The sequence below is a fragment of the Pseudoalteromonas 'SMAR' genome (assembly GCF_048515945.1).
GTDB lineage: Bacteria > Pseudomonadota > Gammaproteobacteria > Enterobacterales > Alteromonadaceae > Pseudoalteromonas.
The window spans coordinates 117,438-173,117 of sequence record NZ_JBLWMW010000002.1 but is presented as its reverse complement, the minus strand read 5'-3'; the positions used below and the strand labels follow the sequence as shown (position 1 = coordinate 173,117).

At 45.7% G+C, this 55,680-nt stretch carries 55 protein-coding genes and 2 tRNA genes; 14 read left to right on the top strand and 43 right to left on the bottom strand.

Annotation, left to right across the window (positions count from 1 at the left end):
• Window positions 1-162 precede the first annotated feature (162 nt).
• A complete protein-coding gene (locus ACNKW2_RS02105; RefSeq protein ID WP_419147064.1) occupies window positions 163-1,092 on the bottom strand; it encodes a porin in 930 nt (309 codons plus the stop codon).
• A gap of 159 nt (window positions 1,093-1,251) precedes the next feature.
• Window positions 1,252-2,097, bottom strand: coding sequence for a LysR family transcriptional regulator (locus ACNKW2_RS02100; protein ID WP_419147063.1), 846 nt, complete (start codon window positions 2,095-2,097; stop codon window positions 1,252-1,254).
• A gap of 87 nt (window positions 2,098-2,184) precedes the next feature.
• Between ACNKW2_RS02100 and maoP the strand changes: the two genes are divergently transcribed.
• Together maoP and ACNKW2_RS02090 are read left to right on the top strand one after the other, a co-directional pair.
• Complete coding sequence (maoP, locus tag ACNKW2_RS02095) at window positions 2,185-2,556, top strand: DUF413 domain-containing protein (RefSeq protein WP_419147062.1); 372 nt, start codon at window positions 2,185-2,187, stop codon at window positions 2,554-2,556.
• 179 nt (window positions 2,557-2,735) lie between these two features.
• Window positions 2,736-3,971 carry a GGDEF domain-containing response regulator gene (locus tag ACNKW2_RS02090; RefSeq protein WP_419147061.1) on the top strand — a complete coding sequence of 412 codons (1,236 nt, stop codon included), beginning with the start codon at window positions 2,736-2,738 and terminating at the stop codon, window positions 3,969-3,971.
• Here the strand turns inward: ACNKW2_RS02090 and rarD are convergent.
• Window positions 3,945-4,856, bottom strand: coding sequence for an EamA family transporter RarD (rarD, locus tag ACNKW2_RS02085; protein ID WP_336568804.1), 912 nt, complete (start codon window positions 4,854-4,856; stop codon window positions 3,945-3,947). The two genes, ACNKW2_RS02090 and rarD, sit on opposite strands and share 27 nt — an antisense overlap.
• 176 nt (window positions 4,857-5,032) lie before the next feature.
• Between rarD and recQ the strand changes: the two genes are divergently transcribed.
• The 4 genes from recQ (at window position 5,033) to ACNKW2_RS02065 (ending at window position 9,579) form a co-directional block, all read left to right on the top strand.
• Window positions 5,033-6,856, top strand: a complete 1,824-nt coding sequence (gene recQ, locus ACNKW2_RS02080; protein ID WP_419147060.1) for a DNA helicase RecQ — start codon at window positions 5,033-5,035, stop codon at window positions 6,854-6,856.
• Complete coding sequence (locus ACNKW2_RS02075) at window positions 6,856-7,143, top strand: DUF3630 family protein (RefSeq protein WP_336568802.1); 288 nt, start codon at window positions 6,856-6,858, stop codon at window positions 7,141-7,143. The genes recQ and ACNKW2_RS02075 overlap by 1 nt, the downstream gene beginning before the upstream one ends.
• 113 nt (window positions 7,144-7,256) lie before the next feature.
• The gene (locus ACNKW2_RS02070) at window positions 7,257-8,963 is read left to right on the top strand and encodes a BamA/TamA family outer membrane protein (RefSeq protein ID WP_419147071.1); all 1,707 of its coding nucleotides are present in this window, start codon (window positions 7,257-7,259) and stop codon (window positions 8,961-8,963) included.
• A gap of 52 nt (window positions 8,964-9,015) precedes the next feature.
• Window positions 9,016-9,579 carry a mechanosensitive ion channel domain-containing protein gene (locus tag ACNKW2_RS02065; protein ID WP_419147059.1) on the top strand — a complete coding sequence of 188 codons (564 nt, stop codon included), beginning with the start codon at window positions 9,016-9,018 and terminating at the stop codon, window positions 9,577-9,579.
• Here the strand turns inward: ACNKW2_RS02065 and ACNKW2_RS02060 are convergent.
• Genes ACNKW2_RS02060 through ACNKW2_RS02050 form a run of 3 tightly spaced genes read right to left on the bottom strand, consistent with a single transcriptional unit; the run spans window position 9,569 to window position 11,921 of the window.
• A complete protein-coding gene (locus tag ACNKW2_RS02060; RefSeq protein WP_419147058.1) occupies window positions 9,569-10,597 on the bottom strand; it encodes a succinylglutamate desuccinylase/aspartoacylase family protein in 1,029 nt (342 codons plus the stop codon). The two genes, ACNKW2_RS02065 and ACNKW2_RS02060, sit on opposite strands and share 11 nt — an antisense overlap.
• A complete protein-coding gene (gene rimK / locus ACNKW2_RS02055) occupies window positions 10,584-11,489 on the bottom strand; it encodes a 30S ribosomal protein S6--L-glutamate ligase (protein WP_419147057.1) in 906 nt (301 codons plus the stop codon). Before rimK ends, ACNKW2_RS02060 begins: the two co-directional genes overlap by 14 nt.
• Before the next feature lie 3 nt (window positions 11,490-11,492).
• Window positions 11,493-11,921: an ATP-dependent zinc protease family protein gene (locus tag ACNKW2_RS02050; RefSeq protein ID WP_419147056.1), complete on the bottom strand. Its 429-nt coding sequence runs from the start codon at window positions 11,919-11,921 to the stop codon at window positions 11,493-11,495.
• Between the two features lie 254 nt (window positions 11,922-12,175).
• Between ACNKW2_RS02050 and ACNKW2_RS02045 the strand changes: the two genes are divergently transcribed.
• Window positions 12,176-13,141: a zinc transporter ZntB gene (locus tag ACNKW2_RS02045; RefSeq protein ID WP_419147055.1), complete on the top strand. Its 966-nt coding sequence runs from the start codon at window positions 12,176-12,178 to the stop codon at window positions 13,139-13,141.
• A 28-nt stretch (window positions 13,142-13,169) separates the two neighbouring features.
• On the opposite strand, the gene ACNKW2_RS02040 is transcribed toward ACNKW2_RS02045, so the two are convergent.
• Window positions 13,170-13,244, bottom strand: a tRNA-Arg gene (locus tag ACNKW2_RS02040).
• A gap of 210 nt (window positions 13,245-13,454) precedes the next feature.
• Here ACNKW2_RS02040 and ACNKW2_RS02035 point away from each other — a divergent pair.
• Window positions 13,455-13,637, top strand: a complete 183-nt coding sequence (locus ACNKW2_RS02035; protein WP_336568792.1) for a helix-turn-helix domain-containing protein — start codon at window positions 13,455-13,457, stop codon at window positions 13,635-13,637.
• A 28-nt stretch (window positions 13,638-13,665) separates the two neighbouring features.
• On the opposite strand, the gene ACNKW2_RS02030 is transcribed toward ACNKW2_RS02035, so the two are convergent.
• The 16 genes from ACNKW2_RS02030 to trmJ all read right to left on the bottom strand — a co-directional run bounded on the left by ACNKW2_RS02030 (window position 13,666) and on the right by trmJ (window position 27,401).
• Window positions 13,666-14,484: a phosphotransferase gene (locus tag ACNKW2_RS02030; RefSeq protein WP_419147054.1), complete on the bottom strand. Its 819-nt coding sequence runs from the start codon at window positions 14,482-14,484 to the stop codon at window positions 13,666-13,668.
• Window positions 14,447-15,067: a nicotinamide riboside transporter PnuC gene (gene pnuC / locus ACNKW2_RS02025; RefSeq protein WP_419147053.1), complete on the bottom strand. Its 621-nt coding sequence runs from the start codon at window positions 15,065-15,067 to the stop codon at window positions 14,447-14,449. The genes ACNKW2_RS02030 and pnuC overlap by 38 nt, the downstream gene beginning before the upstream one ends.
• Window positions 15,067-15,333, bottom strand: a complete 267-nt coding sequence (locus tag ACNKW2_RS02020) for a YkoF family thiamine/hydroxymethylpyrimidine-binding protein (protein ID WP_419147051.1) — start codon at window positions 15,331-15,333, stop codon at window positions 15,067-15,069. Before ACNKW2_RS02020 ends, pnuC begins: the two co-directional genes overlap by 1 nt.
• A gap of 31 nt (window positions 15,334-15,364) precedes the next feature.
• A complete protein-coding gene (locus ACNKW2_RS02015; RefSeq protein ID WP_419147050.1) occupies window positions 15,365-15,715 on the bottom strand; it encodes a Cif family virulence factor in 351 nt (116 codons plus the stop codon).
• A 215-nt stretch (window positions 15,716-15,930) separates the two neighbouring features.
• On the bottom strand, window positions 15,931-17,307 hold the full coding sequence (locus ACNKW2_RS02010; RefSeq protein WP_419147049.1) for a Gfo/Idh/MocA family protein: 1,377 nt from the start codon (window positions 17,305-17,307) through the stop codon (window positions 15,931-15,933).
• Window positions 17,308-17,441: 134 nt separating this feature from the next.
• Complete coding sequence (locus tag ACNKW2_RS02005) at window positions 17,442-18,584, bottom strand: phosphotransferase enzyme family protein (protein WP_419147048.1); 1,143 nt, start codon at window positions 18,582-18,584, stop codon at window positions 17,442-17,444.
• Window positions 18,562-19,443, bottom strand: a complete 882-nt coding sequence (locus ACNKW2_RS02000; protein ID WP_419147047.1) for an NTP transferase domain-containing protein — start codon at window positions 19,441-19,443, stop codon at window positions 18,562-18,564. The genes ACNKW2_RS02005 and ACNKW2_RS02000 overlap by 23 nt, the downstream gene beginning before the upstream one ends.
• A 93-nt stretch (window positions 19,444-19,536) precedes the next feature.
• Window positions 19,537-20,970 (bottom strand): NAD-dependent succinate-semialdehyde dehydrogenase, encoded by a 1,434-nt coding sequence (locus ACNKW2_RS01995; RefSeq protein ID WP_419147046.1) that lies wholly within the window; start codon window positions 20,968-20,970, stop codon window positions 19,537-19,539.
• Between the two features lie 96 nt (window positions 20,971-21,066).
• A complete protein-coding gene (gene fdx, locus ACNKW2_RS01990; RefSeq protein ID WP_419147045.1) occupies window positions 21,067-21,405 on the bottom strand; it encodes an ISC system 2Fe-2S type ferredoxin in 339 nt (112 codons plus the stop codon).
• A gap of 1 nt (window position 21,406) precedes the next feature.
• Window positions 21,407-23,269 (bottom strand): Fe-S protein assembly chaperone HscA, encoded by a 1,863-nt coding sequence (gene hscA, locus ACNKW2_RS01985; RefSeq protein ID WP_419147044.1) that lies wholly within the window; start codon window positions 23,267-23,269, stop codon window positions 21,407-21,409.
• A 41-nt stretch (window positions 23,270-23,310) separates the two neighbouring features.
• Window positions 23,311-23,835: a co-chaperone HscB gene (gene hscB / locus ACNKW2_RS01980; RefSeq protein WP_419147043.1), complete on the bottom strand. Its 525-nt coding sequence runs from the start codon at window positions 23,833-23,835 to the stop codon at window positions 23,311-23,313.
• Between the two features lie 60 nt (window positions 23,836-23,895).
• A complete protein-coding gene (gene iscA / locus ACNKW2_RS01975) occupies window positions 23,896-24,219 on the bottom strand; it encodes an iron-sulfur cluster assembly protein IscA (protein WP_336568776.1) in 324 nt (107 codons plus the stop codon).
• 9 nt (window positions 24,220-24,228) lie between these two features.
• Window positions 24,229-24,612, bottom strand: a complete 384-nt coding sequence (iscU, locus tag ACNKW2_RS01970; protein WP_419147042.1) for a Fe-S cluster assembly scaffold IscU — start codon at window positions 24,610-24,612, stop codon at window positions 24,229-24,231.
• Between the two features lie 60 nt (window positions 24,613-24,672).
• Complete coding sequence (locus ACNKW2_RS01965) at window positions 24,673-25,887, bottom strand: IscS subfamily cysteine desulfurase (protein WP_419147041.1); 1,215 nt, start codon at window positions 25,885-25,887, stop codon at window positions 24,673-24,675.
• A gap of 23 nt (window positions 25,888-25,910) precedes the next feature.
• Window positions 25,911-26,402 (bottom strand): Fe-S cluster assembly transcriptional regulator IscR, encoded by a 492-nt coding sequence (iscR, locus tag ACNKW2_RS01960; protein ID WP_336568771.1) that lies wholly within the window; start codon window positions 26,400-26,402, stop codon window positions 25,911-25,913.
• 267 nt (window positions 26,403-26,669) lie between these two features.
• Entirely contained in the window at window positions 26,670-27,401 is a 732-nt protein-coding gene (gene trmJ, locus ACNKW2_RS01955; protein ID WP_419147040.1) for a tRNA (cytosine(32)/uridine(32)-2'-O)-methyltransferase TrmJ, read from the bottom strand.
• A gap of 211 nt (window positions 27,402-27,612) precedes the next feature.
• Between trmJ and suhB the strand changes: the two genes are divergently transcribed.
• Entirely contained in the window at window positions 27,613-28,416 is an 804-nt protein-coding gene (gene suhB / locus ACNKW2_RS01950) for an inositol-1-monophosphatase (protein WP_419147039.1), read from the top strand.
• A 71-nt stretch (window positions 28,417-28,487) separates the two neighbouring features.
• On the opposite strand, the gene ACNKW2_RS01945 is transcribed toward suhB, so the two are convergent.
• The 4 genes from ACNKW2_RS01945 to ACNKW2_RS01930 all read right to left on the bottom strand — a co-directional run bounded on the left by ACNKW2_RS01945 (window position 28,488) and on the right by ACNKW2_RS01930 (window position 31,523).
• Window positions 28,488-29,663 carry a mandelate racemase/muconate lactonizing enzyme family protein gene (locus ACNKW2_RS01945; protein ID WP_419147038.1) on the bottom strand — a complete coding sequence of 392 codons (1,176 nt, stop codon included), beginning with the start codon at window positions 29,661-29,663 and terminating at the stop codon, window positions 28,488-28,490.
• Between the two features lie 8 nt (window positions 29,664-29,671).
• Complete coding sequence (locus ACNKW2_RS01940; RefSeq protein ID WP_336568763.1) at window positions 29,672-30,439, bottom strand: class II aldolase/adducin family protein; 768 nt, start codon at window positions 30,437-30,439, stop codon at window positions 29,672-29,674.
• Between the two features lie 151 nt (window positions 30,440-30,590).
• Window positions 30,591-30,914, bottom strand: a complete 324-nt coding sequence (locus ACNKW2_RS01935; RefSeq protein WP_336568762.1) for a c-type cytochrome — start codon at window positions 30,912-30,914, stop codon at window positions 30,591-30,593.
• Between the two features lie 72 nt (window positions 30,915-30,986).
• A complete protein-coding gene (locus tag ACNKW2_RS01930; protein WP_419147037.1) occupies window positions 30,987-31,523 on the bottom strand; it encodes a DUF2058 domain-containing protein in 537 nt (178 codons plus the stop codon).
• 188 nt (window positions 31,524-31,711) lie between these two features.
• On the opposite strand from ACNKW2_RS01930, the gene ACNKW2_RS01925 reads away from it, so the two are divergent.
• Window positions 31,712-32,845: an MFS transporter gene (locus tag ACNKW2_RS01925; protein ID WP_419147036.1), complete on the top strand. Its 1,134-nt coding sequence runs from the start codon at window positions 31,712-31,714 to the stop codon at window positions 32,843-32,845.
• Here ACNKW2_RS01925 and ACNKW2_RS01920 read toward each other — a convergent pair.
• Window positions 32,810-33,316, bottom strand: a complete 507-nt coding sequence (locus tag ACNKW2_RS01920) for a prolyl-tRNA synthetase associated domain-containing protein (RefSeq protein ID WP_419147035.1) — start codon at window positions 33,314-33,316, stop codon at window positions 32,810-32,812. The two genes, ACNKW2_RS01925 and ACNKW2_RS01920, sit on opposite strands and share 36 nt — an antisense overlap.
• Complete coding sequence (locus tag ACNKW2_RS01915; protein ID WP_419147034.1) at window positions 33,313-33,711, bottom strand: hypothetical protein; 399 nt, start codon at window positions 33,709-33,711, stop codon at window positions 33,313-33,315. The genes ACNKW2_RS01920 and ACNKW2_RS01915 overlap by 4 nt, the downstream gene beginning before the upstream one ends.
• A gap of 128 nt (window positions 33,712-33,839) precedes the next feature.
• On the opposite strand from ACNKW2_RS01915, the gene ACNKW2_RS01910 reads away from it, so the two are divergent.
• Window positions 33,840-33,915, top strand: a tRNA-Ala gene (locus ACNKW2_RS01910).
• A gap of 141 nt (window positions 33,916-34,056) precedes the next feature.
• Here the strand turns inward: ACNKW2_RS01910 and ACNKW2_RS01905 are convergent.
• Window positions 34,057-35,304, bottom strand: a complete 1,248-nt coding sequence (locus ACNKW2_RS01905) for a glutamate-5-semialdehyde dehydrogenase (RefSeq protein ID WP_419147033.1) — start codon at window positions 35,302-35,304, stop codon at window positions 34,057-34,059.
• A gap of 3 nt (window positions 35,305-35,307) precedes the next feature.
• Window positions 35,308-36,414, bottom strand: coding sequence for a glutamate 5-kinase (proB, locus tag ACNKW2_RS01900; RefSeq protein WP_419147032.1), 1,107 nt, complete (start codon window positions 36,412-36,414; stop codon window positions 35,308-35,310).
• 746 nt (window positions 36,415-37,160) lie between these two features.
• Here proB and ACNKW2_RS01895 point away from each other — a divergent pair.
• A complete protein-coding gene (locus ACNKW2_RS01895; protein ID WP_419147031.1) occupies window positions 37,161-39,020 on the top strand; it encodes a cation:proton antiporter in 1,860 nt (619 codons plus the stop codon).
• 43 nt (window positions 39,021-39,063) lie between these two features.
• Here ACNKW2_RS01895 and ACNKW2_RS01890 read toward each other — a convergent pair whose 3' ends face one another.
• The 4 genes from ACNKW2_RS01890 to ACNKW2_RS01875 form a co-directional block, all read right to left on the bottom strand.
• Complete coding sequence (locus ACNKW2_RS01890; RefSeq protein ID WP_419147070.1) at window positions 39,064-39,648, bottom strand: tetratricopeptide repeat protein; 585 nt, start codon at window positions 39,646-39,648, stop codon at window positions 39,064-39,066.
• 251 nt (window positions 39,649-39,899) lie between these two features.
• A complete protein-coding gene (locus ACNKW2_RS01885; protein ID WP_419147030.1) occupies window positions 39,900-41,216 on the bottom strand; it encodes an adenylosuccinate synthase in 1,317 nt (438 codons plus the stop codon).
• Window positions 41,217-41,519: 303 nt separating this feature from the next.
• On the bottom strand, window positions 41,520-42,578 hold the full coding sequence (recA, locus tag ACNKW2_RS01880; RefSeq protein ID WP_419147029.1) for a recombinase RecA: 1,059 nt from the start codon (window positions 42,576-42,578) through the stop codon (window positions 41,520-41,522).
• 65 nt (window positions 42,579-42,643) lie between these two features.
• Window positions 42,644-43,135, bottom strand: coding sequence for a CinA family protein (locus tag ACNKW2_RS01875; RefSeq protein WP_419147028.1), 492 nt, complete (start codon window positions 43,133-43,135; stop codon window positions 42,644-42,646).
• A gap of 24 nt (window positions 43,136-43,159) precedes the next feature.
• Between ACNKW2_RS01875 and mutS the strand changes: the two genes are divergently transcribed.
• Window positions 43,160-45,757 (top strand): DNA mismatch repair protein MutS, encoded by a 2,598-nt coding sequence (mutS, locus tag ACNKW2_RS01870; RefSeq protein ID WP_419147027.1) that lies wholly within the window; start codon window positions 43,160-43,162, stop codon window positions 45,755-45,757.
• Window positions 45,758-45,831: 74 nt separating this feature from the next.
• Here the strand turns inward: mutS and ACNKW2_RS01865 are convergent, their stop codons facing one another.
• Entirely contained in the window at window positions 45,832-47,091 is a 1,260-nt protein-coding gene (locus ACNKW2_RS01865) for an OmpP1/FadL family transporter (RefSeq protein WP_419147026.1), read from the bottom strand.
• A gap of 444 nt (window positions 47,092-47,535) precedes the next feature.
• Here ACNKW2_RS01865 and ACNKW2_RS01860 point away from each other — a divergent pair, with 444 nt between their 5' ends.
• A complete protein-coding gene (locus ACNKW2_RS01860) occupies window positions 47,536-47,850 on the top strand; it encodes a hypothetical protein (protein ID WP_419147025.1) in 315 nt (104 codons plus the stop codon).
• Between the two features lie 1,065 nt (window positions 47,851-48,915).
• Here ACNKW2_RS01860 and ACNKW2_RS01855 read toward each other — a convergent pair.
• From ACNKW2_RS01855 to ftsY, 7 genes are all read right to left on the bottom strand, one after another.
• Window positions 48,916-50,190 carry an HD-GYP domain-containing protein gene (locus ACNKW2_RS01855; protein ID WP_419147024.1) on the bottom strand — a complete coding sequence of 425 codons (1,275 nt, stop codon included), beginning with the start codon at window positions 50,188-50,190 and terminating at the stop codon, window positions 48,916-48,918.
• Window positions 50,191-50,398: 208 nt separating this feature from the next.
• Window positions 50,399-50,734 carry a ribonuclease E inhibitor RraB gene (gene rraB, locus ACNKW2_RS01850; RefSeq protein WP_336568735.1) on the bottom strand — a complete coding sequence of 112 codons (336 nt, stop codon included), beginning with the start codon at window positions 50,732-50,734 and terminating at the stop codon, window positions 50,399-50,401.
• On the bottom strand, window positions 50,734-51,447 hold the full coding sequence (locus tag ACNKW2_RS01845; protein WP_419147023.1) for a 1-acylglycerol-3-phosphate O-acyltransferase: 714 nt from the start codon (window positions 51,445-51,447) through the stop codon (window positions 50,734-50,736). Before ACNKW2_RS01845 ends, rraB begins: the two co-directional genes overlap by 1 nt.
• Before the next feature lie 175 nt (window positions 51,448-51,622).
• Window positions 51,623-52,480 carry an RNA polymerase sigma factor RpoH gene (gene rpoH, locus ACNKW2_RS01840; RefSeq protein ID WP_336568733.1) on the bottom strand — a complete coding sequence of 286 codons (858 nt, stop codon included), beginning with the start codon at window positions 52,478-52,480 and terminating at the stop codon, window positions 51,623-51,625.
• A 266-nt stretch (window positions 52,481-52,746) separates the two neighbouring features.
• Complete coding sequence (gene ftsX, locus ACNKW2_RS01835; RefSeq protein WP_419147022.1) at window positions 52,747-53,733, bottom strand: permease-like cell division protein FtsX; 987 nt, start codon at window positions 53,731-53,733, stop codon at window positions 52,747-52,749.
• Window positions 53,730-54,407: a cell division ATP-binding protein FtsE gene (gene ftsE, locus ACNKW2_RS01830; protein WP_336568730.1), complete on the bottom strand. Its 678-nt coding sequence runs from the start codon at window positions 54,405-54,407 to the stop codon at window positions 53,730-53,732. Before ftsE ends, ftsX begins: the two co-directional genes overlap by 4 nt.
• A 130-nt stretch (window positions 54,408-54,537) precedes the next feature.
• Window positions 54,538-55,680 (bottom strand): signal recognition particle-docking protein FtsY (gene ftsY / locus ACNKW2_RS01825; RefSeq protein WP_419147021.1); only part of this gene is annotated, 1,143 nt, incomplete at its 5' end.

Here is a 55,680-nt window from a genome sequence, read left to right as displayed (position 1 = left end):
TGCGCATTATAGGGAGAATCGAAAACGATGCAACCCCTTTTTTAAAGAAAACTTAAAAAAACAGGTTGTTCGAACACAATTAGTACAGAACGCCTAGTTTAGATACAAAAACACCTGCTAATGGCAGGTGTTTTATCTTAATTCAACCAATGTTGGTTAATTTTAGAACTTGTATTCGACACCTACGCCCAAGTAATCTTTCTCAACTTGGTTATCGGCATCAAAGGTAGAATAGAAACCATACACTTTTGCGTTTTTCGCTAGTTTATAGTCCACACCTAGTGAAATACCATCCACTTTATCACCACTATCAAAGTCAATAACTTGGTATTGCGCCTTCAAGGTAGTGCTACCTAGTTTATAAGCTGCATTTAACATGTAGCCGTCCGCTTCAGCAGTGCCGTCTACTTTCTCTTGTGTTTGGTACATTGCACCTAGTTTAAAGTCAGCCAGCTTACCCTGAACAGACATACGCACCGCATCATAACCTTTTACTTCGCTATCAACCGCAATTGCAGCATAAATAGAAGAGTTCTTTAATTTAGCATCGCCATAGGTAAGTGCTGTCGATAAGCCGTTTTCACCTTCTTCTTTGTCTTCTGCAATGTAGCTACCTAAAATGCGGAAGCCATTTAAGCTGTTAGACTGATAAGAAATTGAGTTGCCTAAGCGGTTTTCGCCTTTGAATAAAACTTTGATATCGCCTTCAAGGTCACCAAACTGGTCAATTTTACCTTGAGATTGTTTCAACGCGGTATCATTACGCCCTACAACAACCTGACCGAAGTTACCCTTAATACCAACATACTGATTACGAGCTGTAATATTATCTTTATCGCCTTTAGAATCGGCGTCAGAAACATCCACTTGGAATTCAAGCTTGTAAATAACCTCTAAACCAGAATCTAACTTTTCAGACCCTTTAAAACCTAGGCGAGAAGCATTGCTCTTGATCTCAGTGAAAGAGCCTGCACCATCATCAGATGATTGAACAGAAACGTTTGCTTTACCATAAACGTCAACTTCAGCATTGGCTTGGAAAGCCAGCGCGCCTAGAAGAGATAAAGCTAAAGCAGTCTTAGTTAGTTTCATGTGTATTTCCTCAATATCGCAACACGTAATTTTAAAACACGCGAATTTTGGCATTGATAAATGACAGAATTATTACATCGACAATATTTCTGAAAATAAAATGACATGCAAAGTTAAACTAAGCGTCATAAAAGATTCATCTTAATTTTGGGAACAAGGTTACTTTACCTCAGCCAGAAGACTAACAATGGTTTCAATATGCTCTATTTGTTCGTTGTCTTTGTGGTAAGCAACAAATACTTCTCTTGCGTTTTGCTCTACTTCCTCCACTAAAAACAGATGACCCTTAGCAATGGCATCTTGCGCTAAGGCTTCTGGTACAAAGGCTGAGCCACCACATTGTAATATGAGGTCTAAAGCAATCCTTCCTGTGCTGGTTCTGAAGTAAGGAGGGTTGCTGCCAGAGTATTGCTTCGCATGCCACAGTGAATACGCCGTGCCCCAATCAACATAAACATACTGGTTGTCGAAAAACTCGGCTTTGGATACTTTTTCAAAAGTACTGACCGGTATTATCGCCAAATGACGAATGGGCTTTACCACCAATTCATCAACCTTGGGAGGATCAAAAAGCACCGCCACATCCAAGGTGCGCTCCAGCAGTAATCGTGTACTTTCTTGTTGCGCTTTAATTTCTGCAACTAAAGAGACCCCAGGCATCGCCGAAACAATATGGTTAATGCCAAACTGTAAAAATGCATCCCATATGTTTGCTGTACCACTGAGCGACACTTGTTTGTGCATATTATTTGCCAAAGCCACGTCCACTTTAGCGCGCTGCATGCCCGTTAAAATCATTTTTGCATGAGGCAGTAGCCTTTCCCCAGGCGCAGTTAATTGGATATTGTTACGCTGGCGGATAAACAAATTCACTCCCAAGCTTTGTTCTAACTGCCTGATCCTAAAGCTCACTGCCGACTGAGTAATGTATAAATTCTCGGCGGCACGACCAAAATGGCGAGTGCGTACCACTTCGACAAAAGTTTTTAATAGATCTATGTCCATTTTTCTTCCTGACGATAAAAAAAACTCATTTTTTAAAATCCAATTCTTGATCCATACTCCTGCCAAGTAACCCTTGAGGACTTTGTTATGGATCATAATCTAGCCACTTTGAAACACGCTTTCACAAGCCCTAAAGCATTTTATGATGACGCCAACTTCCCCCGTGGATTTGGTCGCAGCGGTCATTTCACTTTACAAGAAGCTGAAATTCTTGAGCAATGTGGTGTAACGCTAAGAAGCTTATACAGCAAAGCACAAGAACCGCAAAACAGTTTTCAGCTACAATTTGTTCAAGTAATGGATGGTGCCTCTGCTCCTACCAATGCTGTGGAAAAAGCTTGGGCTAAATATTTAAAGCTGACAACCTGTAAAACTAAATTTCATACTTTATTTGGTCGTTCAAAGGTGCAAAACGACACCAGTGTGGCCGTCAGTGTTGATATTGATGATGAGCTGTAATGGCAGTTATGACTCAATAGCTTAATAACCGGGCTCTTTAAAAGAGCCCATTTCTTTAGCATTTTTTGCGCAATATCGTCATAGATTGTTATGACTTTTTAATAAGTTTTCCAAACTAGCATTGCTTTTACTTTTATATGCGTTAAGAATTAGTAAAACATCAGCTATCGGCGAACACTGTGACTCGAAAAATCTTAATCATTGAAGACACGCCAACAATTGCCAGAGTACAAAAGCACATAGCCACCAATGCCGGCTATCATGCCGATATAGCCGAGTCTCGAGCCCAAGCTGAGGCGCTAATTAAACAAAACCAGTATTTTTGCGCGGTAGTTGACTTTATATTGCCCGACGCCCCTCGTGGAGAAGCAATTCCCTGCACTATCAAAGCCAATATCCCTACTATAGTCATGACGGGAAACCTCGAGAGCCAAACACGTAAAACGGTTGAACAGTACCCTATCATTGATTACATCACTAAAGAGAATAAACAGGCTTACCAATATTTGCGCCGCCAATTAGAGCGATTGCCTAGAAATGAAAACGTCAAGATACTTATTGTTGATGACTCAGCGACGGCAAGACAATACATCTCAACTTTAGTGAAACGTCATAAATACCAAGTCTTCGAGGCCACTGACGGCGTTGAAGCACTTGAAGTGCTTAAGGCACATACTGATATTTCGGTTATTATTACCGACAGTGAAATGCCCAATATGCGCGGAGAAGAACTGTGCTCAGAGATCAGGCGCTTATATACCGACGATGACAAAGCAATTATTGGTGTTTCAGGGGTCGATACAGAGCACCTGTCAACGCGCTTTCTTAAAAATGGCGCTAACGATTACTTACGAAAACCATTTAATGCCGAAGAGTTTTATTGTCGCTTAAGTCAAAACGTCGACATGCTCGAGCATATTCAGACCATCCGCAAACAAGCCAATACAGATTACCTTACAGAGTTACCTAATCGTCGTTATTTCTTTGCTATAGTGAGAAAAGCACTGCATCAAAGGGCTAAGCAACAGCAGTCAAGTGCCATCGCCATGCTTGATATTGATCATTTTAAATTGGTTAATGATAACTATGGTCACGATTATGGCGATGCCGTGTTAGAAGCCTTTAGCCGTGCTTTTAAGCAGCACTTTGAGCAAGACTTAGTGGCTCGCTTAGGAGGTGAAGAGTTTGCGGTGTTCTTTGCGACTGAAGATAAAGACGCTTGTCTCGAAAGATTGGAAGCCTTTAGAGCCTATATTGCCGACAATAGCGCGAGTTTTACCGATAAAGATATAACCTTTACCATTTCAATTGGTTTTAGTGATGAGGTCAGCAGTGATATCGACCGCTTGGTTAAGCAAGCCGATATCAACCTTTATCAAGCTAAAGAGTTAGGACGAAACCGTCTTATTGGCTAAGCGTTTACGTCTATCGCGGTATGAGTCAAGGCTAAACATGGCCAGTGCACTCCAAATAAAGGCAAAGGTAACCGCCCGCTCGGTATCAAACGCTTCGCCGTATAACACCACCGCCAAAATAAACATTAGACTGGGTCCAATGTATTGGAAAAAACCTAATGTGGTATAGGGGATCCGCTTTGCAGCTGCAGTGAAGCAAAGTAACGGCAAGGTAGTGACAATTCCGGCGCTTATTAGTAATGCATTCGTATACCAGTTGTTGGCATACAAATTACTTGTGGCACTGGGCTCCACCCACCACCAATACATTAGTGCGATGGGACTCAAGATCAATGCCTCAATCAGTAACCCAGGTAAAGACTCAACCGCGAGAGTTTTTCGCAATAGACCATAAATGGCAAAAGAGCCCGCCAATGAAAACGCAATAACAGGGAAAGAGCCAAAGCTGATTAATTGCAACACCACACCCACTATGGCCAACACCACAGCAAACTTTTGTGCGCGGCGCAGACGCTCAGAAAGAAATAACATGCCTAGCAATACATTTAATAGCGGGTTGATGTAATACCCTAAACTGGCATCGAGCATAAAACCATTATTCACCGACCAGATAAAGAGTCCCCAGTTGAACCCCAGCAAACAGGCAGTGAGCGTTAGCATTGCCAATAGTTTTGGCTGTCGAACAATTGCGACAATCTTAGGCCACTGTTTTTTTGCCAATACTATTAACATAATAAATAATACAGACCAAATCACTCTGTGCACTAAGATCTCAATCGCATCCACATGAATAAGTTGTTTAAAATAAATGGGTGCTAAGCCCCACATTAAAAAGGCAAGAATGGCGAGCAGGTGCCCCTTGTTTTGTTCATCAATTACCGACATGTCGACCTTGGCAGAAGTTGCAAAGAGAACTGCAATTATACCATCAATAAAACACCAAGCCATTAAACTTAGATAAAGCGTGGCTCATTACATCACTCAGTCATGCGGTTAAATAAACAGCAGTCCGAACACCCTCACGACAAAAAGCAAAGACAATAAATAAAAAAAACTCTAGAATGGCGGCAATGGAAACACTCTTAGACGCCCCAACTAAAGACCCTAAAACGGTACTCAAAGATGTATTTGGTTACAGTACCTTTCGTGATGGTCAGCTAGAAATTATTCAGTCCAGTCTTGCTGGTCAGGATACCCTTGTGCTGTTACCAACTGGGGGTGGAAAATCACTTTGTTATCAAGTTCCAGCCCTGCTGTTTGAAGGGGTTACAGTGGTTATTTCCCCCTTAATCTCATTAATGCAAGATCAGGTAGCACAGCTAAAAGCGCAAGGTGTGGCGGCAGAGTATATTAATAATAGCGTTGCTTGGGAGCAGCAAAGAGCCACCTATGAAGGGCTCCAGCAGGGTACGGTAAAGTTACTCTATGTGGCACCTGAAAAAGCACTGCAAAGAGACTTTATAGAGCGCCTAAGCAGCTGCAATGTGGCTTTATTTGCCATTGATGAAGCCCACTGTGTGTCGCACTGGGGACATGACTTTCGCCCTCATTACTTTCGTTTAAAAGAGCTCAGACAATATTTCCCTACGGTGCCACTTATGGCCCTCACCGCCACGGCAGATTTAGCTACTCGGCGAGATATCGTCCAGCAGCTTGATATGCGAGCGCCATTTATTCATACCGGCAGCTTTGATAGGCCCAATATTCGTTACACCATTGAAGAAAAGTTTAAGCCCTTATCACAGCTATTCCGCTACTTAAAAGAACAAAAAGGACAAAGTGGCATCATATACTGCGGCAGTCGCAAGCGTGTAGACGATATCGCAGAGCGCTTGATTGAATCTGGCTATAACGCCGCGGGTTATCATGCTGGCCTTGATAACGAACAGCGCCAGTTTGTGCAAAACCGCTTTGCCCGCGATGACATCCAAATAGTTGTTGCGACCGTTGCTTTTGGCATGGGCATTAATAAACCAAATGTGCGCTTTGTGGTGCATTACGATATTCCCAAAAGCATAGAAGCCTATTACCAAGAAACCGGTCGCGCCGGTCGTGATGGCTTAGCCGCAGAAGCCGTGATGTACTTCGACCCCGCTGATATCGGCCGAGTTAAACGTTTTTTTGAAGACATCCCTGATGAGCAGCGCCGCCGGGTTGAAGAGCAGCGTTTCCAAGCTATGTCGAGTTTTGCCGAAGCGCAAACTTGCCGTCGCCAAATTCTCTTGAACTATTTTAGCGAATACCAACGTGAAGCCTGCGGAAACTGTGATATTTGCTTAAATCCGCCGAAACAATTTGATGGTACCGTGGTAGCTCAACAAGCATTATCTTGTATATATCGGGCAGAGCAACGCTTTGGTTTAGGTTATATCGTTGATCTACTGCGTGGTGCAAATACTGCTCGGATCCGCGAACACAATCACCATGATCTCTCTACCTATGGCATAGGTAAAGAACACAGTAATGAATTTTGGCTTAGTATTCTGCGTCAGCTCATCCACCATGGCTTAGTGAATCAAGACATCACCCAAGGCGCGACGCTGCGACTTACAGAAGCGGCAAGAGCCGTTTTACGTGGCGAATACACCCTGCACCTAGCAGAGCCGAGGCTGGCGGCAAAACACGTCTATCAAGACAAGCTTGCGCAGTTTAACTATGACAAAAAGCTATTTGCCAAACTGCGCGCCCTGCGCAAACAGTTGGCTGATGATGACGATGTCCCGCCTTATGTGGTGTTCAACGATAGAACCTTGGCTGAAATGGCGCAAAAGACCCCCACCTCTGACAGTGAGTTTTTGCAAGTCTCTGGGGTTGGCTTTACCAAGTTGAGCAAATATGGTGCCCCATTTATGCAGTTAATACGAAATTATTTGGAGCGTGATTAATGACCTCTGTCACTTTAGACTCGCAATATGAAGTAATCATCGTCAGCAGTGAACAGCTGCCAAACGATGAAGACTTTGAGCTTTGGGCACAAATATTTTTACACCACCAGCACATTAACATGATTGAATTCTCAGCCGGTGCCGATAGACATCAGTGGCGATTTCAGTTTCAAAATAGTTTTTTTAATCTTAATTTTGAGCATTACAGTAACAGCGTTTGGATTGCTCCAGATGGCTTAGACGCCCTTGAATTACTGCCTTCACTGCACCAAGTACTCTCTGATTAACGCCTCATAAAGTCATTTAAGTCTATAAATAGTCTTAGTTTTTGTTATTGTTTCTAAGCAAGCTAAAGCAAAATCGACCATACTAAAGGCATTACAGACTAGAAGGGCACGTGATGACAATAAGATGGCTATTACTCGTCACCCTATTATTTTTTAGCAGCATTGCCATGGCGCAAGGAGCTGAACAAGTTCCTGCGCTAGATCTGTCGAATAGTTGCAGTAATAACCGTACTGATAGTGAGCACGACCAAAGCTTAACGCGCCAACTTGATAGCCAAGAAAATTACCCCAAAGCGGCAACGGGAAAGAAAATAATCGACATTGAGCTGCGTCAGCTCAATGTCTTTGATACCGACAAGCCGGAAGAAAATAATGCCCTGTTTCGGTTTGCCAACCGCTACCACATACAAACCAAACCTGAAGTATTAAAAAGCGTGTTATTGTTTCAAGAAGGCGATGATTACGTACCGCGTAAACTGGCTGAATCAGAGCGTTTATTGAGGCAACAATCCTATCTTTACGATGCCCGCATTTATGCCGTCGAAAATTGCGATGGCGATATTTTAGTGACCGTGATCACCCGTGACTTATGGACCTTACTGCCGGATTTAAGCTTTAGCCGCAGTGGTGGTGAAAACACCTCCAGGATCGGCTTTCGAGAGAGCAACCTACTTGGCTATGGTAAGCGTCTGTCTTTTACTCATATTAAAGAAGTGGACCGTGCTGGTTATTTGTTTGTCTATGACGACCCCAATATTTTAGGTTCAAGGTACACAGGTCGCATTGAGTACTCCGATAATGACGATGGCGAGCGTCACTATGTTAGTGTCAATTATCCATTTTTTGCCACCGATACGCCTTATAGTTACGGCTTTACCAATTTCTCTGACGAGCGCGAAGAACCTATTTATTCTGGCGGTGAAACCGTCTCTGAATTCAACCAAAAAAGAGACGTCAGTCAATTTTACTTCGGTCACTCACAAGCACTCGGTGGTAACTGGACACGACGCTTAATTGCCGGTTATCGCCACGAAGAATACCGCTTTAGCGCTATCCCAGAAACCACGCTCGCCATCGCCCGCGATAGATCGCTAAGTTACCCCTATGTGCAGGCACAATGGTTTGAAGACTCGTTCGTCAAAGTGCGAAACTTTGACTCTATTTATCGCACCGAAGACTTAAATTTAGGTTGGAATATTCGCGCCTTACTAGGATACTCTCCAACGGCTTGGAGCGACGATGACGAACGCCTAATCTACTCACTTAACGCTGACACCGCTCACTATACCTCAGATAATAGCCTTTGGCGTTTTGCTATGGATCTCAATGGTAATTGGAATCAACACACTGACCGCGCTGAAAACCTCATAGCCAGTTTTAATATTCAATACTACTTAAACACTAGCCTTTACCAGTCTTGGTTTCTTAACGCCAGCTATAGCTATGGTAAAAACCTCACCTTAGACAAACAAATTACTCTAGGTGGCGAAACCGGGTTAAGAGGCTACCCAATTAAGTATCAACAAGGCAGTAAACGCGTACTGCTTAACATCGAAAAGCGCTTCTATTGGGAGTACGATTTATGGCGTTTATTCAAAGTTGGCGGGGCCGCATTCTTTGATGTCGGCAAAGCCTATGATTCTCACCTTGCCATCAATGCTAACGAGTCAACACTGAAAAACATTGGCCTTGGGCTTCGGCTCGCGCCCAGTAGAGCAAACTCGGATATCATGCTGCATATCGATGTCGCAGCGCCGCTTGGAGGCCCAGATGACGTTGATGATGTGCAATGGTTATTTACCGTAAAAAACCGCTTTTAGGATAGAAAATTGCGTGGTATAAGGCTAAAAAAATATTCGGATACCAATTAAATTGCACGTGTTAGATTTCGTTCTCAGTCAGTACAAACTTTTTTCTTCATTAATCGCCCTGCTGCTCTTTCCGCTGCTGGTTTCAGGGTGTTGCAAGCTGCTGGAAAAAGTAACACGCGGCAAAATTGACTCCCATCGCAAGCAGCGCGCCGAGCTGTTAGTAAAAACTATCGTGGCGTTTGTCTTTGTATGTGTCATGTTGGTGTTTTGGGGCATAGAACTAAAAGGGCTTTTAGTGCTCGGCTCTTCGCTTTTTGCCATGCTCGGAGTCGCTATGTTTGCAGGCTGGTCACTGCTTTCTAATCTGACCTCATTTTTGCTTATGTTCATTCAAAATGATTATCGCGTTGGCAATTGGGTACGCGTTGTCGATGGCGCAAACTTCATTGAAGGATGTATTGTCGAAATGGGATTAATGAGTGTGGTGCTGCGCCATATTGAGGGTCATAAAGTGGTTTACCCAAACAATTTGTTTGTCACTCGCCCCGTACTTGTGCTCAGTCAAGAGCCACAAAAACCCAAGCTCGCTACTACCAACAAAAGAGTATTAGGCCCTAAGAAATAGGGCCTATGTCATCAATAAAAGTTTCTAGCTGTTGCTCAACAATGCTATTGGCGTGGGCAAAATAGGCTAAGTGAAACACCGCATCGCCTTCATTCACCAGAGGCAGCATTTGCTGACCAATCACAATACCACTGCGCGGCGCCACTATTTCTTCTTCACTTTGGCCTAGGGGGCTGTCTATGTAGGCTAGCACTTGACCTTTGGCGACTCGCTCTCCGAGGTTAACCTGAGCACGTACAATGCCATCAACATCCGCCCGCACCCAGCTGGTTGCTGCGGCAACAACGGCTTCATGCAATTGCTTACGACGCTTACCTCTGAGCATACGCAACTGGCGCATGACGTTTTCTACTCCTTTTAAGCCTGCGTGAATGGCTAAGGCATCAAAACGCAAAGCTTCTCCCGCTTCGTAGGTGATCACAGGGATCCCAAGACCCGCGGCCTCACTGCGTAACGAGCCATTGCGTAATCGCGCATCCAGTGCCACCGGCGTGCCAAATGCCATGGCCATTTCTTTGGTCATTTCACACGACAGATCACCGCGAATTTGTGGCAGATTGGAACGATGAATGGCCCCGGTATGTAAATCGATGATGTGGGTACTTTGTTTTACCACCTGATCAAAAAACATATACGCCATACGGCCACCTAAAGAGCCACGTTCGGAGCCTGGAAAGCAGCGATTAAGGTCGCGTCTATCGGGTAAGTAGCGAGATTTATGAATAAAGCCAAATATATTGACAATGGGTACGGCAATTAACGTTCCCCGTAAATTGCTGGCGTCGATTTTACTTAATAATTGCCTAACGACTTCAACGCCATTTAATTCATCGCCATGAATAGCAGCACAGACCAGTAATACTGGCCCGGCTTCCGTACCATTGACCACCTCGATTGGAATGGTCATGGGTGTATGGGTATACAACTTAGCAACCTCAAGCTGCACCGTTGAGCGCTCACCCACTCCAACTCGAGTATCAAGCAAAGTAAATGGGCGGTTTATTTTAACCTTTGCCACGTGTCGCCGTCCTCTTAGCGGAAGCGTTTTTCTCAATAAATGAAATGATCATGCCGGCAATGTCTTTGCCCGTGGCTTTTTCAATGCCTTCCAACCCCGGAGATGAGTTCACTTCCATCACCAATGGACCGCGTTCAGAGCGCAACAAGTCGACCCCTGCAACGTTTAATCCCATCGCTTTGGCAGCTGCCACTGCTGTGCGTCTTTCTTCGGGAGTAATTTTTACCAAGGTTGCTGAGCCACCACGGTGTAGATTAGAGCGAAACTCCCCCGCTTGCGCCTGACGCTTCATTGCGGCGATCACCTTGTCACCAATAACAAAACAGCGAATATCGGCACCACCGGCCTCTTTAATGTACTCTTGCACCATGATGTGTGCTTTTAATCCCATAAAGGCTTCGATAACACTTTCAGCGGCTTTGCGGGTTTCTGCTAACACCACACCAATGCCTTGAGTGCCTTCCAAAAGCTTAATCACCACCGGTGCGCCGCCCACCATTTCCAATAAGTCTTTGACGTCATCGGGCTTGCTGGCAAACCCGGTAATGGGCATCCCCACCCCTTTTCTCGAAAGCAGTTGCAGTGAGCGCAGCTTATCTCTGGAGCGCGTAATGGCAACCGACTCATTAAGCGGGTAAACCCCCATCATCTCAAACTGTCTTAACACTGCACAGCCATAAAACGTCACCGAAGCGCCAATACGTGGAACAATGGCGTCAAAACCACTGAGCTTTTGACCTTTAAAATGGACTTCAGGCTCACTGCTGTTGATATTCATGTAACAACGTAAAGCGTCAAGCACAGCCACTTCGTGGCCTTGTTGCTCCGCCGCTTCAATTAGGCGTCGAGTTGAATACAGTGATTTATTCCTTGAAAGTATGCCTATTTTCATAAGTTATCCGGTTTTTTTGGTTAAATAAGATTGCTCAGGGTCAACAACTATCTTGCCACGCATGGCCGTACGACCTAGCAACATTCTAAATTTCATCGTTTCTCTATTACTTAAAGTGACCTCGATAGGCCAGCTCTGATCCGCGATGTGCAGCTGAGTTTCGATGACATAACGATTTTCTTTGTGGCCGCCAGAGTCCGTGACAACTCGTTGATCTAGTACCTTGGCTTCACTACAGACAACAAACTCTGCATCATCTTGTATCGGGTGGATCCAAAACCGCACCCATAGCTCGCCATTTTGTTGTTCAAATGGCTCTACTCGAAAAGCATGCAAGCAAGACGTTCTTGCACCGGTGTCAACTTTGGCCTTGATTTTCTTAATACCAAGCTCAGGCAATGACAGCCATTCTCTCCAACCCACAGTGATCATAAAAGCTTCTCTAAAAATTTGCGTTCGGACTTATACTGGTATTTAAGCCTGTTGAAAAACAAAATAATTTTATCTTCAAGATAAATAAATTCGTTGCCTTTACCTATCACTTAAAGGTAACACTCGTTGGCTTTTTTTCAACCAGTTCTTGGCAACCTTAATGAATCTGTTTTATCGTCAAGAGATTGAATTGAATTTGAAAAATTAATTCACTGTGCAATTCTTGCAACATCACATTTGATGGGATTTTTATCATGACAGGGTTATTACATGCCGTTGTGCTCGACGGCCAAGGTGGCGGAAGGATTATTGAAGACCTTAGCGAGGTTAAAGCCGTTATACACCAACAACCAATGTGGCTTCACTTTGACTACAGTTTCGAGCAAACCACCGAGTGGCTAAAGCAGCAAGACTTTTTAGAAGAATGGGAGTGGCAGGCACTGATTGCCGATGAAACTCGCCCCCGAACCGTGGTGGGTAGCGAGGGGTTATTAGTGTTTTTACGAGGCGTGAACCTAAACCCCAAACAAAGTCCAGAAGACATGGTTTCAATCCGTTGCTATGCCAACAAACGTTTACTTATCACTTGCCGCAAGCGCCACATAATGTCAGCGCAAGATATGTTAGCCGCATTAAAACAAGGTAAGGGTGCAAAAGACATTGGCGAGCTATTATCCACCCTAGTGGCAAGGCTATCAGGGCGCATGCAAGATATTATTTGGCAAATAGAAGAGCACCTAGATGGCTTTGAAGATGCCCTAGACAGCAGTGAGCAACTTCCCAATTACCAACAGTTAGCGACATTAAGACGCCAAACTATTGGCTTAAAACGCTATTTAAAGCCACAGAAGGTGGCCATTAGCGAGTTATTAGATTGCCAACAAGAATGGCTCGCAGATGAAGACTTACGCGTGTTAGAAGAAGCCAACAATGCCCTGAGTCGCTATGTTGAAGAGCTGGAAGCTGCTATTGAGCGTGCGCAAGTAATACAACATGGCATTACCAACCAACAAAACGAACAGCTCAACCAGCGCATGTACGTGATGTCAGTGGTGGCCGCGTTATTTTTACCGCTGGGGTTTTTAACCGGTTTATTGGGAGTCAATATTGGTGGCATACCTGGAACTGAATATACTGGTGCCTTTAGTATATTTGTGTTGCTGTTGCTATTGTTAACCCTAGGAATTGGCCTTTATTTTAAACGCAAAGGTTGGGTGTAATAATCGAAATGAAGCAAGAGGTAAAAAGTGGCGCTCTCGCTAGGGATCGAACCTAGAACTTAGCCTCCGGAGGGCCACGTGATATCCATTTCACCACGAGAGCGAGGCCATCATAATAATGCTATCTCACCACAATTGCTAGTCAATGTTGGCTAGATGCCTAATTAGTAACCTATTTTTAAAAAAAGCTGTACTTTAGGAAAAAAAACAGTTATTCAACTATGCTTTAAAAATAATAAATTATACTGAGACTAGGTCTAGTACTACTGTTAATAAGTAATGTAGCGATACATCATTATTGAGGATCCCGAATATGACACCCATGACAACCCAGCAAGTTGCAGAGTTTCTTGACGTAAAAATAGAGCGAGTTAGACGCCTTGCTCGAGAAAACTTGCTCGTTGCAAAAGACACTGACGGCAATGGCGAACCGATTTTCGATAAATCAGACGTGGAAAAATACAAAGAGCTCGCGAAACGGCTCGGTGGCCTGTAATAGCTAATGGTGGGTAGCTTGCAGCGTGCTAACCTACCCACTTTAATAGTACTGCTCTGAGCGTTGCAGCTTCATCTACCTCTCCCCTTTGCTCATACCACTCAATGCTCAATAAAAGGTAAATTTGGCAATAGAGTTTGAGCTTGGTCTGGCTGTAAACTGGGGGCTCTTGCTGCCTTAACATAAAGTAGTGTTGTAACACCCTGTGAGCTTGTGCCACGGTGCAACCAAAACTACATACCAAGGCTGCTAAATCAAAGAAGAGGTCATTGTGGCAAGCATACTCAAAATCGATAAGCTGCGTGCTGGACTCACCCACAATGATGTTACTTAGCACCAAGTCGTTATGGCAAAACGCCATGTCGCTAGGCAGACTCGCGAGCTGAGAGCGGATCCAAGCCATATCGACGCTCTTTTGCAGTGGCTCGGTTAGCTGATTAAGGTAACCGGGCAGATCTAACTGTTCATAGACATCGAGCTCAAGCTGGTGCACCTTGATGAGTTGCTCGAGTAAATCCACCCCAAGTATAGGGAAGCACTCTACCTCAGGTAAGTAGGTGAAAATCGCCATCCGCGATGTTAGGTCATAAGCCACCACTTGAGAGGTTACCTGTTGTTGTGCCAGCTTATTTTGCGCGCCAAGCGCGGCAACAGGTACCTCATGGCTGTAACACTTCAGCAATCGTTTTTCTTGGCCACTGTAAAGCAGGTAGTTTTTATTGCTCAGTCCTTTATTTAGTTTCACTAAAGCAGTCACGGGCTGTGTAAAGACGCGCTCTACTTGCTGCTGTAAGCGCTTTAGTTCAACGTCAGAGGCTGGCAATGTTTCTGCCTTGCTTTGACTCATATTCTTCATACCAACGCTTGTAGCCCCAACACGCCATTAAGGTGTAGAAAATGAACAGTACTAAGGTTGGGTAAAAGCCTTTTAGGTAGTATAGATAAATCGAAGCGGCATCAATCACCACCCAATACAACCAGTTCTCCAACACTTTCTTAGCCACCAAATAGGTGGTAACAACCGCAAAGCAGGTAGTGAAACTATCCAAATAAGCCAGATCGGCATTCATATAGTGTTTGGTAAAGTAGCCCAAGGCCACCGCAGCCACGGTGGTAAGCGCAATAATGCAAAGGTGACGAGAGGTTGACCAAGAAATAATGTCGCTGGGCTTGTCCTTTTCTCCTTGCCGCCACATCCACCAGCCGACAACCGCCATTACCATATAGTAAAAATGTAACAGTGACTCCATAACCAGCGCCCCATTCCAATAAAGAATGGTGTAAATTAGGGTATTAACGAACGCCACTGGCCAACACCAGATGTTTTGTCTTATTGCTAACAGCAGGTAAGCCACTGCTAGGGCGACAGCGATATATTCCCAACTCGACATAGCAGTAAAGCCTGCCAGTGTTTCCCGTAACCAGTCCATTAATCTATGTCACCTTGTCGCTGAGACAAGTCACCAGCAATATATTTGCAGACAAAAATGCATTTGCCGTACGCTGCAAAGGAACGTTTCATCTCTTGATTAATGATGTCTGTCACCACGTCATAGTCGCCAAAAATCTGGGTAGACATCACATTGGTGTTCACTTTTATCTGCTCATGTTGATTTAACCGATCAATAAAGCCTTGAATATATGGGATATAATCTTGGTGTAGTGGGTACTTACTTATTTCTACAGAAACCTTCATTGGCGTTCCTTTGTCGTGTGCAGAGCAATGTTTATTGCACGTTTAGGTTATGACCAGTCGTGTATTCAGACTTAGGAGTATAATTAATCCAGTCTTGTTGATAGCTGATTTTACCCTGTTCATCGAACTTTAGCACCATCAGAAAGCGCCATGGTCCGAGCTGCTGGCCATGGTACAAAAAGGCATTAAAACGTCCACGCACTAGGGCAGTCGTGGCAGTGTTATCAAAGTGCACAGCCGTTAGGTTAAAAAGTGACTGCTCATTCATCACCTTAACGGGGTTACTTGGCCAAGCAAAAAAACCGCTGATCGCAGACTTTCCCTCAGCGCGATGACCATACACCATGTCCTCAAGCACGGCGTCTTGAGCATAAAATGCCATAAACTGGTGAAGTCATCTCGTTGTTGATAGGTATTTAAATAGGCATGTACCTGCTCTTGCCATGCCTGCATTGGACTACTTTTACTGCTTTGGCAGCCGAGTATAGGTAACAGCAAAAGAAGTATCGCAATAGCACGCATAACCGCTCCTCATTGAACCAGCAATAACAGCAGTATAGTAAGCACTAAATGGCTCACTATACTGCGTTGAAAACCCTATACAGCGACTACGCCCAAAGGCTCACCGGTTAACCAGCCACCGCGAGTAAAGTCAGGGATAGAAATAGACTCACTGCGATTAGCCACAGACTGTGCTGATAATGGTGATATCACTGACCAAGCGGCGCCATCATAGACATCCTGATCCAAAGGCTCACCATTGCGCAGACAGTAAATCATGCGCCAGAACATTAAAAAGTCCATGCCACCGTGACCGCCATTTCGTTGTGCTTCTTCTCCCATGCTAAGCCACAATGGGTGATCATACTGCTGATACCAGTGAGTCATATCATAATCCCACTCATGAAAGCTTTTACTTCCCCCTTGCTCCAACGCGATGCGGTTAGGGAAACCGGCAAAAACGCCGTTGGTGCCTTGAATTAGGTTATGGCGAGAATAAGGCCTAGGCGTAGTGGTATCGTGTTGTACCACGATGCTGCGACCTTTCACCGTTTTAATCAAGGTGGTATTCATATCACCGGCAATATAGTCGAGTTGATTGCGCTCATGGGAGGGAGCAAACTCACGCTCTGCATAGGCGGCACGACCAAGCGCGGGTGAGCTCATGGAGGTTAGGTAATCAAAACGATCGCCACGGTTGATGTTCATATATTGTGACACCGGCCCTAAACCATGGGTGGGGTATAAGTTACCATCGCGTTTGGTGTGCCAATGCGTACGCCATGAGCCAGTTTTGTGCTCAATTTCTTTCATTTGCCAACGCAACTCATGAATATAAGCCGCTTCGCCATGCAGTAGCTCACCAAATACGCCCTGTCTGACCATATTGAGTACCATTAACTCATCGCGGCCATAATTGACGTTTTCCATCATCATACAGTGCTTTTGCGTGCGCTCAGCCGTATCGACAATTTGCCACATTTCATCCACGGTCAATGCCAGTGGCACTTCCACAAACGCATGTTTGCCACTGTTCATGGTATCGATGGCCATGGCAGCATGCCACTTCCAAGGCGTTGAAATAATAACGATGTCGATATCATCACGGCTTAGCATGTCTTGATAGGCGTGTGGCGAGCCACGGTATAACGCCGGCTTGTCGACGCCGCGCTCATTCACCAAGTAATCCGCCGATTTATTTAATACTTCATCGTGGGTATCGCACAGAGCAACAATTTTTGCTCCCTCGATGTGACTCATGCGTTTAACATGACCATAGCCGCGCTGACCAACGCCAATAAAGCCCACTCTGACAACATCCAGCTTCGGCGCAACCAGACCCATGACAGACTGGCCCTGTCGCTTTGGCGTTACGCTGCTAGTGTTATTCGAGCTCGCGCAGCCACTCACCACACCCGCAGCCGCGGCAACGCCAGCCGCTTTTAGAAAATCGCGACGATTTACAGATTTCATTTTTTCTCCTCGAAGACACTTCGCCATCACGCTACCCTATCCCAATATTAGGTTCAAAACATTGCGATAAAACAAAACCGCCTCGTAGCTGACGTTACGAGGCGGTAGTAAAGCATAAGAGGGCAATGGCTAAATTAAATAGCGTTTATAATCGCCGCTAAACGTGGCTCTTTTTCCACCACACTGCGATAAAGCGCAAACTGGTTTTTCGCTCTGTCTAAGTTGTGCTGACTGTGGTGGGTAGCAAAGTAGTTGTCGCCATCCAAATAATCGGTAAGAAAGCGCAGGCCAATCATAAACGGCATGACCTTCGCGCCCAATAAAAAGCTTTCTCGCTCAGCCGCGGTGATGCTGTCGCGCAATGGCGCAATATACCCTTCTGCCAAAGCGGCAAAAATATTTTCTCGCACGGCAACCTTGTCCAGCGCCGTTGAATCTTCTTCTTCCGGCGAGCAAAAGGTTCTTACCATGTCACCAAAATCAAACAGCCAATTCCCCGGCATACAAGTGTCTAGGTCGATCACCGCTCGGGCTGACCCATCTTTGGTGGAGAACAACATATTATTGATCTTGGTATCGTTATGACAAGCGCGTAACGGCACCTGTGATTGCACTTGTTGTAACTGTTCAGCCAAACCAAAGTGCTGTTGAAATTGCTCAATAAGCGCTGTGCAGTGCTGGGCTCGGTGATGTTTATCAGCAGCCAGTGCCTCATTAAAGGCACCTATTCGCATGGCTAGGTTGTGAAAGTCAGGGATAACATGGTGTAACTGTCGAGCGTCAAAGTCATTCAGTGCGTGCGAAAACCGCCCAAAAGCACTGGCTGCGGTTTTGGCTTGCTGCTCACTAGCCACCACATCTTCACTGTAGCTGCTACCAATAAAGACCAATGCTCGCCAATAGTCCTCACCGAGCTGCACTAAGTATTGCCCTGAGTGAGTGGCAACATGCTTGATAATCGCAAGACTATAACTGCCGTTAAGTGCTTTTTGCGTCAAATGCTTTTCAATCGCTCGGGCATTTTCCACTAACTGTTGCGGTTCAGGAAATACCTTGGTGTTAAGCTTTTGTACCACCAAAGATTGATGACCATCCTGTAGCAACATAGTGGTATTAATATGACCATTACCAATGTGTTTCACCCAGGCACGCTCACTGTTTAGCCCAAACTCATTGGCCAGTGTCTGTGCCACAGACTGGCATGCTTTACCTGCTTCTGTAAGGGTGGTATCAAATGGCTCTGAACCCAGAGCGCTATCTTCCCTGACGTGATTCATAGATTTTTCTCGCGACAATGTCTAACTCGTTTTTATAGGTTACCCCGTACCAAGGCGAGCTAGCTTGGTAAACCCAAACTATTTCAGTGCCTTTTTCGATACAGCTTTGAATGCAATCTGGTAAATAATACTCTTTTTTGACATCGTTGTCATAATTCTCTAAGAAGTCATAAAAACCCGCTTCTAAAGCATTAAACAAGCTTGGCAAGATCCCCCAACAGGTCATAGAGGCCAGTGCAGAGGGTGCAATATTAATGGCAGTTTGGTCAACATTTCCTCGTAACGCTTGAGACTCTTGACGAATATCTGTTACCTCCACTATCGATTGTAGTTTGCCCTCACTTACCTGACAAATCCCACGATTTACTCCCCCTTGTTGCGATAAGGTATGAGTAATGGGGTAGCCAATCATCGCCATACTGTGGTGGTGCTTAAAGTGCTCCACCAGGGAGATAAACGCATCAGGACCATAATAATCATCGGCGGTGATGACAATGGCAGGTGTTTTAATATAAGGCTTGGCACACAATAAAGCGTGTCCAGTGCCCCAGGGTTTCTCCCGCTCTGTACAATAACGTTCGAATGACGGTGGCACTTGAGTAAGAGATTGTTCAATCAAGGTAACGTTAATGGCTGGCGGCAAGCGGGGTAGCACTCGAGACTCAATGGTGTCACGCACTCGCGCGTTAATGATAAGGTACACCTCCTGAACACCAGCCTGGTGGGCGTCCAAGATGCTCAGCTCCATAATACTTTTGTTTATTCTCGCCAACTCAGCAACCTGCTTATCGCCACCAAAGCGACTGCCTAAGCCGCCGGCAAGAATAATTAATGCTGGGCTATTATCACTTTCCATCATTGATAAAACATCAAAATTTAACCAGGCGCACTAGTGTACTGAGGTTTCCTCGAGATTAAAAGTGTGGCACAAAAGTGAGTAGCCTCTGACTGGCTACTCGAACTTTTGACATAAGTACTTCACTTCTTGATATTCCAGCAATCCTTCTTGCGCCCCTTCTCGGCCTAGCCCCGAATATTTCATGCCGCCAAATGGTGCCATAGGATTCGATACCATGCCTTCGTTAATGCCTATCATGCCATATTCTAGCCGTGTACTAACACGCTGAATTTGATTCATATCTTGCGAATAAAAATAAGCAGCCAGCCCCTCTGGCACGCCATTAGCCAGTGCCAGCGCTTGTTGCTCATCGGCAAAATCAATGATGCTGACAATGGGGGCAAAGATTTCTTCATGGTAAATACGCATGCTGTCATTCACCCCAGTTAGGATCATCGGCGCCATAAACTGCCCCGACAGCGCGTCACCTTGGTAATGCACTTTCGCACCTTTATCTAGCGCATCCGCCAATAAATCTTGTGCTTTTTCCTTGGCTGCCATCGATATCAAAGGACCAATGTCGACTCCATCTTCGAGGCCATTGCCCACTTTCAGCTTACTGACTTGCTGCGTCAGTGCTGCCAATACCTTGTCTTGAATATCTTGCTGCAGCAAAATACGGTTGGCAGCCACACAGGTTTGTCCGCCATTTCTGAACTTGGCAGCCATTAGTCCTGAAACCGCACTTTCGACATCCGCACTATTAAAAATAATAAACGGTGCATTGCCCCCTAACTCCATTGAGGTACGTTTTACTGTCTCTGCGCACTGTTTTAATAATGCACTGCCCACCGCCGTGGAGCCGGTAAAAGTCAGTTTTCGCACCGCAGCAGACTCGGTAAGATGAGAAACCAATGTTTTCGAATCGTGAGTCACCAGCACTTGTAAAGCCCCTTTTTCCATCCCGGCCTGGATGGCAAGTTTGGCTAAGGCCAGTGCTGCCAATGGTGTTTTTTCCGAGGGCTTCAAAATAAAACTGCAACCTGCAGCATAAGCAGGAGCCACTTTGCGGGTGATCATGGCTAATGGAAAGTTCCAAGGTGTGATCCCAAGCACTACGCCAACGCCTTGTTTAATGGTGTGCAGTTGATGACTGGTGGTGTGGCTTGGGATCACTTGGCCATAAGCTCTTTTCGCTTCTTCGCTATACCATTCGATAAAGCCGGCAGCATAATCGACCTCACCTTGGGCTTCAGATAGCGGCTTACCTTGCTCTTTGGTGACAAGCTCAGCCAACTCCTGACGATGCTCCACCACCAACTCAAACCACTTTCGTAGTACTTGGCTACGTTGCTTTGCAGTGGTGTTAGTTAACGCATTAAAGGTTTCTTGAGCCGCGGCCAGAGCTTCATCAGCGCCTGCAGGGTCGGTATCAGACACTTTGGCCAAACACGCTCCCGTAGCGGGGTTGTAAACCTCAACAAACTGCTCACTTTGATAAGCTTGACCATTTATAAGTGAATATTCTGGGTTGTTGCAAAGTGACATATTACTCCTCCTTAAAAGGCAAAAAGCCGTAGTGTGACAACTACGGCTTTTTTGTTGCTTGAGTGAATTAGTATAGCGACTAAAACAGCTCAGGTATCAATGCTCTTCATTAACGATATTGAGATTGTACTTGGGTATTTCAACCACTAAGTCTTCATCTTTGATCACCGCTTGGCAACCTAAGCGCGACTCGGCTTCTAGTCCCCATGCTTTGTCGAGCATATCGTCTTCTAACTCATCGCTTTCATCGAGTGAGTCAAAGCCTTCACGGATCACCACATGACAGGTGGTACAAGCACACGATTTCTCACACGCATGCGGGATGCTGATGCCATTTTTTAGCGCAACATCCAGTACTGTTTCCCCTGCCGGCGCTTCAATGGCAGCACCCTCTGGGCATAACTCTTCATTAGGTAAAAAGATAATTTGTGGCATATTACACCTCGTCTACCGACTGCCCTTGCAGTGCCTTTTTAATTGACTGATCCATGCGTCGTGATGCGAAATCACTACTGGCATTATCTACTTCTTCAATCACTGATTTAATTTCATCTGGATCTTGCGCTTGCTGACGTACATTTGCAAGTTTATCCATTGCCGCGCGCAGTGTCGCCAACTCAGCATCAGACAGCAATGCCGAATCGCTCGCCAATGAAGCTTCAAGCGCCTCTAATACTCGCAGAGCTTCCACCTGTTGCTCTTTGAGCATGCGTGCTTGCATGTCATCTTTGGCATTGGTCATCGACTCTTTCAGCATGTTTGCGACTTGATCATCACTCAAACCAAACGAAGGTTTTACTTGGATTTCAGCTTGTACGCCGGTTGACTTTTCTTCTGCTGAAACACTCAGTAGGCCATCAGCATCGACTTTAAAAGTGACGCGAATGTGCGCCGCACCCGCAGCCATTGGTGGAATACCTTTCAGGCTAAACTTGGCAAGGCTACGACAGTCGTCAACCAGCTCACGTTCCCCTTGCAACACATGCAAAGACATGGCTGTTTGGCCATCTTTAAAGGTGGTGAACTCTTGCGCTCGAGCCACTGGAATGGTGGTGTTACGAGGAATAATTTTCTCTACCAGTCCACCCATGGTTTCCAGTCCTAACGACAAGGGTAAGACATCCAATAACAGCATGTCTGAGTCAGGCTTATTACCGACCAAAATATCTGCTTGGATAGCGGCACCAAGCGCCACAACGCGATCTGGGTCAATCGAGGTAAGCGGCTCTTTTTCGAAAAAGGCACCCACTTCATCACGCACCACAGGCATCCGCGTTGAACCACCAACCATGACCACTTGCAACACTTCTTCATTGCTAACATCGGCATCTTTTAGAGCGCGGCGACATGAGCGTAACGTCTTTTTCACCAGCGGCATCGCCATTTGTGCAAACTCATCTCGAGTAATGGTAACCACATGCAGCTGTTCACGTACAGCAAGCTCAACGTTTACCGTTTCATAGCTGGAAAGGGCTTCTTTGCACGCCTTAGCTTTATTGATGAAAAGTCTTAACTCATTCGGGTTGAGGTCAAACAGTTGCGTTTGCTGCTTAAAATAATCCACCAATAGGGCGTCAAAGTCATCGCCACCTAGGCTAGAATCACCACCGGTAGATAACACCTCAAATACGCCTTGGTTAAGACGCAAAATGGAGATATCAAACGTCCCGCCACCCAAATCATATACGGCAATCACACCCTCTTGGCCAGAATCCAAGCCATAGGCAACGGCGGCAGCGGTGGGTTCGTTTAATAAGCGTAATACATTTAAGCCCGCCAGTTCAGCAGCATCTTTAGTACTTTGACGTTGTGCGTCATCGAAATACGCAGGCACCGTAATAACGGCTCCCATCACATCTTCGCCGCCAAAGCTTGCTACGGCGCGTTGATGTAGACTTTTTAAAATTTCAGCGGATGCTTGAACTGGGCTCACTGCACCGCTTTGCGTGGCAATCGCTAATGCGCCATCGTGTTCGACAAATTGGTAAGGCAATTGACCATAGCTTTGCTCAATTTCGGCTTGCGTCTTACCTAAAAAGCGTTTTACTGAAATCAGGGTATTGGTGGGGTCTTCGGCAGAAGCCGCTTGAGCAGCGTCACCGACAATAATGCCTGAGTCAGTATATCTCACCACCGATGGTAACATGGGCTTGCCATTGTCATCGCTCAGTGTTTTGCTTTCACCACTTTGCACCGTCGCGACAAGCGAGTTGGTAGTACCTAGGTCAATACCAATTGCTAATTTATGTTCATGAGGTGCCGCGCTTTGCCCCGGCTCAGCAATTTGCAATAATGCCATAATGCTCTTTCACTTCTACGGTTGCTGACGGCTAAGCGCCATCAATCGAATAATTCATCTTCGATACGCGCTAACTCATCGCGCAGTTTGTACACAAATTTAAGCTTTCTAATATTGTCTGCTGCAGCGTCTAAATCGGATGGTGTTTCACTTTGCAGTTGCTGTGTTAGTGAAGCACTAAACTCTTTATCTAATGCTTTGATTTGCTTCTCAAAGTCAGCGATGGCGCTATCAAGATCCGAGGCCGAAGAAAGCTCTTCTAAGGCTTCTCTTAGCTCCATTTGCTGCATCAAAAACTGTGGATCTTGTAAGGTTTGTTGCTCAGCGCGAATATCCACCCCTTTTTCACTTAACATATATTCAGCACGTTTCACGGGGTGTTTCAATACGGCCAATGCATCATTGATCTCGGCGGTTTTCTGTACCGCTAGCAGTTTTTCACGCTCGCCCTTACCGGCAAATCGATCGGGATGAACGGCACGCTGTAATTCTAAGTAGCCCTTGTTCAGCTTCTCGAGATCGACTTGATAATCGACGGGTAAATCAAATAATTCAAAATAACGCATACATACCTAATATAGAAAAGCCCCACCAAGGTAGGGCTTTAAGCTAATCACTATATTCAATTATACGGTGAAGCTTTCGCCACAGCCACATTCGTCTTTTTGGTTCGGGTTGCTGAATTTAAACCCTTCGTTCAGACCTTCTTTGGTGTAGTCAAGCTCTGTGCCATCGATATAAACTAAGCTTTTAGCATCGACAATGATTTTCACGTCTTTGTCTTCAAAGACTTCATCGCCTTCGTCTAATTCATCAACAAACTCAAGAACATAAGCAAGACCTGAACAGCCTGTGGTTTTAATACCAACGCGCAGCCCGATGCCTTTTCCGCGATTGTTTAAAAAGGCTAATACACGATTAGCGGCTGCATCTGTTAACGTCACTGCCATAATATTCTCTTACTTCGCTTGTTTACTCTTGTAGTCTTTGATTGCTGCTTGAATAGCATCTTCGGCTAGAATTGAGCAGTGAATTTTCACTGGTGGCAACTCAAGCTCCGCACTGATGTCGGTGTTCTTAATAGTTGCTGCTTCTTCTAACGTTTTGCCCTTCACCCACTCAGTTACCAGTGATGATGAAGCGATGGCGCTACCGCAGCCATAGGTTTTGAATTTTGCATCTTCAATAACCCCAGTGTCAGACACCTTGATTTGCAGCTTCATTACGTCGCCACAAGCTGGTGCACCAACCATACCGGTTGCAACACTTGGGTCATTTTTGTCTAGCACACCCACGTTACGTGGATTTTCTACATGGTCGATAACTTTATCACTGTAAGCCATAACTATTTCCTCACTACCTGCTTGTGGCTGGAGTCAGTCCAGCCAGCGGCTAAAACTTGCTTAGTGGTGCGCCCACTCAACGCTATCTAGGTCAATCCCCTCTTGGTGCATTTCCCAAAGCGGTGACATTTCACGTAGGCGACCAATTGAATCTTTAATCAACTTGACGGTGTAGTCGATTTCTTCTTCTGTGGTGAAGCGGCCAATACTGAAGCGAATTGAGCTGTGTGCTAATTCGTCATTACGACCCAGTGCACGTAAAACATAAGATGGCTCTAGGCTTGCAGATGTACATGCTGAACCAGATGACACCGCAATGTCTTTAACGGCCATCAGTAGGCTCTCACCTTCAACAAAGTTGAAACTGATGTTGACAATACCTGGCACTGATTGGTCGATTGCACCATTAAAGTACACTTCGTCCATATCCATGATGCCATCCAGTAAACGCTTACGTAACGCACTGATGTGCTCATGGTCTTTATCGAAATCTTGTTTTGCAATACGGCAAGCTGCACCCATACCAACGATTTGGTGCGTTGCTAAGGTACCAGAACGCATACCACGCTCATGACCACCACCGTGCATTTGCGCTTCCAGGCGAGCACGAGGCTTACGGCGAACATAAAGTGCGCCAATGCCTTTAGGACCGTACACTTTGTGGCCTGAGAACGACATGAAATCCACTTTCAGGCTTTGTAAATCAATTTTCACTTTACCTGTGCTTTGCGCCGCGTCGACGTGGAACATGATTTTGCGTTCGCGACACATTTCGCCAATGGTGGCGATATCTTGAATCACGCCAAGCTCATTGTTAACGTGCATCACGCTCACTAAGATAGTGTCATCACGCATTGCCGCTTCTAGCTTTTTCAGATCAAGTAGACCGTTTTCTTCCACGTCCATATAGGTCACTTCAAAACCTTGGCGTTCTAATTCGCGGCAAGTATCAAGCACGGCTTTGTGCTCAGTACGTACGGTAATGATGTGCTTACCTTTTTTCTTGTAGAACTGCGCCGCACCTTTAATAGCAAGGTTGTTTGACTCGGTTGCGCCTGAAGTGAAAACAATTTCGCGCGGATCGGCGTTGATTAAATCGGCGATATCGTTACGCGCCTGATCGACCAGTTCTTCTGCCTGCCAACCAAAACGGTGTGAACGAGAAGCTGGATTACCAAAGTTACCATCCATCGTCAGGCAATGCATCATCTCGTCTGCAACACGCTGATCAACCGGAGTGGTTGCTGCATAATCTAGATATATCGGTAATTTCATTTATCTCTCCGCTTAACGTCAACCTATAGTTGACAGCTCACTTGAATATTGTCTAATTGCTCGATCACCTGCTTTACACGATGATCTTGTCGCTTGGCTACCGTTTGTACATCAGCATCTGCGACTAACTCGGCTAGGGAAATACTATTTAAAAACTCTTCTATTCGCACACTCAGGTCGGACCATAAAGAGTGAGTAAGACAACGCATGCCACTTTGGCAGCCACCGCCTTCCCCATGACAACGTGTGGCGTCAACTGACTCATCCACCGCACCAATAACATCACCAACGGAAATGGTATGCGAATCGCGGCCTAGTAAATAACCGCCGCCTGGACCACGCACTGAGCTTACTAGCCCATGTTTACGTAGTCGGGCAAATAATTGTTCAAGGTAAGATAGCGAAATCTCTTGTCTATCAGAGATATCAGCTAACGACACAGGGCCGATACTAGCGTGTAACGCAACATCTAACATTGCTGTTACGGCATACCTGCCTTTCGATGTTAATTTCATGCATGACCCCCGTTATTTTACCAAGACGCAAATTTTAATTACTTGACTAAGATAGTCAAGTATTAACCCCTTCTGGAGCCCAGATTCTGCGCTCTTGGCGATGCTTACCTGTAATACCTGAGTAAATTAATCAAGTATTAGCTTCATTTTAATTACCTGAGTAATTTAGTCAAGTATTATTGCTGAAGTTTTGTCCGCAATGTCGGTTGGGCTAGAAAAGAACAATTGGCTGACGACAGAGCGTCGCCAGCGCTGCGGTAAAAGGCCTTATTGCTTTTTAGTCGACTTATCAATTGAGCTTAAAATGCCGCGCAAAATATTAAGCTCTTGATCTTCCGGTCTGGCACGATTGAACAGTCTTTTCAACTTGGTCATCACCATGCCGGGATGCTGCTTGATGATAAATCCAGTGTCGCCCAGAGTACGCTCTAGGTGCTCATAAAATAGCTCCATCTGTTTTGATGATGGATAAACCGTATCATCGCTTTCTTCAGCAGGTTGCTCAAGCGAGTCTAAATAGGTCATGCGCGTTTCATAAGCGAGGGTTTGCACCGCCATGGCTAAGTTTAACGAGCTGTATTCTGGATTTGCAGGAATGCAAACGTGATAGTTACATAACTGCAGCTCTTCGTTGGTCAAGCCACTATTCTCGCGACCAAACACTAACGCCACCGGACCGTGCTTTGACTCACTGACGAGCTTTTGGGCGCAGCCTCTAGGGTCGACCATGGGCCATGACAGCGTTCTAGAACGAGCACTGGTGCCAATAGTGAGTGCACAGTCCGCAATCGCTTCTTGTAAGGTATCGACCTGCTGAGCGCTACCTAAGATATCGGTCGCACCAGCCGCCAATGCACTTGCATGGCTATCCACTTCACATGCAGGGTCCACTAAATACAGCTTTGACAACCCCATGGTTTTCATCGCTCGAGCAACAGAGCCAATATTGCCTGAATGTGAGGTGTTTACTAATACAATACGAATGTCTTCTAATGCCATTACCTGATTCTCAAACAAAAATAATGGCGAATTGTAGCACAGCTCAAACTGATCTCACTAAGATAGCCACGGATAAATAAAAATCGATGCAGGGCAAGGAAGTACAAAAAACAACCAGGTTTTTTTGTGGTTTTATATTTACTTTGCAGCAAAAGCCGCTAGAATACGCCGGCTGAAATATCCTGTTCTTTTACAACCTAAAGGTAATGCTATGCATCCAATGTTGAACATTGCGGTACGCGCTGCGCGTAACGCGGGTAAGATTATTCTTCGTGCCAGTGAAGATCTGTCACGCGTTGAAGCCTCACAAAAAGGCACCAATGATCTCGTTACAAATATCGATAAAGAAGCGGAAGTTGCTATCCGTGACACCATTTTAAAATCTTACCCTGAGCACGCAATTATTGGCGAAGAACTTGGCCTTCAAGAAGGCAAAGATGCAGATTACCAATGGGTTGTAGATCCTCTTGATGGTACTACTAACTTTGTTAAGGGTATCCCTCACTATGCGGTTTCTATCGCACTAAAAGTAAAAGGTCGCGTAGAGCAAGCCGTAGTGTATGATCCAATCCGCGACGAGCTTTTCACCGCTTCACGTGGTCAAGGTGCACAGCTTAATAACAAGCGTATTCGTGTTTCTAAGTCGATTGAGCTACAAGGCACTGTTATCGGCACTGGATTCCCGTTTAAACTAAAGCACCACTTGGACGCTTACCTAGAGGCATTCAAAGCACTATTTGTACACACTGCTGACATGCGTCGTGCAGGCTCTGCAGCGTTAGATATGGCGTATGTCGCTGCTGGTCGTATGGATGGTTTCTTCGAAATCGGCCTAAAACCTTGGGATACCGCGGCAGGCGAGCTATTAATCAAAGAAGCTGGCGGCATGGTTACTGACTTTGCCGGTGGTGCTAACTACAACCGCAGTGGCAACATCATTTGCGGCGCACCTAAGCTTTGCCAAGCCATTGTAAAAGAAATTCGTCCAGTATTAACCGAGTCTCTGTTGAAATAACAAACCTGGTTACTACTAAAAACCCAAGCCTGAACTTGGGTTTTTTTGTTTCTATTGAATGCGCTCGGGGGTTACTTAATTTCCACTCGAGAGGAGCGCATCACAACTTCATCGTTCAGTTCAATGCCAAGCCCTGGTTCCTCAGACACTTTGAAGATGCCTTTGTGTGGCTGCGGATCTTGCAAGCATAATTCACGGTTCCACTTTTTAATCGCATAAGTATGGTGTTCATGAATTAAGAAGTTCGGGATCGCGGTTTCTAAGTGTAACGCCGCGGCTGTGGCTACTGGGCCACCGCAGACGTGTGCTTGTATTCGAACATCAAAGATATCGGCGTAATCACATACCTTTTTGGTCTCGGTAAAGCCACCACATAAACCAATGTCTGGCTGTAAAACATCAATACTTTGATCTTCAAAATAAGGGCGTACCCCCCAACGATTGTACAAACGCTCACCACCAGCAATGGGCACAGCCGTCTTGTTAGCGACTTTAGCATGCAGAGAGTGGTTGAGGTAATTAACTGGCTCTTCATAGTACATGCAGTCAAATTCTTCGGCGATGTCGGCTATTTGTATGGCAGACGTGGCACCCGGTAGACTGTGACACTCAAAGATAATGTCAACCTCGTCGCCAACGGCCTCGCGAATGGCCTTCATACGAGCGCGGTAGAGTTTCATTTCAGCACGAGAAATAAGTTTAGTGCGATCATAATAAGTGTTGCCATGCTTGTCGTATTGAATTGGGTCGACCTTAACCGCATCATAGCCTTCGGCGATGGCTTTATGCGCCGCCTCAGCGTATTCATGAGGTTCAACCAGCGCTTTAAACTCCTGATCCCAGTCAAATTGCAATTGCGACGCATAGGTACGTAATTCTGGGTTCACCTTACCACCTAACAGCTGATAAACCGGCAGTTTTAGTGCTTTGCCTTTAATATCCCAAAGTGCGGTATCGATAGCTGACATAGCAGCATAGACCACCGGGCCACCACCGAGTCCCCAAAAGCTCTCGCGCAGCATCCGCGACCACAACAGCTCGGTTTGAAACGGGTCATGGCCAATTAAAAATGCCTCAGCCATTTCTTTTATCATGCTCGCCGCCGCGCTGTGTCCAAGGTCATACGCCAGACCCGCTTCCCCTACGCCAGAGATCCCCTCATCAGTGTGAATACGCACAAACACAGGGGTCCACGCTGGTCTATCGGGGCAATGGATATCAAATACTTCTACGCGATTAACTTTCATAAAGACTCCTATTGAGCAAAGCTTGGGTCTAAGCGGTAGGCTTTACGTAGCATCGCAGGCCACGCCAATTGCCCACCAGTGCTACCGCTATGGACAACGTTAGCTTGATTATAAATATTGTCGATAATGGGCTGTGGTACCGGTGTGGCTTTTTGCCCTGTTGCCTGAATGGCGACTTGGATTTCACAGGCCCGCTGCAGGTCATAAAAACGCATAAACGCATCACCTACGGTTGGCCCCACAGTTAAGCCACCATGATTCACCAACAACATATGATTGGTATCACCTAAATCCTCTTGCAGACGTTGTTTTTCTGCAGCATTCACAGCCAGTCCTTCGTAGCCATGGTACGACAAAGAAGGCAGTGAAAACATACTGTGCTGACTCAGCGGCAACAGTCCACACTCAAGGCTCGCCACCGCAATGGTTTCTTTGGTATGCAAGTGGATAACGCAATGGGCATCATCCCGCACCTCATGAATAGCACTGTGGATAGTAAAACCAGCGGGGTTTATTTCAAATGGTGTGTCATCCAAAATATTCCCTTGGAGGTCAACTTTCACTAAGTTTGATGCTGTTACTTCATCAAAGCTTAGGCCAAAGGCGTTCACCAAGTAATGATCGGTGCCCGGTAACCTTGCTGACATGTGCGTATAAATTAGATCCCCCCAGCGAAAATGCTCCACTAAGCGATAGCAGGCCGCTAAATCAAGGCGCAGCTGCCACTCTTCAGCACTGACTTTGTTTTTTAAATCTAATTGCGGTAATTCGAACATGGGAGATCCTTTATACAATACTTCCACATCTGGATGTATAGAAGTCTAAATTAAGTTATAACTGTCTGCAACTAAAAACCACCGCAAGCGGTGGTTTCGTCTGTGATTGTAAAGCAGTGCTTCAATAAGCGCTTTCTAGGCTGTAAGCCGCTTATTTAACCTTGCTTAGGTACTCGGCAATGGCTTCAAATTCAGCATCGCTGACATTGGCAACCATGGCTTTCATAGCAGAAGACATGCCGTTGTTACGTTTACCTGACTTAATGTCTTTCATTTGTGCCACTAGGTACTCTTTATTTTGGCCATTAATTTTTGGATACAAAGGCATAATTGGCGCTTTACCTTCTGCACCATGGCAGGTTTGACACATTTTTTGGGTATACAGGGCTTTGCCATCCGCCGCCATGGCGCTGGCTGAACTCAATGCACATACTGCTACAGCAGTCCCTACTAGTAGTTTTTTCATCTTGCTCATATCTTTACTCTTTTTATTGACGGTTAACGTTGTAAGTCAGTGTAGCCCAAAGTTTAACCTATGGCCTAATCACTACCACATCAAATCATCAGGAACTTCAAATTCAGCATAGGGATCGTCGTCATTGCCTTGTTGATCGTCTTCCACATGGAAAACAATATACTTCTCATCCACTTCGGCAATTTTCCTCGCTGGCTCGTCCTGTAATACATAAAATACGCCTTCCAACACGCAAATCGCCAGTCGACCTTTGGCTAGTGCCTGTTGAGTAGCCGTGTTAACCTCCAGCTCTTTCACCTTATTTTGATAGGTGAAGTTGAAGGTCACATCACCACGGATTTCATCCTGGTTGTGGTGCTCCAGTATTTGCTTAACGCGAGCAACTTGCTCTTTTTCTTTCAGCTCTTCTTGCTTAGCTTTATTGAGCTCTTCGGCACGCTTTTGCTGCTCTATCTTAGTCTGCTCAATATGCTTTTGCAGATCAGATTGGTCGCTGGTTGCGCCCTTCTTCTTTTTCTTTTGCTGTTTACGCTTTTGTGTTTTCGCCACTTTAGCGTTGTGCTCGGTCGTTAGGCCTGCCTTGAGCAACTGGTCTTGCAATGAACCCATAGTACAACTCCGTAAAATAGACTTTTCACTATTTTAACTCAGCCACTGCGATTGACCAGAGACGATAGCTAGGATCAACCACAAATCTAGCAAATTATTTATTTAAAACTGTGATATAGCGCAAAAAATGACTGACTAATTTGATATAGTTTAGGCCAAGTTACCAAAACTAAAAGCTTTCTTTGGGTATGCCAGTCATCCATCTGTTGCTGTGTTCTATATTTATCTTTTTTGTCTTGTATGCGCCACAACCCTTGCTGGCAGAATTTGCGCAGCAATTTTCAGTGTCTGCGTCGCAAGCGGGGACCTTGATGTCAGCGACCATGCTCCCCTTGGCCATAGCCCCCATTTGCTATGGTTTAATACTGGCAAAATCCAACCCCTTAAATGTGTTAAAATGGACCATGCTGTGCTTAGCACTGTCCTGCATTGCCTTTGCAAGCATGACGTCTTTTTCAGGACTGTTATTGGTGCGACTTATACAAGGTTTACTGCTACCTGCCGCGCTGACCGCAATGACAGGTTATATTGGCCAACAATTCAGTGGCGCTGCGCTGAAAAAAAATATGGCACTTTATATTGGTAGTACCATCATGGGCGGCTATTTTGGCCGTACGCTCGCGGCGAATATAGCAGTGTGGTTTGAATGGCAAAGCTTTTACTATATTAACGCTGTGCTGCTCACCTTGTTGGCGTTGAGCGTTCGCGCGCGTGGTCATAGCCCTGCGATAACCCCAGTGGCGCGTTTGCGGGACTATTTAACACCGCTAAAGCAGCCACACTTACTGCGCTTGTACAGCAGTGTGTTTTGTATGTTTTTTTGCTTTGCGGGGCTGTTGAACTTTTTACCCTTTATTCTTAAATACGATTTTAATTTAATCTCTCCAAGTCAAGTCGGCTGGGTTTACAGCGGCTACTTGGTTGGTGCACTGGGCTCTATTATCACCCCTTGGTTACAAGGGCGAGTAAGCTCAACTTGGTGGTTTCTCGGCGCCATGTTTGCCATCTATGCCTGCACTATCGCCCTTATGCCAATAGCCAACTTCAGTGTATTCGTCCTGCTTTTCACCTTGTTTTGCGCCTGTATGTTTATCATTCATGCCACTGCAGCTCCTTTGGCAAACAGTATCAGTAGCGCTCCCGCTACCGTCACTAATGGCGCGTATGTGTCGTTCTACTACAGCGGTGGCGTATTAGGGTCTTACCTACCGGGATTAATTTATGAATATGGTGGGCTGATGTACTTTGCCGCGGCATTACTTTTGGTGTGTCTTTGTGGCTTAGCCTTAAGCTTTAGAAATGGCCTCTACCCAACGCGGTGAATGACCGGTATGCTGCCAAAATTGTAATAAAGAGGCATAACTCAATACCCAGGTTTGGGTATTAACTAGAGGATGACACTGCCACAGTTCAGCGCTCTTAAGCTCACTATCGAGCCACAGCTCTACCGCTTGCTGATCGTCGTTATACAATGCTAAAGCCGATACGCAGCCCTGCTCTACTCCTAAATATTTGCCTAACCGCGCGGTTGAAGCAAACCCTAAGCGCGACACCTGTTGCGCCTTAGACAGGTGTTTTAGGTCTAGCTGCTTTTCTGCAGGGACAATAAACAAAATATGTCGTTTGCCATAATTATCGCGTAAAAATAGGTTTTTTAATCGGGTACCTTGGCGCTCTAACGCTAAACGGTCTGCATCGGCGCATGTATTAAGAGCAGGGTGTTGATACCCAATATAGTCTATCCCTAATTGCGCCAAGCAAGCATTGAGCTGTTGTGGGTTGTTACGGATCACAAGCACTTACCTCTTAGCTGCACACTGCGCTGACGCCAATAGACATCCGTAATGGTATGGCCTTGATTGCAATAGTTCTCGGCCGCTAATGCCGGTCCTAACAACTCTACCGCACGCTCTTCTAACCGTAGTTTTAAGCTCGATGAGTCTTCTATGCGCTCAAACTCGGCGAAGGCTTTTAACGCTCGGCGCGAAATAGGCTTGCTGGTATCAAGTTGCATGGCAGGGGTTGCAGCTACGGTGACAATAAAAGCGAACTCTTGCTCACCATTGGCTAAAGTACGTTGATGTAAAGTTTGTTTCTCTACCTCTAAGGTCGGGGCTTCAGGCTGACTGGCGCAACCTAACAATACCAGAGTAAACAGCATTGCCATTAATCGATAGGGAGTGGACATAGTACACTTTTGCTTTTTTGTTTTAAGGGCAGTGTAACAAAGAGTCGAAAAAAAAAGCGAAAAAATTTTCAGACCTCTTGACTCGATTTATAAAAATGATTAAATTTTCCTCGTTCAAAACGGAATGTGGGGCTATAGCTCAGCTGGGAGAGCGCCTGCCTTGCACGCAGGAGGTCAGCAGTTCGATCCTGCTTAGCTCCACCACTTTCCACCTGTCACTTTCCTTCTCTATATAAACGAAAAAAGCCCAAACCTTGCGGCCCGAGCTTTGCAGTTACTTATGTCATTCTGTCATTGTAATGTTCGCAAGGCACTGTTCGCTGTGCCCTGCGAATGTTGCGAGGCTTACTCGCGAACCTGTCCTTCACCGTTTACCAAGAACTTCTCAGTAGTCAGTGACTCTAAACCCATTGGGCCATAGGCATGGAGCTTAGTTGTCGCGATACCAATTTCAGCACCCAGACCTAAGGCAGAGCCATCACTGAATCGTGATGAAGCATTATGCATTACTACTGAGGCATCAACTCCGCGTTGGAATAAATCAGCAGCCGCTTTATCTTCAGTACAAATAACCTCAGTATGGTGGCTACCAAAGCGGTCAATGTGTGCCAGTGCCGCAGTAAAATCTTCTACTTGGCGTACCGCAATTTCTAAGCTTAGGTACTCTTCACCAAACTCATCATCGCTAAGCTCTACAGCGTTATCGAAGTAACCAACGGTGTTCTTACAGGCATTGATTTTTACGCCACGCTTGGCAAGCTCGACCGCCGCTTTTGGTAAGAATTCTGCTGCCACATCTTGGTGCACAATAAGACCCTCAAGGGCATTACATACACCAGTACGCTGGGTTTTACCGTTTAGCAACAGTGCCATTGCTTTGTCGAGATCGGCTTCTTTGTCAATATAAAGGTGACACACCCCTTTAAAGTGTTGGATAACCGGAACCGTACTGTTCTCAGTAACAAAGTTAATTAAGCCTTCACCACCACGAGGGATAATCAGGTCGATGTAATCTTTTTGCTGCATCAATTCCATTAACAGGCCACGGTCAGGGTTTGGCACCACTGATACCAGAGCCGTTGGTAAATTGTGCTTTTCTAGAGCATTGTGCATCGCTTTAGCAATCTCAAGAGAGCTGCCTAGGGCTTCTTTACCACCACGTAAAATAACCCCATTACCTGATTTAAAGCACAGTGCACCGGCATCCGCCGTGACATTAGGACGTGCTTCGTAAATCATGCACACAACACCAAGTGGCACTCGCATTTTGCTGATTTTAATGCCATTTGGTCTTACACCCATGTCTCTTAGCGATCCCACTGGATCGTCAAGTTCAATAATGGTTTCAATGCCTTCTGCCATGGCGTTAATACGCTCTTGGTTTAACGTTAGGCGGTCAATCATGGCATCGCTTAACTTGTTATCACGCGCTGCAGCAAGGTCCGCTTCATTGGCTTTGATGATAGCATCAGTATTATCACGAATTTCTTTTGCCATATCAGCTAACACGGCGTTCTTTTGCTCAGTTGATAAAAGTGCTAACTGCTTCGCTGCTGCTGATGCTTGTGCTGAAATTTCTGTAATTAAACTCATAAATTAAGACTTCTCCAATAATGCTATATCTTGTTCTGAAATCACGGGACCAATGCTATCTTGAATCTTATCGCTAATTGGGCTTTCTTCGTGTTCAGTTAAAAAGTTAAGTAAACAACTACTGTAATTGGTGGTCGCTTTGGCTAGACGCTTACCATCGGCGCTGCGCACTAATATCGTGTCACCTACCGAGAACTCGCCTTTTACCTCAGTGATGGCATCACCACTTAATTGGCCAACTTCTTCATCGTCGCCATCGCCGTAATCGGCCTCGACTACTAGCTCGCCCTGCTCTGATGCCGTATGGGTCATCCAGTGGACGTTTTCTTTCATCGGTTTATCGTAAGCGGTAAATACCGTACCTGGGTTTTCACCCGCCAATAACGCTTCGAAGGTATGCTCTTCAAAGCCGTTTACTATGTATGTATCGATACCATGAGAAGTGGCTTTCTCTGCCGCTTCAATCTTGGTTTTCATGCCACCGGTACCCACTTTACTGGTTGGGCACCCCGCCATGTCGTAAATTTCTTCGGTGATTTCTCCCACTTCGGAGATCAGCTCAGCGTCTGCGTGTAAGTTTGGATTTTTGTTGTATAAACCACGCACGTCGGAACAAATCACTAGGCCATCGGCATCTGCCGCAGCCGCTACCATGGCTGATAAGTTATCGTTATCGCCTACTTTCAGATCGTCGGTGGTCACCGTATCGTTCTCATTGATAATAGGCAGAATGCCATGGTCGAGTAAAGTGAATATGGTTTCACGAATACTGGTGTATCTTTCTCTGTCTCTCAAATCACCGTGGGTAAGTAGGATCTGTGCCGACGGAAAGTCAAAGAAACGGTCCCATGTGGCCATCATTTCTGTTTGGCCTGCTGCTGCCATTGCCTTTTTCACCGCAATCGGTGGCTGCTCATTATCTGGGAACAAGTGCGACCCTGCTGCAACTGAGCCTGAAGAGACTAAGATCACTTCAATGCCACGTGCACGGCAACGCACAATATATTGTGCAATGCTAAGCAAGTAGCGAGAGCGACATCCATCTTGCTCTGGTGCTATTAAGGCACTCCCAATTTTAATTACTATACGTTTTGACTGCTTCATCGACATAAATTCCTGCTTTTTGCTATTAATTAGCTACCCCACCCCTTTAACGCGACGGTACTCCTAAAATCTTCTATTAGAAGACAAATTACAAAATGCATTGCTTGACACCGGTTAATCGGTGAGCAAATATGACGAATAGACGTGCGACAACGAAGACCATAGTCCCATCGGAAATACACACATGCTTAACCCAGATACAGCAATTAAACTTTAACTGCCGTCTGACATTTCACTAATAGAAGATTGATTGTGACACCAAGTAGAAACATCCCCTTGACGTCGAGCCGTTTCCAACAGGGCCACCATGGTTTGGTGCGGCTGGAAAGACTGTACCGCAATGAATAATTGCGTAGAGAGTAGATTGTGAATGACTGCACAGGTTGCCCTGCGCTTCGAACGTTTTATACCTTAACCCGCTGAGTTAGTAATTGCAACCCAATACCATGTTAATTCTTTATGACGGTCATAAATGAATTTTATAATACTATATTTTCAATTGCTTATTGACTTTACTACCCTTAACACTGTGTTATAACACAAGCCTAGCTATACTCATTAATAGCAAAGGTATTACACACTCTATGTTAAAACGGGGAAATGACTTGCAAGTAAGATAGAAACTTTACTCGCTAGTGCTCTAAATAGCAACGTGATCCATGCTGCTACTAAGACACCTCCCCCTTTAAATTGCTTGGAGAGTTAATACAGTTGGTATATTACGTTGGAATGTTCCAGCCACGGGAGAATCTATGTCAGCAATTTATATTGCCGGAATTGCCGTTTGCTCTGTTATTGCTCAATGGCTTGCTTGGGCGTTTAAAGTACCCGCCATCTTATTTTTACTGCTAATTGGCCTCGCCCTTGGGCCATTTAGTGGCACACTCGACCCCGACGCGTTATTGGGTGATCTGCTTTTTCCAGTCGTTTCATTGTCCGTTGCTGTGATTCTATTTGAGGGCGCTTTAACCTTACACTTCAAGGAGTTAAAAGGCATTGGCAAGGTGGTGAGAAACCTTTGCTCGATTGGGATGTTGGCGACATTTGCCATTACCGCCACCACCGCCATCCTGGTGCTAGAACTCAACTGGCAAGTAGCCGCTGTACTGGGTGCTGTATTGGTCGTCACAGGTCCCACCGTTATTGCTCCTATGCTTAATTCCATGCGACCCGATAAAGACATAGACCGCATTTTACGCTGGGAAGGCATTGTTATCGACCCCATTGGTGCGCTCTTCGCTGTGATTGTGTTTGAAGCCGTTTCCTTAGTGGGCGATGCCGGCATGCTTAGTCACACACTGTGGGCATTGGTGTCCACTGTGGGGGTGGGGATCAGCATAGGTTTAGTCTCAGGTATCATCACCAGCTACCTGATCCGTAAAGAGTGGTTGCCATTTGAATTGCACAAGTTCGCCATTTTGGCGTTGGTGTTATTCAGCTTTACCATCTCCAACCACCTGAGTCATGAATCAGGGTTGCTTGCCGTGACGGTGTTTGGGATCTGGCTTGCCAACCAAGACGACTTGGAAATTGACTCCGTTCTTGAGTTTAAAGAAGACCTCTCGATGATATTGATATCGAGCTTATTTATTCTTCTTGCTGCGCGCTTAAAGCTAGAAGATTTAATGATGCTAGATACCGATGTCTTTATCTTTTTAGCCGTTATCCTGTTTATTGCGCGGCCAGTGTCTATCTTCCTTTCCACCCTGAACACCGATTTGCCAATCAAATCGCGATTGCTACTGAGCTGGATTGCACCACGCGGGATTGTGGCTGCCGCAGTGGGCTCAGTGTTTGCTTTGAGTATGAGCAAATCACAAATAGAGGGCGCGGAAAAGATGGTGCCGCTGATCTTCACCGTGATCATTGTCACCGTGGTATTGCAAAGCCTCACCGCCACCCCACTGGCCAGGCTTTTAGGGGTACGTCAGCCGAAACCCAATACCCTGCTGATTATTGGAGCGAACCATGTTGCTCGAGCCATCGCCAAGGGACTAAAAGAGCAGAACGTTGATATTTGTTTATCAGACCCAGCTTGGGAAAACTGCAAAATGGCTCGGATGGATGGCTTACCCTGTTATTACGGCAACCCACAGTCGGAACACGCTGAGCGTTATTTACCCCTAACCAGTTTGAAGTTTGTTTTAGCCCTGTCGCCCAACCGCCACCATAATGCCTTGGGAGTTCAGTATTTTTCTCACTTGCTTGGCGAGCAATGGGTGTACTCACTGAAGTCATCTACCAACCATGCTAAAGCCAATAAAGACAGTGCTACCTTCCTATCACGACAGATTTTATTTGGTGAAGAGGGCAGCTATGCCAAACTCAGTAGTATGATTGCCAAAGGCGGAAAGGTCAGTGTTACGCGTATTTCTGAAGAGTTTGACTGGCAGCAATACCAAGAGGTAAATAACGAAGCGATACCGCTTTTTATACTTACAGAGCAAAGCAAAGATGAAGAGCCCTTGTTGGTACGACCTTTTACTTCCAACATGAAAAAACCACCTGCGGATGGTGATAAAGTGTTTGCTTTACAACCACCTAAGTTAAGCGTGCTGAAAGATCCGAATAACAGTAAGGAAGGACAAATTGGCGATAAGCTAAGTAACTAGCTTACCTGCATAAGCATAAGCGGTGATAGCCTCACCGCTTAGTTTAAATTGGCAACCTCGCACGCTTAACGACGCTATCAGGCATTTTTTCTGCCAGTTTAGCAAGCGATGTCTGAATTTGTTGATGCAGTTGCTTATCGGCCACTGCTGAATGAAATAGCCAGCGGTAAGCATCCTCATAGTCTCTTGGACTGCCAAAACCACGGTTAAACAAGTCGACTAAACGCATCTGGGCTTTTAAGTTGCCCAGCGCAGCGGCTTCTCTAAGATACGTCACCGCTAAGGCTTTATCTGCCTGAACTAACTGGCCCTTGTCATAATACCGCCCCAATTGCTCCAGTGCAGCCGCAAGCCCCTGCTCAGCAGCACTTTTCATGTAGTACAAGCCAAGCTCAACGTCACGGTCGACACATACGGCATAAGCCAGCATATCGCCATATAAAAACTGATAAGAAGGCAAAGCCATGATCTCAGCTCGTGCTTCAATGTCTTTCACCAGCTGACACTCATCAGCCTTGACTCGCGCGAGATGCTGATTGTTATTAATCAGGGCAATTAGCTCTTGCTGTGTGTACAAAGGTACGGCTTCGATTTGTTCTTCAGCCTGCACAGGTAGACTTATAGCCATGCCAAAACCGATACTCAGCAGTGGCGTGATAATATGTCGACGTAGATAATTCATTGCTGTCCCATTTTAGTGCTAGGGTGTTCGTTATCCCATTTTGCTCAATTAAATCCTGAGCATGGCTCACGATTAAGCTAGGATAGTATTACATTGCTTTCGATTCTAATGGTTTTGTATCGGCAGCACTGACAATAAATGTAGCACGATGGGCACAAAAAAAGCTGCCGTAGCAGCTTTTTTCATTATTTTAGTGATTATTCAGTAAATGGGTTACGAACAATCATGGTCTCTACTCGGTCTGGGCCCGTTGAGATAATATCAATTGGCACGCCAGTGATCTCTTCAAGACGCTTAATGTAGTTAACTGCCGCTTCTGGTAACTGCTCTACCGAAGTTGCACCGAACGTGTTTTCACTCCAGCCTGGCATTTCTTCGTAAACTGGGGTGACTTTCTCATAACCTTCCGCAGCCAGTGGCGTCACATTAGTAACTGTGCCGTCTTCTAACTGATAACCTGTACAGATTTTCACGGTTTCTAAGCCGTCTAACACGTCAAGTTTAGTTAAACAGAAACCACTGATGCTGTTGATCTGCACTGCACGGCGCATAGCCACGGCATCAAACCAACCAGTACGACGTAAACGACCTGTGGTAGCACCAAATTCATGGCCTTTGTCACCAAGGTGTTTACCTACTGGGTCTTGCTTATCGATGCCATCGTATAGCTCAGTCGGGAATGGACCTGAACCCACACGCGTGGTGTATGCTTTAACAATACCAAGTACGTAATCTAAGTGAAGAGGGCCAAAACCAGCTCCCGTTGCAACACCGCCAGCCGTGGTGTTTGATGAAGTTACATACGGGTAAGTACCGTGATCGATGTCTAGCAATGTACCTTGTGCACCTTCAAATAAGATGTGATCGCCGGCATTGCGTGCTTGATCTAAAAGCTCAGTGACGTCAACGATCATCGATTTCAAGATTTTCGCCACTTCCATCGCGTCATCGTAAGTCTTCTGGAAATCGACTGGCTCTACTTTGTAGTAGTTAACTAGTGCAAAGTTATGGAACTCAAGCACTTCTTTTAATTTGGCAGCAAATTGCTCGGGATTGAATAGGTCACCAACACGTAGGCCACGACGCGCTACCTTGTCTTCGTAGGCAGGACCAATACCACGACCTGTTGTACCGATTGCTTTTTCACCACGAGCAAGCTCGCGAGCTTTGTCTAAAGCAACATGATAAGGCAAGATCAAAGGACATGCTTCACTGATTAGCAAACGCTCACGTACCGGTACGCCACGCGCTTCAAGCATGTTAATTTCTGTCATTAGTGCGTCAGGTGCTAATACTACACCGTTACCAATCACACATTTTACGTCTTCACGTAATACACCTGATGGGATCAAGTGCAGCACGGTTTTCTCACCGTTAATTACCAATGTATGACCCGCGTTATGTCCGCCTTGATAACGAACAACTAAAGAAGCTCTGTCTGTAAGTAGATCAACTACCTTACCTTTACCTTCGTCACCCCACTGGGTGCCCAATACAACGACGTTTTTACCCATTGCAAATTCACTTAGAAAAAATTAGGCGCAGATTTTATCAGAAAACCCACCCCAAGATCATCCCAATTTGGCTATTTTTTCCTCTTTCAGCCTCGCTATTCTGTAACAGCCATAAAAGAAGAAATATAACCTCTTGAAAATGATGATTAATAAAAGGAAAGCCCGGTGTGTTCACTGTGGTTTTGCAAAACTCAATAATTCACAACTGGCTTAGTTATACAGTGTAGTTGGCAATCAGCCCAACAGAAAAGAAATCGCCCAGCTAAATGCTGGGCGATATAAACAGGATTATAAAGTGGCGAGTTATAGCTCTAAGTCATCTTCCACTTCTGCCGCTAAGCCTTTGTCTTCGCCATCTTCAGGCTTAACTTTGGCTTGTGCTAGAAGCATTTCTCTTAGCTTGCCTTCAATCTCGTTGGCAATCTCAACGTTTTCTTTTAAGAACTTAATTGAGTTTGCTTTACCTTGGCCAATTTTGCTGCCGTTGTAGCTGAACCAAGCACCTGCTTTATCAACCAGCTTATGCTTAACACCTAAGTCAATCAGTTCACCTTGCTTTGAGGTACCCTCGCCGTACATGATAATAAATTCAGCTTGCTTAAATGGCGGTGCAACCTTGTTCTTCACCACTTTAACGCGGGTTTCGTTACCAATCACCTCATCGCCTTCTTTCACCGAGCCAATACGACGAATATCTAAACGAACTGACGCGTAGAACTTAAGTGCGTTACCACCAGTCGTGGTCTCAGGGTTACCAAACATCACACCAATCTTCATACGAATTTGGTTAATGAATATGCACAGTGTGTTTGAGCGTTTGATATTAGCCGTAAGTTTACGCAGCGCTTGCGACATTAGGCGCGCTTGCAAACCAACGTGTGAGTCGCCCATATCACCTTCAATCTCAGCTTTAGGTGTTAAGGCCGCCACCGAGTCAACTACCACAACGTCAACTGCGCCAGAACGAACCAGCATATCGCAGATCTCTAGAGCTTGTTCACCCGTGTCTGGCTGTGATACCAATAGGTCATCGACGTTAACGCCAAGTTTTTCAGCATAAACTGGATCAAGTGCGTGTTCTGCATCAACGAAGGCACAGGTTTTGCCAAGCTTTTGTGCTTCTGCAATAGCCTGTAAGGTTAAAGTTGTTTTACCAGAAGATTCCGGACCGTATATTTCTACAATACGACCGGTAGGCAAACCACCGATACCAAGCGCAATATCCAAACCCAGTGAGCCAGTAGAAACGGCTTCGATGTCTAGGGCTTTATTTTCGCCCAGCTTCATGATTGAGCCTTTTCCAAACTGACGCTCAATTTGTGACAATGCTGCGTCTAGTGCCTTTTGCTTGTTATCGTTCATTTGCTTCTCCAATTCAGCGTAATGACCCTAGTATACTGTATGGAATTACAGTATCAAGTGTAATTTTATGAATTTACTAGCTCAATTGTATTTTTCAATGAAAATTCAATAGCTTGCAACCTGATTTCGGCACGCTCGCCAGTAAATACTTGGTGAAATGTCGCTACTTTATCAGCAACAGCAATGGCAAACCATACAGTACCCACGGGTTTTTCCGCACTGCCACCACCAGGTCCGGCAACGCCCGATACCGCGATGGCAATGTCTGCAGTGCCAGCCCGTTGCGCTCCTTGCGCCATCTCCACCACCGTTTGCTCACTTACCGCACCAAACTGCGCTAAGGTCTCAAGCTTAACGCCTAATAGCTCATGTTTAGCATTATTGCTGTATGTCACAAAACAACGGTCTAGATAATTTGAACTGCCCGGGGTGTCAGTTAGGGCATAGCTTACGCCGCCACCGGTACATGACTCGGCGGTAGTGATTGTTAAGCCTTTATTCGTTAGAATAGCGCCCAATTGCGCCGCATAGTCGGCTATCTCTTTGTAGTGCTCCATAGGAAAACCTTTTAGGTATCAACAATGTCGTCAGATCTATATTCAGAACACACTATAAACCAACAAACCCCAATGATGCAGCAATACCTGAGAATTAAAGCTCAGCACCAAGAGATCTTGCTGTTTTATCGCATGGGAGATTTTTACGAGCTGTTTTTTGACGATGCCATCCGCGCCGCGCAACTGTTAGATATTTCACAAACATACCGTGGTAAAGCCGGCGGTAACCCAATTCCCATGGCTGGCGTGCCCTATCATGCAGTGGAAAACTACTTAGCACGCTTAGTACAACTTGGTGAGTCTGTTGCGATTTGTGAACAGGTGGGCGACCCTGCCACCAGTAAAGGCCCTGTAGAGCGTAAAGTGGTGCGCATTGTCACCCCAGGTACGGTTACCGATGAAGCGTTACTGCAGGAGCGCCAAGATAATTTACTCGCTGCGGTTTATCAGCACCCGAAGCAAGGCCAGTACGGCGTTGCATACCTAGACATTAACTCCGGGCGGTTTAATATTGTTGAACTGCAAACCGATGAGGCCCTGAGCTCAACACTGCAACGTCTGCAACCTGCGGAACTGTTGTATCCTGAGTCATTCCAAAACTTATTGGCCTTGGAGCAAATCAAAGGCAGTCGTCGCCGCCCAGACTGGGAATTTGATTTAGACACCGCCAAACACCTGCTTTGCCAGCAGTTTGAAACGCGCGACCTAGTTGGTTTTGGGGTAGAAAACGCCAAACTGGGCCTAACTGCCGCCGGCTGCGTGATGCAATACGTTAAAGATACCCAACGTACCGCCTTGCCACACATTCGGGCAATTACGCTGGAGAAAAACGAGCACGCGGTGATCCTAGATGCTGCAACGCGGAAAAACCTCGAACTTACTACCAACCTCTCTGGAGGAGTTGAAAATACTCTGGCCCAGATACTAGATAAATCGTCTACCGCCATGGGCTCGCGCTTACTAAAGCGTCGCATTCATACCCCCATTCGCGAACGACAAGAGCTAAACTCGCGACTCAATGCCATTGCCAGCTTAATTGAGCAGCACCTTTGTATTGAAGTGTATGAAGCACTCAAAGACATCGGCGACATTGAACGCGTGGTGGCACGCTTGGCTCTGTGTAATGCTCGCCCCCGTGACTTAACACGCCTGCGCAGTGCTTTACAGGCCTTACCACCACTGCATGACATTTTGCAGCAAAGTGACGACCAGCGTATTCAAGCCATCGTTAAGCACTCTCCAGCACTGCCCAAGTTACAAGATCTGCTAGAACGTGCCGTCATTGATAACCCGCCGGTGTTAATCCGTGATGGCGGTGTTATTGCTGAGGGCTACAACAGTGAGCTCGACGAACTCAGAGCACTCAGTGCTGGTGCCACTGACGTACTTGAAAAGCTCGAACTACGGGAACGTGAGCGCACCGGCATCAGCACGCTCAAAATTGGCTACAACAAAGTGCATGGTTTTTATATTGAGATCAGTCGCGCCAATTCGCATTTAGTGCCACCGGAGTATATTCGTCGGCAAACATTAAAGAACAATGAGCGCTATATTATTCCTGAGCTAAAAGAGCATGAAGATAAGGTACTAGGCAGCCAAACTAAGGCATTGGCACTGGAAAAACGTCTGTATGAAGAGCTCTTTGAGCTCATCGCTCCTTACATTGAGCAGCTACAGCTTATGGCTGCAGCGCTTGCCGATTTAGACGTGCTCAACACCCTCGCCGAACGTGCGCAAACATTGGATTATTGCAAGCCGCAACTGACCGAGGGTAACGAAATTGACTTGCAAGACAGTCGTCATCCGGTGGTTGAGCAAGTCAGTAAAGATCCCTTTATTGCCAATCCGGTAAAATTAGACCAAGCACGTAAAATGCTTATTATTACCGGCCCGAACATGGGCGGTAAGTCGACCTACATGAGGCAAACAGCGCTGATTGTGTTAATGGCGCATATTGGCAGTTATGTGCCCGCCAGTGCCGCTAAAATAGGCATCGTTGATCGCATTTTCACCCGCATTGGCGCCAGCGATGATTTAGCCTCGGGGCGCTCAACCTTTATGGTAGAAATGACCGAAACGGCAACCATATTAAATAATGCCACGGCACAGTCATTGGTTTTAATGGATGAAATTGGTCGTGGCACCAGCACCTATGATGGCCTATCGCTGGCCTATGCCACAGCAGATTATCTAGCCAGTAAAATTGCCGCGAAAACCTTATTTGCAACGCACTATTTTGAGCTTACGGAGTTAGCTGAGCAACAGTCTGGACTGGTAAACGTCCACCTTGATGCCATTGAACACAACGACACCATTGCTTTTAAGCATACGGTAATGGAAGGCGCGGCGAGTAAAAGCTTTGGCTTACAAGTGGCAGGACTGGCGGGGGTACCTAAAGCGGTTATCAAAATGGCAAAGCAAAAGCTTGCACTGCTAGAGCAACATCAAAGCGTGGTAAGCGATAGCAATAATGTCGCCACCGTACCGCAGCAGCAGAGCTTAGCATTGGCTCCTGAACCTGAGCCGTCGGAAGTTGAATCTATGCTGGCTGAAGTAGACCCCGATGACATGACGCCAAAACAAGCACATGCGCTGTTATATCAGTTAAAATCGTTACTGTAAGTAAACAACGAAAGTAAAAAAAAGCGGCTGTGAAATCACAGCCGCTTTTTACAATGTTAAAGCAATTAGCTCGATTAGAACTGATGGTTGTACTGCACACCAAAGATGGTCGCATGGCCTTTAGAGCGGAAGCCCCACTCGCTGCCTGATTTATCTTGCTCGACAAAGTGTTGAGTTTTACCGCGTAACACACTCACACCCACATCTAATGTCGCTTGGTTAGCCATAGTGTATTCTGCGCCAAATGAGTACCAAGTACGGTCAGTGTCTGGAATGGAAATAGATAGGTGATCCTGATCGGCAGGAGACTCATCATAAGCTAGACCAGCACGTAATTTTACCGACTCGCTAAGTTGATAATCGCCGCCAACAGCAAAACGCAAAGAGTTAGAGAAGTTCTCTTCTTTAGTGAATACAGTACCTGCACCACCTACCTCTGCGGCAAGCTCGTCGAAGCTATTCCAACCTGTCCACAATACGCTGTAGTGGAGGTTCGTTTGTTGGTTTAACTGATGACTACCTGAGATTTCAGCAATCGCTGGAAGGGTAATGTCAACCGAGCCGGGTAGAGACTGGCCAGCTAAGCCGCCTAGTGCTGCTGGTAACTGGTTGCTAAAGCTGCCTTCAAAAGTAATGTCCGTTTCACTGCGGTAATGAAAACCAAGGCGGTTAGCGTCATCAATTTGATAAGCCACACCTAGGTTCCAGCCAAAGCCTTGGTCATCACCTTCTAGGTACACAGCATCAGTGCTGGCAGGCAATGGCGTATTGGTGGCACCTAGGTTACGGACGATTTTTGCGTCGGCATAGACATGGTTAACACCGAATGCCACACTCCACTGCTCATCAACCTGATAAGAAGCTGAGATCCCAGTATTGATGGTGACAATTTCAGTTTGACCGGCGATTTGGCCGGCAACATAGTCCTCATCAAACTCAGTTGACAGACCAAACTGTGAATACGAGCCAACACCAATTGACCATTTATCGTCGTATTTATGTGTTGCGTATACCGCTGGGATCACCGCGCTTGGCGCAATGCTATTATCGTTTAGGGCTGCAGCCGGAACGCCATTATTAGTACTAGTGCCAGTGAGGCTGACATCAGGCTGGACATACATTAGCGCCGCTGAAACCTGAGTACCTTCAAGCTTTGACATCAACGCTGGGTTACGGGCAACCACTGAAGCATCATCTGCAACAGCCGCTTCACCTGCATAGGCACGACCTAAACCTGATACATTCTGCTCTGCTAACTGAAACGCCGCAGCAACGGCGTGTGAAGAAGATAGGATAGCGCCCGAAGCGATGATCCCCATTAGTACTTTATTCATTCTCAAGATCCCCTGTAATTCAGTCACTGTGTAATTAGTCACTGCAATGCCAGCAAAACCAAAACCCACAGCGCTGAGTAACTACTCATTTTTAAACTGTTTGTTTCCATATTGTTGGCAAAATAATAAATTCACGACACCCTACCTAAAAGTTATGGAGAAATCTTCTTTTTTGCGATTTTTAGATGATTAATTGGACATTTATCGAGCAAATTATGCACTTTATAAACTCATCGGAGGAGACAAAAGCACCCAAATGATATTAATTCTCAATTTCATTGCCATATTCACCGCCTTCCGATACACTTACCTACACCTTGGGGTTAAACACTTAGCAACAAACCACTACCGTGTTTGCCATAGCAAGTCTGTGGATGTTAAGTAATTGACTGTTTACCAAGGTTAGAGTGAGTTTTAGTGGTGATACCAACTAGGGAGTGAAGTATGTTATTGCTATTCGTTTTAGCCGCATTATGCTTTTGCGGCCTAAGTGTGTATACCCTGTGTAAAGCCAATTACTGCGCCTGCAAGCATGCTGGCGAGTGTGACAACCCAGTCAGTCGCTATTGGCTCGTCGCCATTGCCAGCGCCATGGTGTCGCTACTTCTTTGTTGCCTAGCCTTTCACAGCGAAACCGGCACCCTGATTTGGCTATTAATGATGGCCAGCACCCTCGCTGGGGCATTACTTTCTGAGCGCTGGCAGCACCTTAAACAGCGCTGTAAAAACAGCCTTTTTACCACCTCAGCAAGTAAATAAAGTAAAAGTCATTGTTCACTCCTCGTCATGAGGTCTACCAAACCAGTGCTAAATAGCTACTAAGGCAGTTCCCTTTACCAGCAACAAAATAGCTACCAGAACAAAAAAGCAACCAGCAGCAACGCCCTCTCCCTCATCACACCCTCAAGTCAGCAGCCAATTAACTTATTTCGCGCCGGGATAGCGCGAAAAAGCATGTCAGGGCCAAGGACGGCCCTTACCTGCTGGTAACGTTAACATTGGCTGGTTACTTGAGGGCGATACCAGCTTGGCTTAATACATGCTCAATTCTGAGGGAGTAAACCTGCCACTAACTGCGTTAAAAGTTTCTTATTTGGCACCACCAAATTGCAAAACTTTTGCCTTGCCTGCATGGACGCAGGTACCTTGGCGGTAGCAGGATGCGGGAGCGGTGTTATTGACAAGGTTTACTTGCCTCATAATCGACCCTTTAATTAAACAAGCTGGTATTAGTGTGATGCTGGGAGCGCTCTTTCTTTTGCTTACTTTACTTTGGGCAAGCATCGATAAGTCAGTCGGCGCCCATGGAAGGGCGTCGAACCCCGTCACCAGGACAATGCCCACAAGACTCAACAGTAACTAGAGCAGCTACTTCTAACACTTTTTCCAGCAACAAAATAGCTATCAGAACAAAAAAGCAACCAGCAGCAACGCCCTCTCCCTCATCACACCCTCAAGTCAGCAGCCAATTAACTTATTTCGCGCAGGGAAGCGCGAAAAAGCATGTCAGGGCCAAGGACGGCCCTTACATGCTGGTAACGTTAACATTGGCTGGTTACTTGAGGTTCCCGGTGTGATGTTGGGAGTGCCCTTTCTTTTGCTTACTTTACTTTGGGCAAGCAAAGAAAAGTGAGTCGACGCCCATGGACGGGCGTAGAAACCCGTCACGAGGACAACTAAACTATACACCGCAGCAAAAGGCACAATAGTGAGTGTGATGCTGGGAGTGCCCTTTCTTCTGATTACTTTAGGCAAGCATCGATAAGCCAGTCACGCCCATGGACAGGCGCAGAACCCCCGTCACGAGAACAAACACCAGGGCAACTACACCAACAACTGCTCTTTAAGCAGCCGCGATAAGTTAATCTGATAGTCCAACGGCCGCACACTGGCAACGACTTTGACATCGGAGTGACTTAAATCTAAATCTTTCGCCGTCACATGGTGAAGGTGTTTAGTGTTGTAAAAAACACGAACCATAGGTGCTGTGGGTGCGCCTTTGTTGCCCTCGAGCACCAACCCTAAACGTTCATTAGTTAATTTTACGATGGTGCCAACCGGGTGCACGCCCATGCATTTTATAAATCGCTGTACTAAGATAGGGTCAAACTGAGTTTTATTCGACAGCAGGTAACGAAGCGCATTGATGGGCTCATCAGCCTCTTTATGGTGCTGATCGGCGGTGATGGCATCATAGACATCGACAATGGCCATCATTCGCGCCGCCGTACTCAAGGCGTCACCTTTTATTTTGCGTGGATAGCCAGTACCATCTAAACGCTCATGGTGATTGATGATCATATCCAACATAATGGGCGTAATACCGGCTTCGCCTTTACTCATCCCCAAAGACTGAGCAACGTGTTTTTTAACGGCTTTATATTCCAGCTCAGTGAAGCGGCCAGGCTTGTTAATTAACCCCTGAGGCAATTTAGCGTGACCAATATCGTGTAACATGGCTCCCATCGCAAGCTGCTCAATTATGTGCTGCTGCAGCCCCAGGTGCTTTGCAAACACGGTGATTAAAATGGCGCAGTTGGTCATATGGCGCCAATTGTAGGCATCTTTATCTTTAATTCGCGTTAAGATAGCCATGGCATTGGAGTTGCGCAGCACCGACGCCACGATGTCTTTGCTGACCTCATTAAGCAACGAAATATCGACTTTCATCCCCGAGGTGACATCACCATAGAGGCTTTGAATTTGGCGGTTGTTTTTCTCAAATTTCTGCATTGCCACAGCAAATTCTTGCTGCAAGGATTGCTCTTTAGAAACCGGCTTTGGTTTACTTTTTTTGTGACTTCTTGCGGTAGAGAGGCTGCCATCAGCCCCTTTTTTAGCTACTGTTTCTGTTTCAGCTTCAGGTTGCGGCTCATTATCGGGTTCAGGTTGTTGATACTTCTCAGGTACCGGAATATCGCTTTGGGTAAAGTCGATTTTCAGTTCCAATACGCCTTTATCGATTAGCTTTTGAATGATGGCTTTATCTCGCACCATGCCACGAGATTTTATTTTGACCCCAGCATCAGACTTATGTTTATGAACGCTGTCCACAAACATACCAGGTTGAAGATCTTCGATGGGGAGGACAATCTGCATAAGTCTTTTAAAACGTGGTTAGGCCAATGAATATTAATACCATTGAACCAGAAAAAAGACCATAATTTTAAGAAAAATTCGCACAAAGGTATGGTAAGTGTTTGCTGCTTAGTGGCTTGGGAAAGTGCGAAAGAGGAGAAAAGGTATGTGGTTAGTAAAGCGGGAGTCATGAGGTAAGCGACTTACCTCATGACCACGGTGTTAGCCATTACTCTTGGAAGTAAGTGCCCCAGCCGTCGTATTCAATTCCAGCATCAGTGGCTACTTGTTCCAACTTGACCACGTCTTCCATGATGACATCGGTATCAAGCTCGGCTTCAACCACAACATCAAAGCCCCAGATCTTCTCACCGTCTTCAAGCTCTAGTTCTGCTGGCTCTTCAACATCGTAGCCTAGTTTGAAGGCAGCTAAGGCAGCCGCTTCAAGTTTTTCAAAATCTTCGCTAACAAAGTGGTGTTCTACTTCATAGAGGGTTTCTGGGTTAGAACCATCTTCCAGTAATGAAGAGACAATGTCTTCGCTTATTTCACGCCAGTCTTCCATTATTCATCTCTCGCTTTTGCATCTAATTGCGCTATTCTGTCTGCCATTTTAGCATGGATCCGCGCTGCATGTTCTCTTGCAGGTAAATCCGCATCCAAATATTCTGGCGCCATGATATCAATATACACCTTACCGTTATTCCAACGTTTAAGTTTAATTTTATTATGAGTTGAGCTCATACAAACCGGTACCACAGGCACTTTGGCATTCATGGCCGTATGAAATGCGCCGGTTTTAAATGGCAGTAGCCCACGACCGTAGCTGCGTGTGCCCTCAGGGAACATCCACACAGACAGCTGCGTCTCAATGATTTTTTTGGCAGAACGACTTAGGGTATCCATGGCTTTGCTGCGATTACCTCGGTCGATAAGAATATTGCCAGAAAGCCAATACATTTGACCAAAAAATGGGATCCACTTTAAGCTCTTTTTACCCATGCTCACCGTATTCTTTGGTACGACGGCCGGTAAAGTAAATAGGTCATAATTATTCTGGTGATTGGCAACGTACATTACCGGCGCTAACTCGAGCGTGTCTGGGTGCTGAGTAATGACCAGCTCGACGCCTATCAGTCGCGACATTGAGCCATACCACCTTGAAATAATATGAACATTATTAGGGTGAAATGGGCGCACAATGCATAACAATAACCCCATGGTTGCGCTCACCACGATAAATAGGGTTAATAAAATGATTCGAATGACCGCAATCAAGTTTATCGCTCCAACTATAAAAACAGCGGCATTATAATCAAATTAGCGAACACTTGTAAGCTCAGTTTTAACTAGATCGACTCTTAGTCTTGGAAATCGTTGAATTGTAGGCAAAAACAACAATGCCGCTAAATAGCGGCATTGTTTGGATACACGAACTTTTAGCCTGAGAACACTAGCTCATGGCGTTTTGCAGCTTCTTCATTGCTGACTTTTCTAACTGACGAACACGCTCAGCTGAAACGTCGTATTTTTGTGCTAGGTCCTGCAAAGTGGCTTTTTCATCGGCAAGCCAGCGTGCACTAACAATATCTTGAGAACGCTCGTCTAAGGTTTTTAATGCTGCAAACAAGCGGTTATGTGACTGCTCTTGCCATTGCGCTTGTTCCACTTCTTCTGCCACATCACTGCTGGTGTCAGTTAAGTATTGTACCGGTGAAAAAGTGCTAGATTGGTTATCATCATCGTCAGCAGACAGATCAAAGCCCATGTCTTGCCCCGCCATACGAGATTCCATTTCGCGTACTTCTTTTTCACTCACACCTAGCTCACTAGCAACGGTGCTTACCTCGTCTTGGTTAAACCAACCTAGACGTTTTTTATTCTTACGTAGATTAAAGAACAGTTTACGTTGTGCTTTAGTGGTCGCGACTTTCACGATACGCCAGTTTTTCAGTACGTACTCGTGGATCTCTGCTTTGATCCAATGTACTGCAAACGACACAAGGCGAACACCAACACTTGGGTCGAAACGTTTAACGGCTTTCATCAGACCAATATTACCCTCTTGGATTAGGTCAGCTTGTGGCAAACCATAACCAGAGTAACTTTTCGCGATGTGAGCGACGAATCTCAAGTGCGACATAATGAGTTGCTTTGCAGCATTAAGATCACCTTCTTCCTGAAGACGGGTCGCTAAGCGCTTTTCTTCCTCGGCACCAAGCATAGGGATCGTGCTAACCGACTGAAGGTAGCCTTCAATGCTTGCGCTTTGCTGTCCAGTTAGTGCTAGTGCGTATAAATCTTTACTCATGTTTCACCTCAGTGATAAAGCGTTTCGTGTATATTTAGCACTCTAACATCTAGAGTGCTAAATGCAATCTACTTTATTTGATTTTTAAAATCAAGTGCTAAAAGCCAAAAACAAAGAAGACATATAACCCCTTGTTTTTATTAAACAAAACCAAGATTTAAAGTACTTTATTTGGGTTATTATTTTTTTATGACAGTGCTAAACCTAATAAGTGCAGTGCTAATTACGGCAATAAAGCCATGCTAAATTAGCACTAATTGCAGTCATCACACCTTTTCTGGCTCTATTTCCTTGATGTAGCGATAAACCGATAGAAATGACCCCACAAAGCCGAGCACCACAGCAGTCGCCAGTAGCACCAACAACTCATTGCCAGCTAGCCCTTGTAAGGTAAAATCACTTTGGTAGACACCGGCCACCATTGTCACAGCTGACTCCAGCCACCACAGCATCAAAGCAACGCAAATAAAAGCAACTAAGCCACCGACAATGCCATACCATATACCAGTCCACAGAAACGGCGCCTGAATGAAGGCGTTGGTTGCGCCAACCAACTTTAACACTTGGATCTCTTCCTTTTTATCCATAATCGATAACCTTATGGTATTACCAATAATTAAGATCACCGCACTGAGCAGTAAAAAGCCCACGGTAATAACACTTTCTTTTAATAAGGCGAGCAAGGCGTTTAAGCGCTCTAACCACTCGATATCCAGCTTGCCAAACTCAACTTCCCGCTCTTTTTCGAGTTTTTCTAATAACTCGGCTGCCGCTTGCGGTTTACTAAAACGACGTGTTGGAGTGACCAACACCACGTTTGGCAATGGGTTTTCAGCTAAATAATCCAGCGCTTGGCCAAAGCCAGACATGGATTTAAACTCCTCCAGCGCAGCACGTTTATCGATTAATACAACCTTATCTACCTCAGGGTAGAGTGCTAAACGCTTCACCAGAGTTTGCGTTTGGGCCGCAGTCATCTGCTCTTTAACAAACAGCGAAATCTCCGAGGCCTCTTTAAAGCCACTACTGACTTGCTGCACATTTTTAACCACCACATAAAGCGTGGCAGGCAGAGTTAAGCTTAGCCCCAAAACCAGAATTGTCATCATCGACGCCAATGGAGTGCGCCACATTTCGCCAAGACTTTGTACACCTTGGCGAATTATCATCAAACAAAAAAAGTAAAAGTGATGGAAAATGGATTTATCTGTTTTTTGCGACTGGCCATTGTGACCTTTAAATAGCAAACTCATAGCATTCCCTCTGCTAACGGATCTTGCATTAGCTTGCCTTGATTCAAGGTTAAGCTGCGATAACGCATACGCGCAATTAACCCTAAATCGTGGGTTGCTATAAGCACGGAAGTACCATGTTGATTAAATTCTTCAAACAAATTGAGGATCTCCATCGACAACTCAGGGTCAAGGTTCCCTGTAGGCTCATCCGCCAGTAACAAAGGTGGAGAGTTTACAATCGCTCGGGCAATTCCCACCCGCTGCTGCTCTCCCCCAGATAACACGCTAGGATGACAACGTACTTTGTCTAGTAACCCTACTTTATCAAGTGCGGCATGAACCCGTTTACTGATTTGTTTATGGTGCATCCCTTCAATCACCAATGGCAACGCCACATTATCAAATACGTTGTAACGCTCAAGCAAGCGGTGGTTTTGGAAAATAATGCCAATATCGCGGCGGACAAAAGGAATTTTGCGATTCGGTACCGTATTTAAGTCAACGCCATTGATCGCCACCTTTCCTGCCGATGGTCGCTCCATCACACTGATAAGCTTTAATAAGGTACTTTTTCCTGCCCCACTATGACCAGTTAAAAAGGCCAGCTCTCCTTTGCCAAGCTCAAAGCTGACCTTTTCGAGTGCTTTATGGCCGCCGGGATAGGTCTTGCTCACGTCGTTAAACTGAATCATTTTGGCCTCTTATCATTATTATGCCTAACGGTAACTCGTTCCGCTCTAAGACTTTGCTTAGTGATTACCTGTCGCTGTTGTTGCTGCACCCATAAGACAAAACGGGCACTAACGCCCGCTATATAACTCATTACTCTTGGCTAAACAATGCCTCTATAAAGTCGTCACTTTTGAACGTACGCAGGTCATCAATGCCTTCGCCTACACCAATGTAGCGAATGGGCACTTTAAACTGATCGGCCACCGCAAAGATAACCCCACCTTTCGCAGTACCATCCAATTTAGTCAGCGCAATACCGGTTAAGCCCACCGCCTGATTAAATAACTTCACCTGGCTAATGGCGTTTTGCCCGGTGCCGGCATCTATGGTCAACATCACTTCATGTGGTGCATCTGGATCCAGTTTTTTCATTACTCGAGCAATTTTCTCTAGTTCTTGCATCAAGTTATCTTTGTTTTGCAATCGCCCTGCCGTGTCGGCAATCAATACGTCGACACCTCTGGCTTGTGCCGCCTGAAAGGCATCAAACACCACTGAAGCAGAATCGGCACCGGTATGCTGGGCCACCACAGGAATGCTATTGCGCTCGCCCCAGACCTGCAACTGCTCAACGGCTGCAGCACGGAATGTATCGCCGGCAGCTAACATGACCGATTTGCCTTCGTTTTGGAACTGTTTAGCCAGCTTACCTATGGTGGTGGTTTTGCCCACGCCATTAACGCCAACCATCAAAATCACATAAGGCTTCTTATTGGCTGGGATCTCTAATGGCTGTTCAGCCGTTTTTAAAATCTCCGCCATTTCCTTTTTCATCAGCTCATATAAGGCTTCACCATCTTTGAGCTGCTTTCTGTCAGCGGCATCAGTGAGGCTATCAATGAGCTTCATGGTGGTTTCAACACCAATGTCGGCTGTTAATAATTGAGTTTCTAAATCCTCAAACAGCTCATCATCGATTTTATTACCTTTGAATACGGAAGCAAAACCAGAACCAATATTAGCCTTGGTTTTTAATAAGCCTTGTTTTAATCGACTAAAAAAGCCTGCTTTTTTCGGCTTTTCTTGCTCTTTCGCCTGCTCTGCCTGACGTTCTGCTTCTTCACGCTCGGCTTGCTCTTTGGCCAGCTGTGCCTGACGTTCTGCTTCTTCAAGTTCGGCTTGTTCTTTGGCTAGCTGAGCCTGACGCTCGGCTTCTTCACGTTCAGCTTGTTCTTTCGCCAACTGTGCCTGACGCTCAGCCTCTTCACGCTCGGCCTGCTCTTTCGCCAGCTG

Bases quoted from the DNA above. Each gene is read 5' to 3' on its own strand.
- ACNKW2_RS02105 (WP_419147064.1), bottom strand. From the start codon at position 1,092: ATGAAACTAACTAAGACTGCTTTAGCTTTATCTCTTCTAGGCGCGCTG.
- ACNKW2_RS02100 (WP_419147063.1), bottom strand. From the start codon at position 2,097: ATGGACATAGATCTATTAAAAACTTTTGTCGAAGTGGTACGCACTCGC.
- maoP (WP_419147062.1), top strand. From the start codon at position 2,185: ATGGATCATAATCTAGCCACTTTGAAACACGCTTTCACAAGCCCTAAA.
- rarD (WP_336568804.1), bottom strand. From the start codon at position 4,856: ATGTCGGTAATTGATGAACAAAACAAGGGGCACCTGCTCGCCATTCTT.
- recQ (WP_419147060.1), top strand. From the start codon at position 5,033: ATGGCGGCAATGGAAACACTCTTAGACGCCCCAACTAAAGACCCTAAA.
- ACNKW2_RS02075 (WP_336568802.1), top strand. From the start codon at position 6,856: ATGACCTCTGTCACTTTAGACTCGCAATATGAAGTAATCATCGTCAGC.
- ACNKW2_RS02070 (WP_419147071.1), top strand. From the start codon at position 7,257: ATGACAATAAGATGGCTATTACTCGTCACCCTATTATTTTTTAGCAGC.
- rimK (WP_419147057.1), bottom strand. From the start codon at position 11,489: ATGAAAATAGGCATACTTTCAAGGAATAAATCACTGTATTCAACTCGA.
- ACNKW2_RS02050 (WP_419147056.1), bottom strand. From the start codon at position 11,921: ATGATCACTGTGGGTTGGAGAGAATGGCTGTCATTGCCTGAGCTTGGT.
- ACNKW2_RS02045 (WP_419147055.1), top strand. From the start codon at position 12,176: ATGACAGGGTTATTACATGCCGTTGTGCTCGACGGCCAAGGTGGCGGA.
- ACNKW2_RS02035 (WP_336568792.1), top strand. From the start codon at position 13,455: ATGACACCCATGACAACCCAGCAAGTTGCAGAGTTTCTTGACGTAAAA.
- ACNKW2_RS02030 (WP_419147054.1), bottom strand. From the start codon at position 14,484: ATGAGTCAAAGCAAGGCAGAAACATTGCCAGCCTCTGACGTTGAACTA.
- pnuC (WP_419147053.1), bottom strand. From the start codon at position 15,067: ATGGACTGGTTACGGGAAACACTGGCAGGCTTTACTGCTATGTCGAGT.
- ACNKW2_RS02020 (WP_419147051.1), bottom strand. From the start codon at position 15,333: ATGAAGGTTTCTGTAGAAATAAGTAAGTACCCACTACACCAAGATTAT.
- ACNKW2_RS02015 (WP_419147050.1), bottom strand. From the start codon at position 15,715: ATGGCATTTTATGCTCAAGACGCCGTGCTTGAGGACATGGTGTATGGT.
- ACNKW2_RS02010 (WP_419147049.1), bottom strand. From the start codon at position 17,307: ATGAAATCTGTAAATCGTCGCGATTTTCTAAAAGCGGCTGGCGTTGCC.
- ACNKW2_RS02005 (WP_419147048.1), bottom strand. From the start codon at position 18,584: ATGAATCACGTCAGGGAAGATAGCGCTCTGGGTTCAGAGCCATTTGAT.
- ACNKW2_RS02000 (WP_419147047.1), bottom strand. From the start codon at position 19,443: ATGATGGAAAGTGATAATAGCCCAGCATTAATTATTCTTGCCGGCGGC.
- ACNKW2_RS01995 (WP_419147046.1), bottom strand. From the start codon at position 20,970: ATGTCACTTTGCAACAACCCAGAATATTCACTTATAAATGGTCAAGCT.
- fdx (WP_419147045.1), bottom strand. From the start codon at position 21,405: ATGCCACAAATTATCTTTTTACCTAATGAAGAGTTATGCCCAGAGGGT.
- hscA (WP_419147044.1), bottom strand. From the start codon at position 23,269: ATGGCATTATTGCAAATTGCTGAGCCGGGGCAAAGCGCGGCACCTCAT.
- hscB (WP_419147043.1), bottom strand. From the start codon at position 23,835: ATGCGTTATTTTGAATTATTTGATTTACCCGTCGATTATCAAGTCGAT.
- iscA (WP_336568776.1), bottom strand. From the start codon at position 24,219: ATGGCAGTGACGTTAACAGATGCAGCCGCTAATCGTGTATTAGCCTTT.
- iscU (WP_419147042.1), bottom strand. From the start codon at position 24,612: ATGGCTTACAGTGATAAAGTTATCGACCATGTAGAAAATCCACGTAAC.
- ACNKW2_RS01965 (WP_419147041.1), bottom strand. From the start codon at position 25,887: ATGAAATTACCGATATATCTAGATTATGCAGCAACCACTCCGGTTGAT.
- iscR (WP_336568771.1), bottom strand. From the start codon at position 26,402: ATGAAATTAACATCGAAAGGCAGGTATGCCGTAACAGCAATGTTAGAT.
- trmJ (WP_419147040.1), bottom strand. From the start codon at position 27,401: ATGGCATTAGAAGACATTCGTATTGTATTAGTAAACACCTCACATTCA.
- suhB (WP_419147039.1), top strand. From the start codon at position 27,613: ATGCATCCAATGTTGAACATTGCGGTACGCGCTGCGCGTAACGCGGGT.
- ACNKW2_RS01945 (WP_419147038.1), bottom strand. From the start codon at position 29,663: ATGAAAGTTAATCGCGTAGAAGTATTTGATATCCATTGCCCCGATAGA.
- ACNKW2_RS01940 (WP_336568763.1), bottom strand. From the start codon at position 30,439: ATGTTCGAATTACCGCAATTAGATTTAAAAAACAAAGTCAGTGCTGAA.
- ACNKW2_RS01935 (WP_336568762.1), bottom strand. From the start codon at position 30,914: ATGAGCAAGATGAAAAAACTACTAGTAGGGACTGCTGTAGCAGTATGT.
- ACNKW2_RS01930 (WP_419147037.1), bottom strand. From the start codon at position 31,523: ATGGGTTCATTGCAAGACCAGTTGCTCAAGGCAGGCCTAACGACCGAG.
- ACNKW2_RS01925 (WP_419147036.1), top strand. From the start codon at position 31,712: ATGCCAGTCATCCATCTGTTGCTGTGTTCTATATTTATCTTTTTTGTC.
- ACNKW2_RS01915 (WP_419147034.1), bottom strand. From the start codon at position 33,711: ATGTCCACTCCCTATCGATTAATGGCAATGCTGTTTACTCTGGTATTG.
- ACNKW2_RS01905 (WP_419147033.1), bottom strand. From the start codon at position 35,304: ATGAGTTTAATTACAGAAATTTCAGCACAAGCATCAGCAGCAGCGAAG.
- proB (WP_419147032.1), bottom strand. From the start codon at position 36,414: ATGTCGATGAAGCAGTCAAAACGTATAGTAATTAAAATTGGGAGTGCC.
- ACNKW2_RS01895 (WP_419147031.1), top strand. From the start codon at position 37,161: ATGTCAGCAATTTATATTGCCGGAATTGCCGTTTGCTCTGTTATTGCT.
- ACNKW2_RS01890 (WP_419147070.1), bottom strand. From the start codon at position 39,648: ATGGCTATAAGTCTACCTGTGCAGGCTGAAGAACAAATCGAAGCCGTA.
- ACNKW2_RS01885 (WP_419147030.1), bottom strand. From the start codon at position 41,216: ATGGGTAAAAACGTCGTTGTATTGGGCACCCAGTGGGGTGACGAAGGT.
- recA (WP_419147029.1), bottom strand. From the start codon at position 42,578: ATGAACGATAACAAGCAAAAGGCACTAGACGCAGCATTGTCACAAATT.
- ACNKW2_RS01875 (WP_419147028.1), bottom strand. From the start codon at position 43,135: ATGGAGCACTACAAAGAGATAGCCGACTATGCGGCGCAATTGGGCGCT.
- mutS (WP_419147027.1), top strand. From the start codon at position 43,160: ATGTCGTCAGATCTATATTCAGAACACACTATAAACCAACAAACCCCA.
- ACNKW2_RS01865 (WP_419147026.1), bottom strand. From the start codon at position 47,091: ATGAATAAAGTACTAATGGGGATCATCGCTTCGGGCGCTATCCTATCT.
- ACNKW2_RS01860 (WP_419147025.1), top strand. From the start codon at position 47,536: ATGTTATTGCTATTCGTTTTAGCCGCATTATGCTTTTGCGGCCTAAGT.
- ACNKW2_RS01855 (WP_419147024.1), bottom strand. From the start codon at position 50,190: ATGCAGATTGTCCTCCCCATCGAAGATCTTCAACCTGGTATGTTTGTG.
- rraB (WP_336568735.1), bottom strand. From the start codon at position 50,734: ATGGAAGACTGGCGTGAAATAAGCGAAGACATTGTCTCTTCATTACTG.
- rpoH (WP_336568733.1), bottom strand. From the start codon at position 52,480: ATGAGTAAAGATTTATACGCACTAGCACTAACTGGACAGCAAAGCGCA.
- ftsX (WP_419147022.1), bottom strand. From the start codon at position 53,733: ATGAGTTTGCTATTTAAAGGTCACAATGGCCAGTCGCAAAAAACAGAT.
- ftsE (WP_336568730.1), bottom strand. From the start codon at position 54,407: ATGATTCAGTTTAACGACGTGAGCAAGACCTATCCCGGCGGCCATAAA.